Genomic DNA, 49943 nt, shown 5'->3' on the forward strand with positions numbered 1-49943 from the left:
CGCTGGGTAGCTATGTACGGACGGGATAAACGCTGAAAGCATCTAAGCGTGAAGCCCCCCTCAAGATGAGATTTCCCAGTATGTAAGACCCCTTGAAGACGACGAGGTAGATAGGCTGGGGGTGGAAGTGCAGCAATGCATGGAGCTGACCAGTACTAATCGGTCGAGGGCTTATCCAATAGCAAGTTGTAATTCGCGTGTTTCGTTTCGAATCTAGTTTTCAGAGAACGATCTCTGAATGTAAGCTAAGCTATGCGTTTGGTGGCGATGGCGGAGGGGTTCCACACGTACCCATCCCGAACACGACCGTTAAGCCCTCTAGCGCCGATGGTACTTGGACCGCAGGGTCCTGGGAGAGTAGGACGCCGCCAAGCAAAGAACCACTGCCGATGTTATTCGGTGGTGGTTTTTATTATATAGTTATATTATGCAGTGTGGGATTAAAATACAGATTGAATTTGGTAATTTATCAGCACAATAGTATGTATAAAAGTAACGTTATTCGATACGAATTGACGTTTTTTTGCGTAATAACTAGACTTGTCCGCTCTGGAAAAACAGTTGTGTTCATCAGGCAATACACCTGATATAACCAAGTACTTTTCCTTGACAGTCTAAATATCGCTTTGCTAAGATGGCAATAATAAATTTTTCAGAAAACGTATTTTCGGCGTAAAATACAGCCTGGAATCTTCGGGTTTTGGACCGTAAAGCTGAGCAAACATAAGGAGGAACACTTGCGTGTGGGAAGATAAATTTGGTAAGGAAGGCCTCACCTTTGATGATGTATTGCTAGTGCCACGGAAATCCGAGACACTGCCTAAAGAAGTAGATGTATCTATTCGTTTGAGCGATACTGTAAAGCTAAATATTCCTTTGATCAGTGCGGGCATGGATACGGTAACTGAAGCGACATTGGCTATTGCCATTGCACGTGAAGGCGGTATCGGTATTATCCATAAAAATATGTCGGTTGAACAACAGGCAGAAGAAGTAGACCGTGTTAAACGTTCGGAGAGTGGTGTTATTACGAATCCATTCTCCCTGACTGCAGATCATCTGGTATCTGATGCGGAAGCAGTAATGGCGAAATATCGGATCTCCGGTGTACCTATTATTGAAGGAGATCAGAAGCTGGTTGGTATTTTGACCAACCGCGATTTGCGTTTTATCCATGATTACGGCATCAAAATTAGCGAAGTCATGACTCGTGAGAATCTGGTCACCGCTCCTGTTGGCACCACATTACAAGAAGCTGAAGGTATCCTTCAGAAGCACAAGATTGAAAAACTTCCATTAGTTGATGAGACGAACACATTGAAAGGTCTTATCACCATTAAAGATATTGAAAAAGCCATTCAATTCCCTCATGCAGCCAAAGATGCTCAAGGCCGTTTGTTGGTTGGTGCAGCGATTGGTATCTCCAAAGATACATTCGAACGTGCAGATGCTTTGGTACAAGCTGGTGTCGATCTGATTACGGTAGACTCGGCTCACGGACACCACATCAATATCATTGAAGCTGTACGTCAGCTTCGTGAACGTTTCCCTAGCCTGACCATCGTTGCAGGTAACGTTGCTACTGGCGCAGCCACTCGTGACCTGATCGAAGCAGGGGCCTCAGTAGTCAAAGTGGGTATTGGGCCAGGTTCGATATGTACAACACGTGTAATCGCTGGTATTGGTGTACCTCAAGTAACTGCAGTCTACGACTGTGCAACAGTGGCACGCGAATATGGAGTTCCGATTATCGCGGATGGCGGAATTAAATATTCTGGTGAGATTACGAAGGCGCTGGCTGCAGGCGCACACGCGGTGATGTTGGGAAGTTTGTTTGCCGGCACAGCGGAAAGCCCGGGGGAAACTGAAATCTTCCAAGGACGTAGCTACAAAGTATACCGCGGTATGGGTTCAATGGCTGCAATGAAACAAGGTAGTAAAGACCGTTACTTCCAAGATGATGACAAGAAACTGGTTCCGGAAGGAATCGAAGGTCGTGTCGCTTACAAAGGACCACTGTCTGATACAATCCACCAACTGATTGGTGGTCTGCGTTCGGGTATGGGATACTGTGGTACAAGTAACTTGGAGCAACTTCGTAACGATACAGGCTTTATCCGAATTACAGGTGCGGGACTGCGCGAAAGTCATCCCCATGATGTACAGATTACCAAAGAAGCACCTAACTACTCGTTGTAATCGGAAGAGAGTTAATCATTTCCAGGACAGGCTCGGTGATTTTCACCGGGTCTGTCTTTTTTTGCAGATACCCCTGTGATAGAATAGAACAAGCGGTGACGATCCAAGGGTGGATTAAGGCGTTGCGGCGGCTATTTGACGTGAATCTATGAATATGGTTTTGAAAAGCAAATGCAGTGCCAGAAAAGGCTGCCAGTTAAACAGAAGCGCGGACGTCCTTTTACATAAGCATTTGCAAAATGCGGACTAAGTGACAATCGATAACGAACTTTAGGAGCAATAATATTGCTCGTTCGATACAGCGCATATAGCACACATCTCATACATCAACCACGAGGTTAGGGAACAAGAAAATCGCAGCATAAGCTGCACTGAAGCAATTAATAATGCTTTGGATCGAAGGGAGTATTCATCATTGAAAGCCAAACACATGAATAAAAAGAAACGCCAAATGCTCAAAAAGAGCGTAGCCTCGGTAATGCTAATTAACATGCTTTGCATGTCTGCAGTAATGCCGGTCATGGCTGCTGCCGATAACTCCGGTCAGGTTCTGACTGCTGCGGCAACAACAACGAAGACGGAGAAAGCTGTGCAAGTCCCTGGGGTAGACTCACTTGGGCTTGAAGTTAGATCAGCGGTGCTTATGGAAGCCTCAACGGGACAGATTCTACTAAATGTTGATGCGGATAAAGCGATGCCACCTGCAAGTATGACCAAGATGATGACAGAGTACATTGTCGCAGAACAGGTCAAACAAGGTAAATTCGGCTGGGACGATATTGTAACTGTCAAAAAGAATGCTGCACAAAGTATCGGGTCGCGAATTTTCCTCGCGGAAGGTGACCAGCACACAGTTAAGGATCTCTATATTGCTATGGCTGTTGGCTCTGCCAATGATGCTACGGTTGCTTTGGCTGAACATGTTGCCGGTTCGGAAGAAGCTTTCGTGAAAATGATGAATGATGAAGCGAAGCGTATGGGCATGAAGGATACGTTCTTCATCAACTCTTCCGGTCTGGATCGAGCAGATATGCCTGCCGACTTCCGCCCGGCGGAAGATAAAGAAACAGTAATGTCCGCACTGGATGCAGCGATTCTGTGCAGATATATCATCATGGATCACCCGGACTACAAAGATTTTACAACTATTCAATCCTATAAGTTCCGTCCCAATGATAAAGCCCCAATTATCAATTACAACTGGATGCTGGAAGCGAATAAAAATATAACCAATTTCAAAAGCTATGCCTATGAAGGTCTGGATGGAATGAAAACAGGCCATACCACGAACGCAGGTAATAACTTTACAGGTACAGCAGAACGTAACGGTATGCGTCTAATTAGTGTTGTTATGGGCACAGATTCGGAATCCGCACGTTTCAGAGAAACTAAAAAGGTATTGGACTATGGATTTAACAACTTTGAAGTGAAGCAGGCTGTTGCAGGCAAGACCAAAGTGACGGGCTGGGAAGCGGTACCTTTGAAAAAAGGGAAAGAAACAACGGTTCCTGTTGTAACAGATAATGCGGTAAGTTTCGTTGTTCCCAAAGGTACTCAGAACCTGGATGTGACCTTCAAAGCTAACGTAACTGAGGCTGACAAGCTGGTAGCACCAATCAAGGCAGGTACAAAGGTTGGTACAGTAACGTACACGTATAAAGCAGAAGGAATTGAACCTCAGGAAAAAACAGTGAACTTGATCACAGCTGAAGAGGCTGAAAAAGGCGGATGGTTCCGTTTGTTCTTCCGTGCTGTGAAAGATTTCTTCGTGGATCTCTTTGACGGAATCAAAAATCTCTTTTAGTCTATATTTCCGACCGGATGGATTGTATATTTACAATTTTTCCGGTAAAATATCAAGTTAGAATTCACGTATGATGAAGTAAAAAAGTACAATGTTCGTTTACCATATGCAAGATCGTGGCTGGTAAGAGAAGGGGAATGAGCGTATGAAGATCGGCGTTTTAGCACTTCAAGGAGCTGTAACAGAGCATATTCGAAGTATTGAACGTGCTGGAGCAGAAGGTATAGCTATCAAACAGGTTCAGCAATTGGAGGACTTGGACGGTCTTATCCTTCCTGGCGGGGAAAGCACAACGATCGGTAAACTGATGCGCAAGTATGGGTTTATGGATGCCATTCGCGCGTTTGCTGCTGAGGGCAAACCGGTATTTGGTACCTGTGCTGGCTTGATCGTTATGGCTAAACACATTGCAGGGCAGGAAGAAGCTCATTTGGAGCTAATGGATATGACTGTATCACGAAATGCATTTGGACGGCAGAGAGAAAGTTTTGAGACGGATTTGCCAGTCAAAGGCATTGAGGAAACGGTAAGAGCTGTGTTTATACGGGCACCCTTGATCGAGAGTGTCGGAGACCAGGTCGAAGTTCTCTCCACATACAAGGATGAGATTGTTACTGCTCGTCAAGGGCATTTGCTGGCTTGCTCCTACCATCCGGAATTGACGGATGACTATCGTCTGCATACTTATTTTGTAGACATGGCCAGATCCTACAAACATACGGTAGACTCTAAATAATGCATGATGTACAATCTATGATCTCCCGGTCATCGGATCACTTCCCCAGAAGCCTTGTAAGGCCGCTGGATGGCGGTTGCATCTGAACGGATGCCTGATGTTGCCTGTATCTGCTTCAAAGCGGGAATCGCAGCGGAGGGTGACACCGGGGATATAGGTTGTTTTTTGGGTTACAGGTTCCGATAAGTATATAGTAAGGTATATACAGTAGAGTTTTGAGAATGGATTTAACACAAGGCTTCACGTTGTGAGGTTATTTAGGAGGGGTATATCATGCTTGATGTGAAAATATTGCGGAATGAGTATGCACGTGTAGAAGAAGCATTGACTAAACGTGGCAAATCGCTGGATCTTATCGCTGGATTTACCGAGATGGATGCCAAGCGTCGGGAATTGCTTCAAGAGAGTGAAACGCTGAAGAGTCGTCGGAATACAGTCTCGGCGGAAGTTGCTAGACTGAAGAAGAATCGTGAGAATGCTGATGATCTGATTGTGGAGATGCGCGAAGTCTCTGATCGAATCAAAGCTATGGACGAAGAAGTTCGGGAACTGGAAGTGAAGATCAATGATCTCACAATGGCGATTCCGAACATTCCAAACGAAACTGTACCTACTGGAGCTTCTGAAGACGACAATGTTGAGATTCGTCGTTGGGAAGAGCCGAAGTCATTTACTTTTGCACCGAAAGCACACTGGGAGATTGCGCAGGATCTCGATATTCTTGATTTTGAGGCGGCTGCCAAAGTAACAGGTTCCCGTTTCACCTTTTATAAAGGTCTGGGTGCGCGTCTGGAACGTGCATTGATTAACTTCATGATGGATCTGCACAGTGATCAACATGGATATGAAGAGATTCTGCCTCCATACATCGTTAATCGGGACAGCTTGTTTGGAACAGGTCAACTGCCTAAGTTTGAAGAAGATCTGTTCAAGTTAAAAGATACTGAATATTATCTGATCCCTACTGCTGAAGTTCCGGTAACGAACTACCATCGCGAAGAGATTCTGAATGTAGATCAATTGCCTAAGCACTTTGTGGCATACAGTTCTTGTTTCCGCTCTGAAGCCGGTTCCGCTGGACGGGATACACGTGGATTGATTCGTCAACATCAGTTTAACAAAGTAGAGCTGCTCAAGCTCTCTACTCCAGAGACTTCGTATGAAGAGCTGGAGCAAATGACTCAAAATGCGGAGCGTGTGCTTCAATTGTTGGGCTTGCCGTATCGTGTTCTAACATTGTGTACCGCAGATATGGGCTTCACTTCAGCTAAAACGTATGATATTGAGGTATGGTTGCCTGAGAGCAATACCTATCGTGAGATTTCTTCGTGCTCCAACTGTGAGGACTTCCAGGCACGTCGTGCCAATATCCGTTTCCGCAGAGAGCCAAAAGCCAAACCAGAATTTGTTCATACATTGAACGGGTCAGGATTGGCCGTTGGACGGACGGTAGCCGCTATCCTGGAGAACTATCAACAGGAAGATGGTACGGTTGTTATTCCTGAAGCATTGCGTCCTTATATGGGCGGCACTAGTGTGATTGCACATCGCTCTTAAGAGTTAGTTAACCATCCTCATCAAGAGGAATACAAATTCAATCCGTCATTTCTGAATGGCGGATTGGAGTGTTTTGTATAACGGAGGCAGTTGTCTGATACAGGATCATCATTTTTAATATAAAAAAGGTTGCATTATAATGTCGAGATGTGGTATGATACTTTTCGTGGCAAGTTTATAAAAGTTAATTCCCTGGAGAGGTACCGAAGCGGTCATAACGGGGCGGTCTTGAAAACCGTTAGGGGGCAACTCCACGTGGGTTCGAATCCCACCCTCTCCGCCATACTACACTTATAACAAGGACTCGAGCGATCTCGCTCGGGTCCTTTTTTGCGTGGTGAGTTTGTTAAACGTAGTGAGTATACAGGTTGGTGACTGATGTATACGTTGCACAGTAAAACGTTATATTTGGAATGAGGTTAATATGTATAAAAACATCCTCATCGCCGCACTTTATAGGAGTGGAGGTGGTAAGATGAACCGCGAGTTAAACATCGATCAGACAGAGCTTGTAGGGGCTTGGCAAGAACGTTTGCCTCAAGTCCTGAATGTTGGAGACCAGGCTCAGGTAATGGCCGATGAAGCCGATCAGCAGGCGATTCGGATACACATTGCTACAGCAGGGCACGAGATGTACTCTTTTGATTTCAAATGTGCATATGTCGATTCCCGTGAAGTCAGCGTACAGCTGATTGATGTGGAACGGGATGGACGAACGACGGATGAGCGTACAGAACCGATTCAGGAACTGGCTCACGATTATACACGGCACATTCATGAATGCGCCCAGTCGTTACGATCCCAGACGAGATAATAGCCTGAAATCTGAAGGAGTGAACTCAATTGACTAAAGCCAAAGCGGGAGTAGACAAAAACCTGCAAAATGTAGTCGATGATCTGGAGCAGCCTGCCGTAAACAGTCATCATGCCCAGCAAATTCAGCAAGATATCAATGATCGCCGTCATCAGGATGCACTGAATCATGACAAAACGGAAGATAGGGACCCATCCCATTCCTAACAATGATGAGGGGGCAATAATATGAGCAAACCAAAGACAATTCCCGTACCGGAAGCGCAAGCATCCGAACAGCATCGTCATTCATCCAAACGCTCTTCCATGCAGGAACCATTATCCGGTTCCAAAAAAGTAAAAAATCAAAATCATGTGGATCATTTGAATCCCCAAGGTTAATAGAAGAAACAGATTTCACGTAAAAGTCCCTTGTTACCTAACAGGGGGCTTTTGCGTATTCATACATATATAAAGACAAGGACATGCTTATTCCCAAAGCTGACATAGGTCTTTGTAGCCATTTTAAAGAGGAAAGATCACATTTTTCCCAAATTAGGTTTCGGTATCTGACGATATGGTATATCATTGATATTGAATTACTTTTTTTGGGGTTATCACGAGAGGAGAGAAACAAATGACTAAACGTATGGGGGCGCTTCTTCTTACGTTGCTGTTGACCGTATCTATGGCATTGACAGCATGTAGCAGTAAGCAGGAACCAAAAGAGGCATTGAAGACGGCTGCGGCCAATGCTTCCAAATTGACTTCGTATGAAATGAGTTCCAACTTTACAATTAATGAATTGAGCTATAAACCTGGGGATGCGTCACAAACTGATCCTACTATGACTCAGTTTATGAGCATGCTGAAGGATGCTCAATTGAATGTAACGGGTGTATACCAAAGTGAGCCAATGCAGACCGAGATGACTGTTGGCATCGAGCTTAAAGGCGATATGGGTATGACCTTTAACATTCCAATGGTGATGACGGCAGAGAAACTCTATGTGAAAGTGCCGAACATTCCATTCTTCCCGATTCCTGAGAATGTTGTTAACAAGTTCTTGGAGTTGGATCTGAAGGAATTGGCTGAGCAAGAGGGTACGGAATGGAACCCGGATGCTATGGACGCAGCCAAAACGCAAAAGCTGAGCAACGAAGTAATGGACGCAGTGCTGGGCGAGTACGATCAAGCTAAATTCTTCAAAAATCTAGACACCAAAGATGCACAACTTCCTGAAGGTGTAGATGCGAAGCAGGTTGTACAATTCTCGGTGAATAATGACAATGTTAAAGAAGCGGTTACTGTACTGGTAACAAAAGCTATGCCTAAAGTATTGGATATTCTGTCCAAAGAGGAATATCGTGAAATGCTGCAAATGGATCAGGCTGATATCGACAAAGCTAAAGAAGATCTGAAGATCACTGAAGCAGATCAGGCTGAAATGGCTAAAGACTTGGACAAATTGAAAGATGTTCTGACAATTAACCAATTCAACATCGATTTCGCATTGGACAAAAACGACTTCCCGGTATATCAAAAGATGGTCGCTGATGTGCTGATCAAGCCAGAAGATACAAAAGACGAAGTGAAATTGGCATTTACCGGTTCCAATACGTACACCAAGATTAACGAAAAAGCAGCATTCAAAATCAACATCCCTACTGGCGATGACGTAATTACTATGCAAGAGTTCGAAGAACTGATGAACGCTTCATACGGATACTAATCTCGCTGAGTTCAAACCGTCTGTGATTCAAGTGAAGGATAATCTCCTTCCGCTTGGATACAGGCGGTTTTTTTTGCTATACAGCGTAAGGGGATATCCGCAAAATAATTGATCTTTGAAGTTGAATCGTGGCTGGCGATCTATACAAATAAAACCGCACTCTCTCCTACATAACTAGAGTAGTGCGGTTTTGTACATTAAATTTTTATATTGTTGAATTGGAAATACAGACAGCTTTGTGGTGGAATTCTAAATCAATTAATTCGCAAGTTCGTCCAAGTCTTCAGCAAGTACAGCATAGATCTGATGATCCTGATATTTGCCGTTGATCTTGAGGTATTTGCGAGCAGTACCTTCAAACTGGAATCCGTTCTTCTCCAGTACGCGCTGTGAACCTTTGTTGGAGGGCAATACCGCAGCCTGAACCCGATTTAACTTCAGCGCACGGAAGCCATAAGCTACTGCCAGTTTAACCGCTGCTGTCATTCGTCCTCCACCCTGATAATCTGGATGGATAAAGTAACCCATATCCGCATAATTGGCAACGCCCAGTACGACATTGTTGATACTTACTTGTCCAATCAGCAGACTGTCTTTAATGGTATAGATTCCAAATTGATATCCCGTACCTTCTTCTGCTGCCTTGACCCGATCCTCAATCCGCCGAGTCTGAGCATCCAGTGTATAGAATTCATCGTCTCGCACGGGTTCTACTCCCTGGTATGGAACGCGTGTGACCTGAATCAGGTCCAGATAGGACTGTGTATCCTGGGGTGTGAGCAACCGAAGGCTTATGCCGTTGGCTGTATCATAGAGTGTTAGTGCCATTACAGCACACTTCCTTTCCGATTGGAATGTTGATATTCAATGATTAGTATTACTTTTTACGCAGACGTCTGAAAAATTGAGTTAACATCGTGGAGCATTCAGGCTGAAGGATATCCGGGATCACCTCGGTGCGATGGTTAAAACGAGGCTCCTGTAGCAGGTTCATCAGTGTACCTGCACAGCCTGCCTTGGGATCAGCCGTACCATAGATTACGCGGGGGACCCTGGATTGTACAATTGCACCTGCACACATCGGACAAGGTTCCAGTGTGACGTACAGAGAACAATCCAACAAACGCCAAGCTCCGATGGTCTCGCTGGCCTGACGAATAGCCACCATCTCTGCATGGGCGGTGGAATCCAGGGTAGTTTCACGCAGATTGTATCCCCGACCGATAATTTGGTTATTTTGTACGATTACAGCTCCAATCGGCACTTCCCCAAGAGCCTCAGCTTTGTAGGCCTCGGCAATGGCCTCCCGCATCCAGTGCTCATGTTGAGCCTCCTCAGATAAATTCCCAAGATCGGGCTGGAGAGAATGGTCAGTCATTACTTATATAACTCCTTCCAAAATCGTTTATTCAGCGAACAAGCATTCGGGTTGTTAACATGTTGTGTATAGAATTGTGGATAACCGTGTAGTTGCTCACATAGTTATAAACAAACTATCCACAAGCCTGTGGGTATGTGGATAAATATAGTGTTTAATTTCATTGTAGAGTTCAAAAATGCAAAAAACAACGAATTTCGAGCTTTTCAGTCATTCGGTAACTTTTGGGCACAGGTCAATTATCCTTTTCAAAAAGACATACAAGCGTTATGATGGAGATAGGTTTTGCCATATATCGCCAGAGGGTACAAGCCGAGAGGTGAACAAAAAAACTTGTCTATTAAAACGAAATTATCCATGATTATGTCGTGCTCAGTGCTCGTTATTTTAGTGTTGAATATCGCACTGAGTTATTATACTACAGAAGAGAATCTGAGGCAGGACAGTGAAAACAAGATGGTGCTCACTGCAAAGCAGATTGCAATTGCTGTCGAACAGAATCAATACAGTTCGGATTATGTAAAACGGCAGATTGGAAACAATCTGTGGCTTGCTGCTGTCATGGCAGCGGAAGAATTGGACCCGGATATTAATAATATCACAAATGAAGAACTTGTACGCTTGAGCCAAAAGGTCGGCGTCTCACATATATCGTTAATGGAGCAGACGGATGATGACATCGTTGTTAGCCGCTCTTCAGATCCGAGAGAAATCGGGCTATCCACCAAATCCATGACCTATTGGTATCAGGCCTTTAAGCAGTTGTTTGAAAAACAACAGGTGACGATTCCCCAAGGGCAGAAGCTGGAGCATTTCTGGTCAGATGGATTCGAATATTCGACATCCAGTCCTTCGGATATTGATATCTGGGGTTACTACCATGATGGAAAGAGAAACTACATAATCAATCCTTTCTATAATAATACGGAAGTTGATGACTATGTGAAAATCTCTAGTCCGGATGAGATTTTAAATAAAATTCGTGAGGTCAATCCCTCCATTCTGGAGATTACAGGCATCAATCCGTTGACTTTTGGCAGCCCGAACATGGGTGATGACGGAAGAGATTCGAACTTTAGCAAGTTGAATAACAGACCGATTCGTTTTGGTACATACCAGTATGGTTCTACGAATGAGGATCATCGTGCTGTGGTGCGCGCCATTCGAACAGGGCAAAATGTATCTTTTGTCAGTGAAACGCACGAACAGAAGGTATTGAAGAGTTTTATTCCCATTTTCACCCCCAATCAGTCTTCCTATGTGATCAGTATTGTCATGGACTATAAGCAAATATCCTCCATGGTATCTGAGCAGTTGGTGAGCCATGCCTCCATATCCTTGGTTTTGCTGGAGATCGTGATCTTTGGCAGCTATCTGCTCGCAGGGTATATTACGCGTCCGATCCAATCCATACTGGGCAAAGTGAATGATGTAGCGGAAGGGCACTTTGATTTCCGTCTGAAAGTCCGGAGGAAGGATGAACTTGGTCAACTGGCCAATCGTATTAATGCCATGATTCGTAATCTAGGCCATTATACGAGCCGTCTGAAACAAATGTATGAAGAGAATCGGGCGGTGAAAGAACATCTGGAGTCCATTATCAATCAGACAGCGGATGCCATTCACATTACGGATCTTGAAGGAAAGGTGCTTCGGGTTAACCGGGCATTCGAACAATTATATGGATTTCGAAGTCGTGAAGTGGAAGGTCGTAATCTGAAGATCATCCCGCCAGAAGCAGAAGAAGAAATGAAACGTCAGCATGCCCAACTCGTTGAAGGGATGTCCATTACGTCCAACGAAACCACCTGGATGAAGAAAGACGGGACCCGAGTAGAGGTCAGTGTCAGTACGGCTCCGGTGCGAGACGAGGCTGGAGAGATTACCGCGCTGATTAGCGTCTCCAGGGACATTACAAGTCGTAATCGGATGGAAGAGTTGCTCAGGCGTTCTGAGAAGCTAACAACCGTGGGTCAGCTTGCAGCAGGTGTGGCACATGAGATTCGTAATCCACTGACCACGCTGCGTGGATTCCTACAGTTACAGCAAGAGAGCAACAAGCTGAATCATCGTCATCTGGATCTGATGTTATCGGAGCTGGATCGAATCAACCTTATTGTTGGTGAATTTCTGATTCTGGCGAAACCGCAGGCGGTTCATTTTCAGAATCGGGATATTCGTTTTATTCTTGGCGATGTCATCTCGTTACTGGATAGTCAGGCGCATCTGCATGGTGTAGAATTTGTACTGCGTGCCTCATCCGATTCGGCTATGGTACACTGTGAAGAGAACCAGTTGAAGCAGGTATTCATCAACTTGCTGAAAAATGGTATGGAGGCCATGCCAAATGGAGGAAGCATCCATATCAAGCTCAAGCATGACGAGCAGTTGAAACGCGTCAGAATTGAGATTAGGGATGAAGGCATTGGTATCCCGGAAGAGATGATGCCCAAGCTTGGGGAGCCTTTCTTTACGAACAAAGAGTCTGGGACAGGGCTTGGCCTGATGGTCAGTCAGCGCATTATTCAATCACATAAGGGCATGATGGATATTAAAAGCGTCATGAACAAGGGAACAACGGTTATCATTGAACTGCCTGCATCCGATCAACAACCGGAAGTTATTGAGGTAGATCAGATAACGGATGAACCATTTACAGATGAAGAGAATTAGATGAGGTGAGATTACCTTTTGCGTATTAATAAATTTATTAGTGAAACAGGTTACTGCTCCCGGCGCGAAGCAGATAAGTTGGTGGATAGTGGTCAGGTAACCATTAATGGAGTTAAGGCTGAACTGGGCAGTCAGGCAGAAGAAGGCGACGATGTACGAATCAACGGCAAGCCAATCAAGGAAAAGAGAAAACACGTATATATCGCGCTGAATAAACCGATCGGGATCACAAGCACAACCGAGCAGCATATTCAGGGCAATATTGTTGATTTTGTCGGACACGATGAACGTATCTTTCCAATTGGGCGCCTGGATAAGGACTCAGAAGGTTTGATCCTGATGACCAATGATGGTGATATCGTTAACCGGATTCTTAGATCAGAAGGACGCCATGAGAAAGAGTATATCGTTACTGTTGATCGATCTGTAACCCCCAGTTTCCTTAGAGGTATGAGCACTGGGGTGAAGATCCTGGGTGAAATGACCCTGCCTTGTACAGTGACCCGGATGACGGATCGAGTATTCCGTATCATCCTGACTGAAGGAAAGAACCGTCAGATTCGGCGGATGTGTAGTGCCTTTGGCTACGAGGTTCGTAAGTTGAAGCGTGTTCGGATCATGAACATTCATCTTGGAGAAATGGCGACAGGTTCATGGAGAGAGCTTACCGCTGCTGAAAAAGCGGAGCTGGGCGGTCTGTTGGACTATTCACTGGAATAGTTGATTCGACTTTGACTAATTAACTGATTGAAGCCCTGCTTTCCGAAAAGGAGCGCAGGGCTTTTTGGTATAGGGTCAATAACGACAGGGAACCTTCGCAAATAGTGTGAAAAAATGTAGAGATAAACCAAAGCATAAGCATTATATAAACCAAAAAGGCCGTTCTCCTTGTACCTGGAGAACGGTCTTTGGTTAATGAATCGCTGCAGGCCTCTAGTTTCCTTCGCCAACAGCTTTTACATTTGTATTGTTACTTTGATACTTCCGAATGATAGATACCTCTACACGGCGATTCTGTGCCCGTCCGGTATTGGTGTCATTGCTGGCAATCGGGTGATACTCTCCATAACCACTTGGTGTGAATTTGGAAGGGTCCAATTGCGTGTTCAGCAACAGGATTTTTAGGAAGTTGAGCGCACGATCTGCGCTTAGATCCCAGTTATCCTTATATTGGTTGTTCGAAATGGGAATATTATCGGTATGACCGGATACAACCACTTCATATTCAGGGAACTCCTGCAGCATGCTTGAGATTGCTTTGGCCAGGGATCGTGATTCAGGCTTCACATCTGCTCGGCCTGAGGAGAACAGGGCGTTATCACTGATGGTGATCTTCAATTCAGACTGATTCAGCTTGGTGTTCAGCTGGTCCGAGAGCCCGTTCTTCGAGATATATTTGTCGAGTCGCTCTTTGAGTTTCTCCAGGTCTTCTTGTTCTTTCTTAGCCATCTGTGCATCTGTAATCTGAGCTGGTGTTTTCTTGGTGATTTCTGTAGGTTCCTGTTTGTTCTTACCCAAATCAGCACCTGGCGTATCCGGATTCATGGACGAATGGTCCAGAATTCCGGAACCTCCATTTAATGCACTGTTTAGTGCGGAAGCCATCTGCTCAAACTTAGCTGCATCGATTGAACTCATGCCGAACAATACAATAAACAGAGCGAGCAACAAGGTCATCAAGTCGGAATAGGGAAGCAACCAGCTCTCGTCTATATGCTCTTCATGTGGTTCGTGCTTCTTAGCCTTTTTCACCTGATGATCCCTCCTTCTCTTCCAGTTGTTTACGTTCGGAAGGTGTCAGGAATACGGATAACTTTTGGTTGATGGCGATGGTGGAGACACCGGATTGTATGGATAACAGTCCTTCAACCATCATCAGCTTGATCTCCATTTCTTGCTTGGACATCCGTTTCAGCTTGTTAGACATCGGGTGCCATAACACGTAACCACTAAATATACCAAGGAGTGTTGCGATAAATGCTGCCGCAATCGCATGGGAGAGTTTCTCCATGTCACTGAGATCGGCAAGTGCTGCGATGAGACCTACAACGGCCCCGAGAACCCCGAGCGTTGGTGCGTACATCCCCGCCTGAGCGAAGATCAGGGCACTGCCACGGTGGCGCTCCTCTGTAGCATGAATATCTTCCATGAGCACATCACTTACAAATTCCTGATCGTTGCCGTCTATAATCATACGCATACCGCCACGAAGGAACTGATCGTCAATCTCTTCTACTTTTGATTCCAGTGCAAGCAAACCTTCACGACGGGTAGTGGAAGCCCAATCCATAAATGTGCCGATCAGGGATACGCGATCAATAAGTACTTGATTTTTGAAAACAATCCCGAAAAGCTTAGGGATTTTCTTAACTTCAGACATCGGAAATGCGATAAAGATGGTTCCTGCCGTACCAACAAAGATAATAATGTAGGCTGCGGGATTGTTAACCAGGTTGATTAAGGGCGCACCCTTCAAGAACATACCAAATACAAGGGAGACCAGCCCCAAAATTAGTCCAATAATCGTTGAAATGTTCATCATACACCTCATCCATGAGATAAAATTGAATCCTTTCAAGCGGCTGTGTTCGGGCTTCCGGACGAATTTTTGGCCGCAATCCGTTCAATGTTAGGCATTCCTTACGGTTGCTAAAACAGTTAAAACGGTCATATATGTATTTATCGACCAGAAGGCCTTTTTTTTTAAGGGCTATTTTCAGGTATAATAAGATCAAATCCGCTCCTTAGGGGCCGAATAGGAGTGAAAAGCCAATGGGCGTAAAGCATGGACGGGATTATGAAGGAATTTTGACAGATCTGACAACGGCAATCGGGCGCATACCGGATCGGTATGTTTTCTTTGAAATGGACTCGGAAGAGTGGGAGAGACTGGCTGCATCTGACCAACTTGAAGTGGATGAGGCGTTGGCGGAGGATTTGTTCTATGCGCTGGGCGAGGAGTCTGTTATTCCGGTTGGAAGTGGCGTGGTCATCCATGATAAGGAGCAGCACCGCATTCATATTTTGATCGGGGAAGAAGAGTTGACGTTTGTACCTTTAATTTAGTATGTTTATATGCATTTTCAGGGGTATAAATGGAACTGGAATTTCCCTCAAAGCCTTATGGTTATTGGTTCTATGCCATGTAGGTGATTGGATTTTGAAGCTTGTCCGTGGTAAGATGTTATTCGTGAAATGGGCCAACCGCATGGCGGTGAGCCTGGCCTTTGAGGTTGCTGTTGATCGCACCGAAGGTGTCGGTGGTTATACGGACATACGTCTGTAATGTACCATCCTATGGGGAGGAAGATAACGCATGGTTTTTTCGCAAGAGGAAGTCGAAGCTCATCTAGGGAGGCTGGAAGGCTGGGAACTGGAAGAGGGACGGTGGATTGTACGTAAATTCGTGTTCTCCAACTACATGAAAGGGATTGCATTTGTGGATGAGGTCGCTGCGATCTCGGAAGCATTCAATCATCATCCTTTTATTACGATTGACTATACAACGGTTACGCTGCGTCTGACGTCATGGGATGCGGGTGGTATCACATCTGTAGATATCAAGGAAGCAGGACAATATAACGAAGCTTATGACAAAATGAGGTCGGAATAACGAGGTCAGTTATTATCGCGCGGCCAGAAGTGAGTGAACCATACATGTCAGACTATAATCAGAAACAACCTCTCATTGCTGTCGTAGGCAGTCTCAATATGGATCTCGTGGTGAAGACAGACATGATTCCGGAAGAGGGAGAGACTGTGAGCGGTGAGGAACTGCATTATCTCGCTGGTGGCAAAGGGGCCAACCAGGCTGTTGCTGCTGCGCGTCTGGGTGGACAGACTACGATGATTGGTGCGGTGGGATCGGACGGTTTTGGCGAACGTCTGCTGCACAGTCTGACGGAAAGTGGTGCAGATGCCTCGCAGGTTCGCGTATTGGAAGACACGGTTACAGGGACGGCGTCCATTTGGCTCTCTAGGGGAGACAACCGGATTATTGTTATTCCTGGTGCGAATGGGCAAGTGGTGCCTGAGATGCTGGAAGAGGCGGATACGGTAAAAAGCCTGACTGCAGCCGCAGCGGTGCTGCTACAGCTGGAGATCCCGCTGCCAGCGGTTACCCGCGCCGCCCAACTGGCGGCTGAAGGCAGCGCACTGGTGGTGCTCAACCCGGCTCCCGCGGTGCCGGGTCTGCCCCAGGAGCTCCTGCGGTGCGTCGACGTTGTCACGCCGAACCGCAGCGAGCTTGCCGTGCTTACCGGCCGGGATCATCTCCGGCCGGAAGACCTGGATGCGGCGGTCGCAGAGCTCGCCGCATCCCTCGGGGCCGCTGTCGTCACGACGCTCGGTCCCGAGGGGGCTGTGTACGCGGCGGCGCCTGGTGGCCGCGTTCAAGCAGGGCGTACCGGCGCGTGCCGTGCGCCCGGCTACGCCGTAAGCGCCGTCGATACGACCGGCGCTGGCGATTGCTTCAACGGCGCGCTGGCGGTAGCCCTCGCGCGCGGTGAGACTTTGGACGCGGCCGTAGGCTTCGCCATGGGTGCGGCCGCGTTATCCGTGACGAAGCTCGGCGCCCAGTCCGGGATGCCGTCCGCAAGTGAAGTTGAGGCCTTTCTGGCTGAGCACGCGGCTGATGCCTAATAATTGGTATAACAAAGAGGCTCTTATTCTCCCAAAAGGGGATTAAGGGCCTCTTCATTATGTAGTGCGTGCAGAGATTATTTCTTCTCTGACAGCCACATGGCGATATTGGCAATCTCTTCATCCTGCAGTTTGCCCTTGAAGGAAGGCATACCACCTTTACCTTTGACAATCGTAGAATAGATCTTCTCCAGATCATCCTGGCTGCCGATGTTTGCCAGAGCAGGTCCTACGCCACCTTGAAGCTGATCCCCGTGACAGGAGATACAATTGGCTTTGACCAGTGCCTCAGCCTGTCCGGCATCCAATGTTACTTCCGGCATGGTTGGTTTGGCTTCTTCAGCCACTTCTTCTTTCCCTGGAAGCGTAAACATTAAAACAATAGCTAAAGCGCATGCTGCAAAAAATACTCCGCTCATGATCCATTTGTGCATCCCTTATGTCCCCTCCAGAATGAAAGATCATCTAACCTGAAACTATCCATATCATTATAACGGAACCTGTACTGACATCATAGCATTTTGTGGGAATTTTTTGAACTAATCACATAACAAGGGGCAAATTTGGTTGTTTTACAATGGATTCTAACCGCGAGGCCCTTCATAAACCATACAGTGAAAGGGCTTCAAGCCGCTTGGGGTCTGTCGTTCGTATGTATCATGGGTGACAAATCCACTCTTCAGATAGACTTGAATGGCACGAGCATTCCAAGTGAGTACTTCCAGATCAATCTCATTCGTGGGATTTCGGCGAATGGCTTCCTGTACAATGGCAGTGACAAAAGCTGTCCCTTGACCCTGACCACACAGCTCTGGATGCATGCCAAGGCCAATCCGGGTTACCCCTTGAAGTGGGAAGTATTGAGCAAACCCGCATATACGATCGTTCTGATCCAGGACGATCGCGTATTGCTCCTGCCGCAGCTGCGCATCTCCGAATTCCACTTCCAGAGCTTTCATCTGCTCCCAGGGGAGCCAGCTGTAGATATTGTAAGGCGGGTCATACTGCCAACTGCAGATAAGCTCCGCATGTTCTTCTCGCATGGGTACAACGTGAAACGTCACAGGGGTTTCCTTCATACACCCGCATGCTCCTTTCCTTGAAACAGAACTCTTTGTCCACTCTACAAAAGAGATGTTCATTTAGCAAGTCTTCCTTCCCAAGAAAAAAATGAAACAAAAGTTCCGGTAATTCCGTTTATATTATAACGGGATGGGTAAAAACATCATAAGGGCACGGACGAACGAACGCAAAATGAACCTGTTGATGTCGCAGGATATGCCCTGAGTAACTTGCAACATGAATAAGGATTGAAGCACAAAAAAACCGCCGGATACATTCCTGCGGAGAATGTACCGGGCGGTTCTGTTATGCTTCTTGCTTCGTTCCAGTATGGTTAATGGTTACAGCATCATGTTGCTCAGCTTGTCCCTAGTCAAGGGCCAGTGATTCATATGCGTCCGTGCTCATAATCCGTTTCGCGCCAACATAACGATTGGCCCAATAGTTTTCACTCAATGCACTGATTGTAACGCCTTTGGAAGAAGAGGAGTGTGCAAACTTTCCATCCCCTACAAAGATTCCTACATGAGATACGCCTTTACCTGTTGTATTAAAGAACACCAGGTCGCCAGCTCTCATTTCCATGCGGGATACGGAATCGCCCATGTCGAATTGGGAACTGGATTGACGTGCCAAATCAATACCCAACTTGTCGAATACATACCGTGTAAATCCGGAGCAGTCAAAGCCGTTAAGCGTTGTTCCCCCACTTTTGTATGTAGTTCCCATTGCTGAATCAATTACTGTGTCCATCTTTGAATCTGCGAATGCGCTACCTGCACCAAGTGATAATGCGAATGTGATGCTAAGTACAGCTGCGGTTAATTTCTTCTTGAACAAGAGATATTCCCCTTCCAACGCCTGCGAGGTTAGCTTAAGGATTCGGTTGAAGGTCCCCTATGATCCCTCTGTAGCAAGATCAATTCACCCATAACTGGTTCCCCCGCTTCCCAGGTGCCAGGAATTTGGCTATGCTAGTTATGCACCTGCGAAATCAAGAAATGACGATTTAATTTTAAGTAGTTACAAATATGAATGTAAAGATTACAAAGTTGTTACTAAAAACTCACTGCGATTATTGTAACAGAGGAGTACGGCTTTGGCAACGTTTAGCAAAAAAATTAGCAAAAAAAACCTCGACCTTTGACGGGGAAAGGTTGAGGTTTGCCTATTTATAAGTACATATTAGGCCATGAGTTTAACATCTGATGGTAACAATTTTTAAACTATCTGCTCTCACCTTTGGATATTTTGGACTGCCATAATCGAAAATGGCTGCATATTTTCCACAGACTCAATAGACATCTGGCAAGTGGATACGTCTGTTGTAGTATAAGTCCGGTAAGTCCCGTTAATAACCATGAGGCTGAAGTGAAGGCCCCAAAGACGAGCAGGTGTACTCCGCCCAGCAGGAGTGCAATGCCGATTACAGCGATGAGATGACGCATTGCAATCCAGAGTGCTTTGAGGGTACCGTGAGCCCCGCCTTCTCCTTCTGGTGCCGACACACCGAACTGCATGTAGAGTATGACATGTTGGATGATCCAACCATATACAATCCAAGCAGCAACATAAGGTATACCAGGCAAAAGTAATTGAAGCGAATGAAATCCGTCTATGAGAATGGAGTAGAGCTTCGGTATGAGCCAGTAGGCGGGCAGAAGGATCAATAATGTACGTATGGTGTGGAGAAGCAGCATCGGTTTCCACAGATTTTTGATTCCGCGGATAAAGGGGATGCGCTCTTCTGTAGAATTAAAGTGCTGAAGTGAGTAGAGCAGTCCTGCCTGAATGAGGGGGCTGATCAACATGCGAACCAGCAGCATGCCCCCGAGAATCCATAGATAACGATGAACCTCCGGATGGGTAGATAGGTTAAGTTGACTTTCCATTTTGAACAAAAGTGTACTCAAATCCCCGGCATCAGCATCTGGATAACGCAGGAGTAGTGGGATGACCGCCGATTGTACCATTCGATAGAAGAAATATCCCCAAATGAGTTGATAGAGAAATAAGAGTGCAGCAATGAACATATGCTGACGGACGAGAAACCAGCCTTCACGTATTTTCGCTTTCACCGTTTCCACCTCACCATGACAGACCTCCGAATATGGCTTCTATTAGTTTGGTTACACTCATGCTCCAGCGGGACTTTGCCTGCTCATCCAGTCCGGATTTCAGGAAATTGTTCATATGGCGGTTCTCCAGCACGATCGAGTACAGGGGATCGGTCATGGCCCAGGATACGGGGGATGTGTGAGTTAATTTATACGTGATGCGATCTTCTTGTCCATTCCATTGCTTGGTGAGGATATGCCCGTCTTCAAAAGCAATGCGAACAGGAACGGCGTTGTAATCACTTCCTTTTTTTGCGATCGTCACGGATGACTCGTACAATGTTTGACCGTCTTTCTGTACGGGCGTAACACGAATCTTCTCTACAGCAAAGTCAGCCATCCCGTTACCATAGACGTATTGGTCAAAATAATCAGACCAGGAAGTGCGGGTCACTTGTTCCACAACGTTCTGAAAATCAGCCGAAGTGGGATGTTTGAAGCGGTACTTCTTCACATAGGTAGAGAGAATGCGTTCCATCTTTTTGGCACCGACTTGATGTTCGATACCAAGCAATACAAGCTTGCCACGTGTATAGACATTGGCTGCATACTCATTCTGTGAATCAAACTTCCAGGATTCTTGTGTTAAGGATGAAGGAGACGTAATCAGTCCCGATTGTACCGGCAGATTCGGAATCAATCCGTATTCCTGCTCCATCAGTTTGTCTTCTGCATAAGAGGTGAACCCCTCATCCAGCCAGGCTTCCTCGAATTCGTTGCTGGCAACCATGCCGTAGAAGTACTGGTGTCCGATCTCGTGGATTACGGTACGTTCCAGGTCATAACCTGGCGTAGTGTCATCGGCTCCAAAGGCCGTAACTAGCGTAGGGTATTCCATACCTCCAGCACCGTTCCCCGCTTTGGGTGGAACTACGATGGATAAGGTAGCGTAAGGATACGGGCCAAACCATTTGCTATAATTGGCTAGAGCGGCCTTCGCAGCATGGAAATAACGTTCTTTCAGATCCTGATGAGCTGGGTCCAGATATAACTTGATTCGTACACCAGGCACATTGGGTGCAGAGAAGGGTTCCTCGGCGTACACAAAATCGGGTGAGGCTGCCCAGGCGAAGTCATGCACATCATCGGCATAGAATTGATAGACCTTTTCTCCGTTCTTCACCACGGCTTGCTGCGTTGGAAATCCGGTAGCAGCCACTTTGTATGTTTCAGGCACCCGAATACGCACACTATATATACCGAAGTCAGCGTAAAACTCTGAATTGCCATGGTACTGGTGCAGATTCCAGCCTTCCGTTGTTCGTCCACGTCTGCCCACAGGCTCATAGGCACTTAATTTGGGAAACCATTGACCTGCCATGACAAAATGATCAGCAGTTCCCATCCGGGCAAAAATCTTTGGCAGATTCACTTCAAATCGGGTGTGGAGTGTGATACTTTCCCCGCCTTTGACGGGTTTGGGCAGGCGTACTTTAATGAGGGTGGTGTCCTTGATATTTCCGTCATCTGGTTGCACATACTGCATCCGGTGCAGCAGAGAGAGCCCGTCCTCCGTTTTCATTTCGGTAATGTTCATGGAGCCGTAACCATTGGTAGGCATGACATCACCCCGAAGCTTTCCGCCGGATTCCTTCATAAAGGTGGTGTCAGCAGAAGAGAAGGCGTTGGGATACATATGAAAGTAAAGCTCGTTGACGGTTTTTTTGCCTGGATGAGTCCAGGTGATCGTCTGAGTCCCTTCCAATACGTTTCCTTCGACCAGCTTCACATCCATGTGGTATTCCACAACACGGTTGCTGTACACTTCGGCTGTAGGGGTCTGTACACTTTCTGGAGGTGCTGGAGTTGGAGCTATTGCCTTGGGCTTGCCCGATTCGGGGGCGAGTACTGGCAATTCGGAATGAGTTGAGCGATTATAACCCAGAGTGATCCATATCCCTCCGGCAAGTACACACAGGGCCAGGGATGCAGTGAGCCAGCTCTTGGCGCGTCGTGGAATCATCGTTAAATACCTCCCGTTGACAAGCATCTACAGCATGTATATGTTTGCAATGGGGCAATTATTAGTTAAAATATTTGTATCAACCCTTGGAGGCTATAAACATGGACCAAAACGAGCAAAACGGCAAAAAACAGATTGCCTTGAATATCGTTAGTGCAAAAAGTAAGCATAAAGGCTTCGGTGCAGGCTCCATTGAACTGAATAACCTTTCCCCGGTCATTATTGATAATGGCGAAGCCAAAATCGATATTGGTGCGATGCATGCGAAGAGTAAAGTGGAACGCAATATCAAGTTCTCTACCAATCGAGAGGATGTGCCCAACGGACGCCAGGTATGGCTGGTGTGGGTAGCTGTCGATCGCACGGAGGAAGGCCAACTGTATGGTGGAGCAACGGCATGTGAGATGTGGATTGATACAGAAGCAAGACGTGGATGGAAACTGCTGGCCGAACATGTGAATCGCATGGATTATGCCTTGAAGCGTCGCTTCATGCTGGATGAGCTTGGACCTGAAGCTCGAGCTGCACTTAAGACACTGCTGATCTCACACAACGAAGACTGGTGGAATGCTTCTCCAGATGTATTGAAGGAAGCACTCGCCTAAGGCAGATCATTTTCAACAAAGTATAAAAGCAAAAAAAAGCAAAAGGCCCCTTGACCGGAAAGTTCGGTTGGGGGTCTTTTGCTTGTGAAACGATCTTATTCATCGATCTGAATAATTATGAGTTTTTCATCCAGAGAGAATTTCCAATTGTTCAATATAACCAGGGGTTATAGGTGACGCAACTAAGCCATAGCGCATTTGCGTCATTCTACCCACCAACGTTTGAAATCTCCCCACCAAGAATGTTTCTCTTCCTGTATGCCTTTTTGATTCTGTACCTGACGGGTCTTCTCATTTTCTCCAGAATCCGAATCATCCGTCGTACCATGACAAACCTCTTTTGGTTCAGTGCCATCAATAAAGACTTCCAATCGTTTCTCTTCACAGCCGTTGCCTGCCAGTTTGCCGGATTCCGGGTCGATATAGACACTTACAACATGATCAGGCACGGTGAAAATTTTGGGTGGTACGCTCGCAAGAGCCTGCTCTGTGAATTGGGCAAAGATCGGCGCCGCCCGGCGACCATCCGAAGTCGAGATGGCTTTGCCTTGGTCGTACCCTACCCATACAGCGGTGGAGAGCTCGGGTGTGAACCCAACCAGCCAGGCATCCGTATTGGTCGTCCCTGTCTTTCCGGCAACCGGACGTTTGATCGCCTTAGACACCCGGTTACCCGTTCCCCCATTTTCGAAGACACTTTCCATTAAACGAGTCAGGACATAAGCTGCTGCAGGTTCCACGACGGTCTCAGCTTTGGTTTGAGGCGATTCATAGAGTACACGTCCTGCGGCATCTGTTACTTGCAGAATGGCGACAGGTGGCGTCCGTTGTCCACCAGCAGCAATGACGGAAAAGGCTGACGCCATCTCCAGCGGACTGACAGGTGACGTTCCCAGTGCAAGAGAAGGTACGGCGCTCAGGTTGCTTGTAATGCCAAGGTTTTTCGCCATACTCACAACCTGTTCAGGACCGATCTGCATAATGGTGTTCACCGCATAGATATTGTCTGAAGCGGCGATCGCCTGTCTTAGATCAATCTCACCCAGATACTTGTCTCCAAAGTTGCCGGGTTTATAGGTTTTGCGGTCATTGTCATAGTGAAACAGGGTAGGTTCACTGTTAAATATGGATGCGCTGGTGAGTTGCTTGGATTCCAGGGCTGCCAGATACATAATGGGTTTAAACGCCGAACCTGGCTGGCGCGTGGTCGCCAGAACATGGTTAATCTGATTGGTGCGGTAATTCTTGCCGCCTACCATGGCTTTGATGTAGCCTGTACGAGGGTCGATGGACACGAGAGCCGTCTCCAGCTCGCTTTTGGCATCCATACCCTTCGCTATGGCGTCTTCAGCTGCTTTTTGTACACGCAGATCCAGGGTGGTGTAGATATTTAATCCCCCATGATCCAGCATCGCTTCACTGATTCCCAGCTCTTTGATGGCCAGACTCCGGATATAGTCACGGAAATACGGGGCACTTTCCACCGTTTTACGCTCACTTTCCGGTTTGAACGAAAGCATTTTCTCATAGGCCTTATCGGCTTCAGCCTGGGTGATCTTGCCGATATCCGCCATGGCATTCAGCACAATCTTCTGCCGGTCTTTGGCATTCTTCATATGGTTATAGGGTGAATAGTAGGTAGGTCCTTTCGGGATTCCTGCCAGCATGGCGCTCTCTGCGAGATCCAGCTGTTTGGCTGATTTGCCAAAATACATTCGTGAAGCCGCTTCAATTCCGTACGCACCATGCCCATAATAGATTTCGTTTAGATACATCTGCAAAATTTCATCCTTGCTGTATTTCATCTCCAATTGCGCCGTGTACATGGCTTCCTTGGCTTTGCGAGTCCATGTTTTCTCATGAGACAGATACAGGTTACGCGCCAGCTGTTGAGTCAATGTACTCGCACCCTGCGACATCTGCATATGTTCGAGGTTAACGAGCACAGCCCGTCCCATCCCTTGGACGTCGAACCCGTAGTGATTATAGAATTTGCGGTCCTCTACAGCCAGAGTGGCATTGACCAGATCTGGAGCTATATCCTCCAGTTGAACGGGTACAGAGTCTTTGCCACCTGCGGAGAAGGTAGCGATGACTTCACCTTGACTGTCCAGTAATCTGGAATTCCGGTCAGAGTCTGCGAGGGGCAGGCTGGTTGCGTATAGATAGACTAATCCTGCAGCGGTAGCAAGTATAGCGAGCACGGCGAGCAGAGACAGGTTTTTAATGAATTTTCGTACAGGGAACCCGCGTTTGCGGGTCTTTTGATTTGGCTTGGTCATGGAACGGGCTCCTCTCTTTTCTTCCAGTATGGGACTTGATTGGCAGGGATATTCAATCGGGTGCATAAGCAAACAAAATGTAGCAGTTTCGCCTTAAAAACCGTTTTGCAGTATAAACGTCAATCGCGTATAATGCAAAAGGGTAATGAAAAGGTAAGATTCGGCACAAGATACTAAAGCGCGTAAGGACGAACAGACGAATGGTCATTGATTCATTGATTAGTCAGACGCTCTGGTCAATTTAATCTATATAATGAAGTGAACCGCGGACCTTTCCCGCAGGCCAGCAATGATAACGCGATATGGCGCCGAACGCTGGACGTGCTTGGGCGAACCGATTATAGTGCACAGCACTTGGTCGGGTATGGCTGATCATTAACTTTACGGAAAGAAGGTAGAGATTATGGAATTGTGGTTTACGGAGAAACAGACCCCGGTATTCGGGATCACCGCGAAGATTAAGCAGACCTATGTTACAGAGAAAACGGATTTTCAAGATTTGGCCATGGTAGAGACCGAAGAATTCGGTAACATGTTGCTTCTTGATGGCATGGTGATGACGACTGTAAAAGACGAATTCGTATATCACGAAATGGCGGCACACCCTGCGCTGAACACTCACCCGAATCCGAAAAAAGTTCTGGTTGTCGGTGGTGGCGATGGCGGAGTCATTCGTGAAGTCATTAAACATGCAGCTGTAGAAAAAGCAGTTCTCGTCGAAATTGACGGTAAAGTCATTGAATACTCCAAAAAATATTTGCCTGAAATCGCCGGAAAGTTGGACGAGCCTAATGTTGAAGTGCTCGTAAACGACGGCTACATGCATATTATTGAACATAAAAATGAATACGATGTGATCATCGTAGACTCGACGGAGCCTGTAGGCCCGGCTGCGCCATTGTTTGAGCGTGGGTTCTATCAAGGCATCTACGAAGCATTGAAAGAAGACGGAATCTTCGTTGCCCAAACGGACAACCCTTGGTTCAAGGCGGATCTGATCCAGAAGGTGAACAAAGACGTCAAAGAAATCTTCCCGATCGTACATGTGTACGGCTGTAATATTCCAACCTATCCAAGTGGCTTGTGGACATTCACCATGGGTAGCAAGAAACATGACCCGCTCGAAGTGGATGAGACACAAATCCCGGAGATGGATACCAAGTATTACTCTCCGCGTCTGCACAAAGCAGCATTTGTACTTCCTAAATTCGTGGAAGATTTAACGAAATAAAAGGGGAAATCATTAATGAAACTGGATCAAGCTTATTCAGGAAACGTATTTATTTGCAGCTCTGAGGATTATGAGAACTCCAAAGCGGTTATCTATGGCATGCCGATGGATTACACCGTCAGCTTCCGTCCGGGTTCCCGTTTCGGCCCATCTCATATCCGTCAGGCATCGGTTGGACTTGAAGAGTACAGCCCATATCTCGACAAAAGCATTGTAGACATGACATACTTTGACGCTGGAGACCTGCTCTTACCTTTCGGTAACGCGGGACGTAGCCTTGAGGTAATTCATGAATACATCGGCAGTCTGCTCGCTGACGACAAATTCCCAGTGGGTCTCGGTGGCGAGCATCTGGTTACTTGGCCAGTCATCCAACAGATGTACAAGAAATACCCGGATCTTATCCTGATTCATATTGATGCACACGCTGACCTTCGTGAAAACTATGAAGGCGAGCCATTGTCCCACTCCACACCAGTGCGTAAAGCGGCTGAGTTGATGGGTGGCAAAAACATCTATCAGTTCGGTATCCGTTCCGGCTCCCGTGAGGAGTTCCAGTACGGTCGCGAGAACATCAACTTCTATCCATTTGAAGTGGCAGCTCCAATGAAGGAAGCTCTTCCGAAGATGGGCAATCGTCCGGTATACGTAACTATCGACATCGATGTGCTTGATCCATCAGCAGCACCAGGAACAGGTACGGCAGAAGCGGGCGGCATTACGTCCAAGGAACTGCTGGAAGCCGTTCATATGATCGCAGGATCTGATGTGAATGTCGTTGGTTGTGACTTGGTTGAAGTTGCACCAATCTATGATCCAACACAACAGACACAGATTGTAGCTGCGAAGCTGATCCGTGAAATGCTGCTTGGATTCGTGAAATAACATAGAATGATCGATAAGTATAACGCTCTCTGTCTGCGCGGTTTCAAATTTGCGCAGGGGAGAGCGTTTTTGTATTGTTAACTTTTGGACAGAGCTGTGCTATACTGACTACATAAGTATTCAGTAGTATATTAATTGATATATTACATTCGTGAAGTATATGGTGATCGGGTTCGGTCATATACTAAAAAGAGCCTTTACCGCTACCAACGGTAAAGACTCTTAGGACCCGAAGGCTGTGGATTGCCACGGCGCGCATGAACTAAATAATGCTATTCAAGCGAAACCCACCGTCAGGCTTCCGACCTTATGAGGTGGGTTTTCACTTGCTACGAAACTTTTTGCGTAACCAACGGTAAAGCTTTCGCCCACTCAGTACAATACTGAGGATCGCAGCAATCCATCGGATTACATCAAGTAACGCCACAAGTTTGACCATCGACGTCACCCCCTTTCGGGAAGCTGCGCCGTGGTCTGAAAAACATCCACCGATATTCAAAAGTCCATAACATTAATTATAGCACGTATGTTCCCTTGTCTTTACCATTTTTTGCTTGTGTTAGTATAGCTCGTATATGCAGGTTTCCTGCCTTGGCATGACTCCATCTTAATATTTATGCCTTTTCTTAAGTATCAGTTTTGTTATCCTTGGTATCAGGACATTTCCCATTTAACTTAGAGTACACAACGTTTAGTAATCAACCACCCTTGCCTACATGATCCAATCATGGGTAAAGGTGGTTTTTTTCTTGCGAAATTGTCATCGGGGTTAATCAGATTGTTACGTTAGAACCATCAAATTTGGGTAAAACCATAGAAGGAGGTGTTACGATGACAACCAAGAGTACAATGACATGGAAACGGATTGGTGCACTCGCATTATCGTTAACACTGGCTTGGGGGATGGGACCGGTACATACGCTATCAGGTGCTAACGCTGCATCCTCACAGGCATGTGGAAAGGGAGATCATGGACTATCTGCTACATTGAAAAAGGGCAGCGGTGTGGAAGAGCAACACCTGCAGTTTACTGACATTGATTTTCTTAATGATACGACCGGACGAGCTGGGGGTGAAGGCTTCCTGATCGGTACCTCGAATGCAGGATGTACGTGGCAGTCCATATATACCGGGCAGTGGCAATTCACACAGCTTGATTTTCCGAATAATGTGAATGGATATGCGTTGGCACAAGTGAAAAATTCACCTGCAGCTTATCTGATTCGTACCAATGATGGCGGATCGCACTGGACGAGGCTTGATACGCCGGGCATTCAATTCAAACGAATCGATTTTCGCAATAAAGATGTAGGTTACGGTTACACCTATAATGGTGCATATCAGACGAAGGATGGCGGGGTAACCTGGAGTAAAATGAATACACCTGCCAACACGCGTGCAGCTGCCTTCGCAACAGAGAAGCAAGGGTATGCCGTCGTGGTTGTACCTGGATCGGGATATCATCTGAAGCAAACGAGTGATGGCGGCAAAAACTGGGCAACCTCTCTTCGAGTTGTCTCAGACACATGGAGCGGAGCGGATCTGTATGCACATGGCCAGCAAGTATGGGCTCTTCTGTATGGTGATGCAGGCATGTCCCAACAATCGTACTCCCTCTATGCGAGCGGTAATCAAGGCAAGAACTGGACCCAAGTATTTGCACAATCCACAGCAGGGGGAGGTCCTGCACCAGGTACAAACAGTACGGGCAAAGGAAACGGACCAGCCAACCCGGGTGGACATCCCGGCAACATGGCGTTGATTGGTAATCAGACGGCTTATCTGTCTGCAGGTTCACCCGCAGCTGGCAAAGTGGGTATTGGACGTTCTTATGATACAGGTTCCACGTGGAAAAACGTTGACTTGAAAGATCCGGGGTACAGTTCCCGTATCTCGTTCCCATCGGCCAAGACGGGGTGGCTGGTAGTAACAAGTGGTAACTCCCCTGCGATCTATCAGACTAAAGATGGTGGAACAACGTGGACACAAAAAATGTTGTTGCCTTCAGAGCAGGATTAAATAGCCTGTTATTCTGAAATAACAACGGGGCAAATCCAAATTAGAAAGGAATGATAATCAATTTGGCATGTCTCCGTATGAATTTCTATAACAAACAAGCCTCTTCCTAATCAATTACACAGGAAGAGGCTTGTTTGTGTAGAAATAAAAACGGTTGAAACCTACTCCAAAACGAGTTATTGTAAGCGATAACAATACATTATATGGAGGTTGAAATTATGGCTGATGTTATTTTAAAGGCGGATTCAGATCAAGGATTAATAAATCGCAATATATATGGTCACTTTTCCGAACATTTGGGACGTTGTATTTATGAGGGGCTGTGGGTAGGAGAAGATTCACCCATTCCGAATACGGATGGGATTCGAAATGATGTATTAACGGCCTTGCAGAAGCTTAATATTCCAGTACTTCGCTGGCCAGGTGGTTGTTTTGCCGATGAATATCACTGGAAAGATGGTGTAGGTCCGAAGAGTGAGCGTGCTCGTATGATCAATACACACTGGGGCGGTGTGGAAGAGAACAATCACTTTGGCACACATGAATTCTTGAGATTATGTGAGTTGCTCGGCACGGAGCCATATATCAGTGGCAACCTGGGTAGCGGTACAGTGCAGGAGATGCAGGAATGGGTGGAATACATCACGTTTGACGGCGAATCCCCGATGGCGAACTGGCGTAAGAGTAACGGTAGGGAAGAACCGTGGAAAATGAAGTATTTTGGCGTGGGAAATGAGAACTGGGGATGCGGCGGCAATATGCGTCCTGAATATTATGCAGATGAATATCGCCGGTATGCTACATATGTACGTAACTATTCCGGGAACGAGATTTATAAAATCGCTTGTGGACCCAATGAAGGCAACTATGAATGGATGGAAGTCCTGATGCGGGAGGCTGCTCGCTTTATGGATGGGATTAGTCTTCATTATTACACCATCCCTACAGGAGAGTGGAGTGATAAAGGCGCAGCTACAGGATTTGGTGAAGCTGAATGGTTCACCACCTTGAAAAAAACGCTCCATATGGATGAATTACTGGTGAAGCACTCCGAGATTATGGACAAATATGATCCAGAGGGCAGAGTCGGCATTATTGTGGATGAATGGGGTACGTGGTATAACGTTGAGCCGGGAACCAATCCAGGATTCCTATATCAACAGAACACGATGCGGGACGCTGTGCTTGCAGGTGTTAACCTGAATATTTTCAACCAACATAATAAACGGGTACACATGGCAAATCTTGCGCAGATCGTCAATGTGCTTCAATCACTTGTGCTCACGGAAGGGGACAAAATGCTCCTGACACCTACGTATCATGTATTTGATATGTATCAGGTTCATATGGATGCGCAGCGACTGGATTTAAATTATGAAAGCCCTGGGTATACCTTGGGAGAAGAAACCATTCCTCAGCTCAGCTTGTCAGCGTCCCGCAACAAGGATGGGGTCATTCATGTGACAGCTTGTAATCTGAGTCATACCGATGAGTTGGAAGTTGTGTGTCAGCTGGACGCAGCTCAAGCGGCTAAAGTAACCGGGCAGATTCTGCACCATACTGATTTTGGTGCATTCAATACCTTTGAACAGCCGAATCATGTTCAGCCTGTGGCGTGGGAAGGACTCACACTGGAGAATAACACCTTACGTTTTGTTCTTCCTCCAGCATCGGTTGGGGTCATCGCTGTTGAGGGTTAATGATGAAAAGGCAGGAACCTTGCAAGGGCTGTAATGATCAGTACGATGTGAAGATTAGCGATGCCAAAATGGCCAGACTTGTGGAGATTGCCTCGCGTTCGCGTCCGACGGTACAGGATGAGGAATATGAACGTCGGCTCTCCATCTGCTCTGCTTGTCCGGGATTGCAATATGGCACAACTTGTCGGCATTGTGGTTGTCTCGTACAGGTACGAGCGAAGCTGAGTGAGTCAACATGTCCTTTTCCTTATGAATCGCAATGGGCATGATCGGATGAATGAATCTTATTATAATGAAGCAAAAGGGAGTTGCACTTTACAGGTGCGGCTCTTCTTTTTTGGCTTGATGAGGAAAAAACTCTGAATTTGGATTTGAATTGAGCGAGGGAACTGGATATAGTTATACAGTAGAGTGTAGGATAGCGAGCTATCCGGGAATATGAGCGCGTATAGCGACACAACAATACGGGAAGGGCTGTTCTCACCAGCCGTGCCTGATTTTGCGTCGCCTCGAATATAATGGAGGTTTAACATTCATGTCGAACATGCGACCGGTACACATCCGGCTGCACAGCCGTTATGAAGGTGAAGATGTGCTGCAGGAAATGCAGGGTGAAGCCGTGTTAAAAGGGTCTGTTCTTTATGTTCGTTATGAAGAACCGCAGGTTGGACCTGAGGGAGGTACAACCCGTACAACATTGAAGCTGGGCGGACAATCCATCAAGATTATACGTCATGGTGAGGTGGAATCGGAGCAGACTTTTGAGTTGAATCGGAAGCTTCCTGGTTTCTACCGATCACCATACATGTCGTTTGCCCTGTCCACGCATACACAGAAGCTGGAACTTTCCATTCAGGGATTGAGCGCACGCGCAGCGTGGAGCTACGACTTTTACCGCTTTGATGAAGAATCCGGACATTTCGCGATTAGTTTGCATATACAGGAGGAACCAATTTCATGACACGTAATCCACTAGATACGATTAACGAACGGGTAAGCACGGCCATCGGTAACGCCATTGTGGCGGCCGGAATTGTCACGCAGGACGAATTGCCTGCGATCACACTGGAAGTGCCACGTGAGAAGACTCACGGGGACTTGGCGACCAATGCTGCCATGCAGCTGACCAAGATTGCCAAGCGCAATCCGCGTCAGATTGCTGAAGAGATCATTGCCAATCTGAATCTGGCTGAAGCAGGAATCGAGAAGGCTGAGATCGCTGGTCCAGGATTCATTAACTTCAAATTGGACAAGAGTTACCTTTACCCAGTACTTGCGCTTGTGCAGGAGCAAGGTAAAGATTACGGAAGAATTAGCATCGGAGAAGGACGCAAAGTCGAGATGGAGTTTGTCAGTGCCAACCCGACAGGCAGTCTGCATCTGGGGCATGCCCGTGGAGCAGCCGTAGGTGATGCTCTATGTAACATCCTTGACTACGCAGGATATGATGTAACCCGTGAATACTACATTAATGATGCAGGTAATCAGGTGTTTAATCTGGCTCGTTCTATTGAAGCTCGTTATCTGCAAGAGCTGGGTCAGGATGCTGAGATGCCTGAAGACGGTTATCACGGCGAGGATATTAAAGGATTCGCCAAGCAGCTTGTTGCTGAAAAGGGTGAAGAATTGCTGTCCATGCACCCCGGTGACCGTGCGGCTTATTTCCGTGACTTTGGTCTGGAGAAGGAACTGGACAAGATCAAACGTGACTTGAATCGCTTCCGTGTTAACTTTGACATTTGGTTTAGCGAAACTTCTCTCTATGACAACGGAGAAGTGCTGCGCGTACTGGATGAATTGCGTGATCGCAATGAGATCTATGAGCAAGACGGGGCAACTTGGCTGAAAACGATGCAGTACGGTGACGACAAAGAACGTGTATTGATCAAGAACGATGGCACGTATACTTATCTGACACCAGATATTGCTTATCACCGCGACAAATATGCTCGTGGATACGACACGATGATTAACATCTGGGGTGCCGATCACCATGGATATATTCCACGGATGAAAGCCGCGATGCAAGCACTGGGCAATGACCCTGAGAAACTGGTGGTCTTGATTGCACAGATGGTGAGCTTGTTCCAGAACGGTGAAAAAGTGAAGATGTCCAAACGGACAGGTAAAGCTGTAACGATGGAAGATCTGATGGATGAAGTCGGCATTGATGCCATCCGTTACTTCTTCACAATGCGCAGTATGGACTCCCATCTGGACTTTGACATGGACCTTGCGATTTCGACATCCAATGAGAATCCGGTATTCTACGTACAATATGCGCATGCCCGTGTATGCAGCGTATATCGTCAGGCTGAAGAACAGGGTATTGAGCTGTTGCCACTGGCACAGATTGACCTGTCCAAGCTGACAACAGAGCACGAGTATGACCTTCTCCGCAAAATGGGAGAGCTGCCTGAGGAAATCTCGGCAGCAGCAACAGGATATGCGCCTCATCGTATCATCCGTTATGTATACGAGCTGGCATCCCTGTTCCACAGCTACTACCGTGCAGAACGTGTCATTACGGAAGATGCGCAGCAAACTCAAGCACGTCTGGCACTGATCGGTGCTGTACGTACCGTTATCGCAACAGCGCTTCGTCTGGTAGGCGTGACCGCTCCTGACAAAATGTAAATTCCAGGCTCGCGGCCTATCCCGCTCTGCCTAAGGCAAAAAGTCTCCATGTCCACGTTGAGTGCCTTCAACGTGGTACATGGAGACTTTTTTTGTTGTGTACCCTGAGTTGAAGAAAACGGAATGCCTGACCCATCCAAGGCACACTAGCCTGCCCTGACATCATAGCAGGCGTAATCTAGGGTCTCAGCCGCTACGTAATACTCCCTCGTGCGTACTGCCTGGGCCGGGCTACTGCGTTTCGCCACGAGCCTCAATCAAGTTCTGCTGACGGCTGACAGAGCTGGCTCACTCACCGCCCTCTTGCATTAGCTTCAGGGCATCAATCTCACCACCGCGCACCTTGCTTTTTGCGGTGGTGGTCTTGCGGGCGCGCAGCGGGATCGTAGCACGTTTGACGAGTGTCTTGATTTCACTAGGGGATAACCCCGGATGTTTGGAGAGCAGCAAGGCGATAGCGCCACTCACATGGGACGTCGCCATGGATGTGCCGCTCATCTCGTGATGTTTGCCTTGTACCCAGGAGGAGACAATTTTATCACCGGGTGCATAGACATCCACATATGCGCCACGATTGCTGAAGGATGCAATACGTCTGTTTTTGTCAGTTGCCCCAACAGATATGGTCTGGGGATACCGTGCAGGGTAATCAATACTGCGGCGTTTGCCGTCATTTCCTGACGAAGCAACAATAACGATTCCAGCATGGTACGCACGATTGACAACGTCAAGAAGCGCCTTGCTGCGTGTTTTCATGCCAAAGCTCATATTGATGATATCGACCTTGTTGCGCACACACCAGTCGATGCCAAGTACAATATCGGATACATAAGCCGATCCGTTGTGGTCAAATGCTTTTACTGGATAGATCAGGGAGCGTGGCGCTACACCAATCATGCCTGCGGTACTGTTGGCAGCAGCGATAGTCCCTGCAATGTGGGTACCGTGTCCGTTATCATCATGAGGAAGCAGGCTGCGGTTTAACAGATTGATTCCGCGTGCCAGGGAATAACGAAGATCAGGATGGTGATAATCAGCACCTGTATCAATCACACCGATTTTAATCCGGTGTCCGGTAGAAACAGACCATACTTTGGGCGCCCGAATCTGCTTCACTCCCCAGGGTATGCCCTGGGCATTGCTTGGTTTGCTGTGGAGTGCGGTGGCATGGAGGGAGATGGGTACGTCTGCTTCAATTGTAATCTCATCCCCATAGCGGTATAGGTCCTCCGGGCGTTGGACTGGAGCGATAATGGAACGAGCCAGTCGCGAGGAACGGACAACCCCAAGATCGGTGAATTCATTCCGCATTCGGGACAATTCTACGAGACAGGCCTCGTACTGCTGCGGTTTGGCAAATCGGATCAAATATCGCCCTCCTTGTTCTGGTTCAGGGCGTCGCATTCCGTCAATCAATTGATGCAATAAACCAGTATAGTCCATAATGGGCAGCCCCCTTCGGGATGAACATGCTGAGGTATTCTATGAATGCGCTCATCCCGCCGCATGGGGAACTTGCCCTTTTTTTACAAAAACACATTCTCTTCGTGTCAAAACGGGCGCAGAGACATATGATGGATGGAGAGCTAGAGGGCTCTTGCGGGGAACCTGGTGAGGAGTAATCCTCCAAGGGTATACAGTCAGAAGGCGGAGGGGACTCCGTCTTTTTTATGATGGAGTTGTCTCTTTGGCAATAGAGGATATTTCTGTGGGATCGATGCCACTTCACGTTTAATATATGGACATATTGTTGCTGCTCTCCGCATTTGCGTCGCATCCGTACATAAAAACTTGCTTTTTAACGCTAAATAGGTTTTACTTAGGTTTGTTAATGGATATGTTATACGTAACAGTCCAGTTCGTAGGGGTTAAAAAGTGAATTTTGTGTGAGAGGAAGTGTCTGCAGTGAGTACCTCGCTCAATTTGAAAATTGATAAAGAAAAGGTAAAAGAGATCCCTTTGGTGGACCTTGCCTTTATGGTGCTGAAAGCGGCTAATACGCCGTATTACTATCGTGACTTGATGAATGAGGTAGCGAAGCAGCGCGGAATGACTGATGAAGAAATCAACGAGTTTATCGCCCAGCTATATACCGAGATTAATATCGATGGCCGTTTTGCTTGCGTCGGTACAAGTCTGTGGGGCTTGAAGCGCTGGTATCCGGTAGCTGGAACAGAAGATTCCATGACGGGTGCGAAGCGTCCGCGTATCATCAACGATGAAGACGATGATCTGGAAGATGAAGACTTCGGTGAAGAAGACAGCTATAACAGTGATGAAGACTTCGACAGCACGGATAAAGAAGAAGAAGAAGAAGACGAAGAAGATGAAGACGAAGATGACATCTTTGACGAAGAAGACAGCGAAGAAGAAGTGCTGGTTGAAGATGATGATCTGGAAGATGAAGACCTCGAAGAAGACGAAGAAGAGTCCGAAAACGAGGATGAATTTGACGACGATTCTGATAATCGGTAGTCATTTTTGACGTCTATAATTTACCCGTTTCCCCGGAATAGTCAGCCTTGACAGCAGACGGGGTAACGGGTAAACTATTGCATGGGCTTATGAATGAGCGACAATATATTTATGTTTTTTATAGAAGGTGCCCCGTCCTGCGGGAGTACTTTTTTTTGTATTTTTAGAGGCATAATTTTGCAAAATGTTTTCAATTCCACATGCTCCCGGCCAACATTTCGTGGCCCGTTTTTGTATATCAAAAACACGAAATGGAATGAAGGCTACCGGAATGTTTGCACCATTTTTTGCTGTAAAACAATGTTTATTTAAACCGTCTTCGCAGAAAGAGCAGTTCGCAGATGCAGGGAATTTCTGCCATTGCTCTTTTTAACGATGATTACCTGGGAAACAGGTTACGATAACACCATATATCGCCTGAATTTCTGTACTTATATTAGGAGGGTAATAACAGTGACAAAGTATATTTTCGTGACGGGCGGAGTTGTGTCCTCCCTGGGCAAAGGGATTACGGCTGCTTCTCTGGGCAGATTGCTGAAAAACAGAGGGCTTAAGGTAACGATCCAGAAATTTGATCCATATATTAACATCGACCCAGGGACAATGAGTCCTTATCAGCATGGCGAGGTTTTTGTAACGGATGATGGCGCGGAAACGGATCTGGACCTTGGCCACTATGAACGTTTTATTGATATCAATCTCTCCAAAAACAGCAACGTCACGACTGGTAAAGTATACTCTTCCGTCATCAGCAAAGAGCGGCGCGGGGAATATCTGGGCGGAACGGTACAAGTTATCCCACACATTACGAACGAGATCAAAGAGCGGGTATTCCGCGCTGGGCGTGAAGCGGGTTCGGATGTGGTTATTACGGAAATTGGCGGAACAGTGGGCGACATTGAGAGTTTGCCTTTCCTGGAAGCTATCCGTCAGATCAAAAGTGATGTAGGTCGCGACAATGTGATGTATATCCACGTAACACTTATTCCTTATATCAAAGCAGCTGGTGAAGTGAAAACAAAACCAACGCAACATAGTGTTAAGGAATTACGAAGCATCGGTATTCAACCAAATGTGATTGTATGCCGTACAGAGTATGAATTGTCTAAAGACATGAAAGCCAAGATCGCTCTCTTCTGCGACATTGATGAGAATGCCGTGGTTGAATGTCGTGATGCAGACACGTTGTATCAAGTACCTCTGAACCTGCGTGAAGAAGGTTTGGATGAGATCGTGGTAAATCACCTGAAACTGACTACTCCTGCACCGGATATGAGCGAGTGGGAAGGACTGGTTGACCGGATCAACAAGTTGGAGCATACAGTTGAGATCGCTATTGTTGGTAAATATGTAGCGCTTCATGATGCATACCTGAGTGTTGTTGAGTCGTTGTCTCATGCAGGATTTGCATCCAATGCCGATGTGAAAATCCGCTGGGTTCCTTCTGAAGATATTACGGATGAGAATGTAGGCGACCTGTTGCATGGTATTGGCGGTATCCTTGTTCCTGGCGGATTCGGAGATCGTGGTATTGAAGGTAAAGTATCGGCAATCCGTTATGCTCGTGAGAAACAAATCCCGTTCTTCGGTATTTGCCTGGGTATGCAGGTTTCCGTTATTGAATATGCACGTTCCATCGTTGGTTTGAATGGCGCGAACAGTTCCGAGATTAATCCGGCCACGGAATTCCCGGTGATCGATCTGTTGCCTGAGCAAAAAGATATCGAGAATCTGGGTGGAACGATGCGTCTGGGTCTGTATCCTTGTAAGCTTCAAGAAGGTTCTTTGGCGATGGCTTGTTATGATGACGAACTGGTATATGAGAGACACCGTCACCGGTATGAGTTCAACAATGAATACCGTGAAACGATCGAAAAAGCAGGACTGGTTATCTCGGGTACATCTCCGGATGGACGTCTGGTTGAGATCGTTGAACTTCCAGGACACCCATGGTTCCTGGCGGTACAATTCCATCCGGAATTCACTTCCCGTCCAAACCGTCCGCAACCATTGTTCCGTGAGTTTGTAAAAGCTTCTCTGGAGAATGCGCAGAAGTAATACATGTTTTTAGTGTTAATGTAATAGATTATTGGGGATGTTCCTGGCAACCATAGCGGCTGCCGGAACATCCCTTTTTTTTGTATAAAGAGCAGGTGGAAATGCTTTTTGTCATTTTGTGAAGGTAGCAGGATTTTAATGGAAGAGGTAGAATACTTATCATGACGACTATGGGATAGTTATCCAGATTCGATGATGTGCATGCTTTCCTAATTCTAGGAGGTTACAGAGTGGAAGATAAAAAAGTTTTGATTGTTGATGACCAGAATGGTATTCGAATCCTGTTAATGGAAGTGTTCAGCAGTGAGGGGTATAACACGTTTCAAGCACCCAACGGCAAGGTTGCTCTGGAGATTGTGAATAATGACAAGCCTGACTTGGTATTGCTCGATATGAAGATTCCTGGGATGGACGGTCTTGAAATCCTGAAGCATATTAAAGAGATTGATCCGGGTATCAAGGTGATCATGATGACCGCTTATGGTGAACTGGACATGATTAAGGAAGCAACAGATCTCGGAGCGCTCATGCACTTTACGAAACCGTTTGATATCGATGAGATGCGAGTGGCTGTGAATATGCAACTTCGCAATGGTACTGCCAATAAATGCAGCTGAATCCTGTTGATACAGGATTTTTTTGCGTGTGGAGAACATAGAAGGTGCTTGGTGGGAGAATTGGGTATTTCACTCCTACATCCGGGGAATATTGGAAATGTGGAAGTTATAAAGCGGTGTCTATGAAAACTGTGCTGCAAAGCACAGCATTTTTGCAAATGCTTGTTTAGTATTTGACATGGGATGTGGTATAATAAGCCCGTATGTGATTTCGGCTAAAAACCATAGACACAACCCAAACCCCTAGGAGGATTGAAACCATGCCATTAGTATCTATGACAGACATGTTGAACAAAGCACTTGAAGGAAAATATGCAGTTGGTCAATACAACATCAATAACCTTGAGTGGACTCAAGCGATTCTTGGTGCTGCTGAAGAAGAGAAATCCCCAGTAATCTTGGGTGTATCCGAAGGCGCAGCACGTCACATTGGTGGCTTCTACACTGTAGTTAAAATGGTAGAAGGACTCATTCACGACATGAAAATCACCGTTCCAGTTGCAATTCACCTGGACCACGGTTCAAGCTTCGACAAGTGTAAAGAAGCGATCGATGCTGGATTCACATCCGTTATGATCGACGGTTCCCACCACTCTATCGATGAGAACATCGAAATGACTAAAAAAGTTGTTGAATATGCACACGCTAAAGGCGTTTCTGTAGAAGCTGAAGTAGGTACTGTAGGCGGACAAGAAGACGACGTTATCGGCGGCATTATGTATGCTGACCTGAACGAGTGTATCCGTATCGTTAAAGAAACAGGTATTGATACATTGGCACCAGCTCTTGGTTCCGTACACGGTCCTTACCATGGCGAGCCTAACCTGGGCTTCAAAGAAATGGAAGAAGTTCGTGATGCGGTACAAGTTCCACTCGTATTGCACGGTGGTACAGGTATTCCTAAACACGACATCGACAAAGCCATTTCCCTGGGTACATCCAAAATCAACGTAAACACAGAGAACCAAATTGCTTTTGCAAGAGTGGTTCGTGAAGTGCTTGCTGCTAAACCAGATGCTTACGATCCACGTACATTCATCGTACCAGGCCGTGAAGCAATCAAAGAAACCGTTAAAGGTAAAATCCGCGAGTTTGGTTCTAACAACAAAGCGTAATTTATCTTTACCAGTTCCATACTGTGAAATGGAAAAACACCGCCTAGCCGGTGTCTTTCCATTTTCACACCTTATTTCTACATCGGAAGCCAACAGCACGTATTGCCGTTCATCGGCTGCAAAACACGTAGGGGGACATTAAGCTTTATGGAAAAATTGATGATTAGTGGCGGACGTCCGTTACAGGGAACTGTAACTATAAGCGGCGCCAAGAACAGCGCCATTGCGCTTATTCCTGCAGCATTGCTTGCCGAGTCAGAAGTCGTGTTGGACAACCTGCCGCTTTTGAGTGACGTGGCGGTTTATGCAGAAATTTTGGAGGAACTCGGAGCACGTGTGACTTGGGAAGGCAGTCAGATGAAGATTGACCCTTCTGACATCAAATCCATTCCTATGCCGAATGGTCCCGTGAAGAAGCTTCGCGCTTCGTATTATATGATGGGTGCATTGCTAGGGCGTTTCAAAGAAGCGACCATAGGTTTACCAGGGGGCTGTAATTTTGAGCCTCGGCCAATTGATCAACATATCAAAGGTTTTGAAGCGCTTGGCGCAACAGTAACAAACGAACATGGCTCCATTCATTTGCATGCCAAAGAGCTGCGCGGAGCAAAAATCTATCTTGATGTAAGCAGTGTCGGCGCAACCATTAATATCATGCTGGCGGCTACTCGTGCCAAAGGCTCTACAATTATCGAAAACGCGGCTAAAGAGCCTGAGATTATAGATGTAGCAACACTTCTGAATTCCATGGGTGCCAGCATCAAGGGTGCAGGTACCGAAACGATCCGTATTGAAGGGGTCTCGGAGCTTAAAGGCTGCCGTCATTCCATCATTCCGGACCGTATCCAAGCAGGTACGTATATGATCGCTGCAGCGGCGACGCGCGGAGATGTTCTGATTGACAATGTGATTCCCAAACATCTGGAAGCTTTAACGGCAAAGCTGCTGGAAATGGGTGTTGGTATTGAGGAATTGGATGAAAGTATACGTGTCATTGGTAAACCAAGCTATAACCACGTTGACGTGAAGGCACTTGTATATCCTGGTTTTCCAACGGATCTACAGTCACCCATGACCAGTGTTTTGACACAGGCAACCGGTGTGAGCGTCCTGAGCGACTTTGTATACAGTAATCGGTTCAAGCATGTGCCTGAGTTAGTGCGGATGGGTGCAAAGATTCGAGTAGAAGGACGGTCAGCGATTATTGAAGGCAGTGCATTAAACGCAGCCAAAGTAAAAGCATCCGATCTTCGCGCTGGGGCAGCGCTGGTAATTGCAGGTCTCACTGTCAGTGAAGGTGTGACTGAAGTAACGGGGGTCGAATATATCGACCGCGGTTATGATCATCTGGTGACTAATCTGCGCCTGCTCGGTGCAGATGTATGGCGGGAAACTGATTAATAGGAAGCGTTATGCATAGTTCGGTCCTACACATGTTTTTTTTAACTGAACTGCATATCTTTTTGTTGATTGGGTAAACCTGTTTTAATAGAGTTCTCAGTCTCTCCGGCATAAGACGAAATGTTTCTGTTTCCTTTACCGGAGGGTCTTTTTTTGAATTAAACTTCATATGGCTGTAAGAACATCATTTCTCATCCCCAACCCCCGGTTTTGTTTGAACTGCGCTCCACAGCCGGTCTATCCGGATTGATCGCCTCAATGCATCGTTCACTCAATAGCGGATCTTGCCGAATGTTGGCCAGCCCACCCGGAAACTTACACTCAAAGACAAGTATTTGCATTATAACGGTTACATTCCGTACAATGGACAGAAGAGATTGTGGCAGACGCTGCGCTCTATAGCCGGAACATCTAGCGAAACTATCCATTTCACACGGACTTATTAATTGAATAGGTGGTTATTATATGGATCTACAAATTTCCGATTTGGAAGAAATGAAACTAACGGACCTCTACAAACTGGCCAAAAAATATCAGATACCTTACTATGGTACGTTAAAAAAGAAAGAATTAATCTTTGCTATACTACGTGCACAAGCTGAACAGAGTGGCCTGATGTTCATGCAGGGCGTACTCGAGATTTTACCTGAAGGTTACGGATTCTTAAGACCTATCAACTACTTGCCAAGTACGGAAGACATCTACATCTCAGCTTCTCAGATTCGCAAGTTTGACCTCAGAACAGGTGACCTCGTATCAGGTAAGTGTAGAACGCCTAAGGAAAATGAGAGATACTTCGGTTTGTTGCAAGTCAACGCTGTAAATGGTGAGAATCCATCGGCGGCTGCAGAGCGACTTCACTTCCCGGCACTAACCCCACTGTATCCGCAGAAAAAACTGGTTCTCGAAACATCCCCCAACCATTTGTCCACACGCATTATGGATGTGCTCGCCCCGGTAGGATTGGGACAGCGCGGATTGATCGTAGCACCTCCCAAAGCGGGTAAAACGCTTCTCCTCAAAGAAATTGCCAACAGCATCTCAACTAACAATCCTGAAATTGAACTGTTTGTCCTGTTGATTGACGAACGTCCAGAGGAAGTAACGGATATGTCGCGTTCGGTAAAAGGGGAAGTTGTGGCTTCAACATTTGATGAACTGCCTGAGAATCATATTAAGGTGGCGGAATTGGTGCTTGAACGTGCGCTTCGTTTGGTTGAGGCCAAAAAGGATGTCGTTATCCTGCTGGATAGCATTACACGTCTTGCCCGTGCATATAACCTGGTTATTCCACCATCCGGTCGTACGCTTAGTGGTGGTATTGACCCAGCTGCATTCCATCGTCCGAAACGTTTCTTCGGTTCTGCCCGGAATGTGGAAGAAGGCGGAAGCTTGACCATCTTGGCAACGGCATTAATTGATACTGGATCACGTATGGATGATGTCATTTATGAAGAGTTTAAGGGTACAGGTAATATGGAGCTTCATCTAGACCGTCGTCTAGCAGAGCGCCGCATATTCCCGGCAATCGACATTCGTCGTTCGGGTACACGTCGTGAAGAAGTGTTGCTTAGCAAGGAAGAGTTGGATACAATCTGGGCGATTCGTAAAAACATGAATGATTCCCATGACTTTGTTGAAGGATTCCTGAAAAAACTTCGTAACAGCAAGACAAATGCAGAGTTTTTGGCGGCATTTGATTCAGCTGGTAATAGTCCAACAAGCAATTCCGGGACAACAACAACCCGTCGTTCACCTAGACAGACAGCTACGTCAGGTACATCGACGTAATTGCCGTTTGACTAATCACTTTCTTTTTGCAGCATTGCTGTGAATGTTACAATACACTCGTCGTTAGGTTTAACCCATTAGATGTGAGGAGAACATCATGTATTTAGTATACGCAGATGAAAAAGGTAATGTATTTGATCATCCTTCCCTGTACGGGCTTGCCCGCAGTGGAGATATGATCGTTGAGATTATGGAAGACGAACTCATCCCTTTGCCAGAGGGTGCAACGTTGGTTGGACTCCCGAGCACCCGGCCCATTGGTATGGACCCGGATACCGGTGAGATGCTACCAATGCCAACGGACACACAGGCTGTAGGTGCTTTGCTTCCACAGGGATTCACTCGTTTGTGTCTCCCTGGTTATGTGAAGACGGATAAAGAGTATAAATTGCCGTTATTCGGCTATTCCGCAGTAGTTTGGAAAGATGGCGGTTTCTATGTCACGGCTGCGAAGTCGGATAGTCCTGACCAATGGAATCCTCTGAACTGTGATCGTGACGATGTTCGTTCCGGAGTTAAACGGTTGACGGAGCAATATCCCGAGAACCGTCTTTATACCCATCTATCCAACTGTGCGCTTGGATATGAATGCCTAACTTCATCAAACACGTTCCTGAATCGTTGGGAAGGTGGAGTACCGGTATCCTATTCTTGCAATGCGGGCTGTTTCGGGTGTATCTCCGAGCAACCGGATGATAGCGGCTTTGTTTCCCCGCAGACACGTATGAACTTCCGACCACGTGTGGATGAGATTGTGGAGGTTATGCTGGAACACCTGAAGACGCCGGAGTCCATTATTAGCTTTGGACAAGGTTGTGAAGGGGAGCCTTCCACGCAGGCCAAGCTGATTATTGAAGCGATTCGCGAAGTGCGTTCCGTAACGGACATGGGGTATATCAACATTAATACCAATGCCGGACTGAACGATCACATTAGAGGTATTGTAGATGCTGGATTGGATCTGATGCGCGTAAGTACAATTAGTGCACTGGATGACCACTATAACGCCTACTATAAACCGCGTGGTTATACCTTAGCCAATGTTGAGAAATCAATGAAATACGCAGCGCAGCAGGGTGTATATACGTCCATTAACTATCTGATCTTCCCAGGCGTAACAGATCGTGAAGAAGAGATTGAGGCGATGATTGAGTTTGCGAGAAGAACCGATCTACGCTTGATTCAGATGCGTAATCTCAATATTGATCCAGAGAGCTATCTGGAATTAATTCCTCCTGCTCAAGGTGATATCTTGGGCATGAAGCAGATGATTGAGATTTTTGAAGACGAGCTGCCTGATGTTGTGATCGGATCGTATACCCATGTTCCACCCGCTGGAATGGCACGTCCAAAACGGTTGATTACCTCATAACAATAATGGATTGCAACAGGCACAAGGCCGTGTTATAATCTCAGAGTTGTGCCATTTACTCTGAGTCCGCTTGAGGCTCAGGGCGGAAAGAGGTGAAAGGTAATGAAAGAAGCAATTCATCCTAATTACACGATTGGTCAAGTATCTTGCGCTTGCGGGAATACTTTTGAGACAGGTTCGGTTAAAGACGGACTTCGTGTAGAGATTTGCTCCGCGTGCCACCCGTTCTTCACAGGTAAACAGAAGTTTATCGATGCTGGCGGCCGTGTTGATCGTTTCAAGAAGAAATACGGAATCTAATTGGACAATTCTTGGAGTTGTCTGCTAATTGTATCCAACACACCCCTGCTAATCTGGCAGGGGTTTTTATATTTTATAGGTAAGCATGGTTGCTTCCGAGTTCCTCTGGTTGCAATTTGGATAACCTTACGTTATACTATTTCTTACCGTGCTAGATGGGGAGGTAGCGGTGCCCTGTAACTCGCAATCCGCTATAGCGAGGTTGAATTCCTGCTAGAGGTTTTGCCGATGTGAGGTTTGGTCCCTAAACGTGGTGTTGACGGTTGGGTCCTCCGCAATGAGTACTCATGAACCTGGTCAGGTCCGGAAGGAAGCAGCCATAAGTGAGATCACTCTTGTGCCGGAGGGTTGCCTAGCCCGAGCTATTGTTCAGGGGTGCCACTTGGATCGCAAATATCGATAGCAGGTGCACGGCTTACCTTTTAAATGTAGAGACCTTTGCAGTAGTATGTATGCAGAGGTCTTTTTGATATGTCTTAATAAACCGCATGAATGAGTCAGATAAAGTTTGGATTCACCCTAGAATATAGTATAATAGGGGAACGACAAAGGACTCGAATGCGAAGTGGAAGGAAGGTAACGCATCATGGAGCATATCGCGTTATACCGGGCTTGGCGTCCCCAGTCGTTTCAAGATATGGTGGGGCAACAGCATATTATTCAGACCTTGCAGAACGCGATTCGTGAACAGCGGACTTCCCATGCCTACTTATTTAGCGGGCCCAGAGGAACGGGAAAGACAAGTGCCGCCAAGATTTTGGCCAAAGCTGTGAACTGCGAACGTGGGCCTGCGCCTGAACCTTGTAACGAGTGTGAAGCTTGCCGCAGAATTACGACTGGCGCTGTGATGGATGTGCAGGAGATTGATGCTGCATCCAATCGGGGCGTTGAGGAAATCCGTGATCTTCGGGAAAAGGTTAAATATGCGCCAACCGAGGTCCGGCAGAAAGTCTATATTATTGATGAAGTGCACATGCTGACAACGGAGGCATTCAATGCTTTGCTCAAAACATTGGAAGAGCCACCACCACATGTGATGTTTATTTTGGCAACAACGGAACCGCACCGCCTTCCGGCTACCATTATATCGCGCTGTCAGCGATTTGATTTTCGCCGGGTATCCCTGGAAGAGCAGACAGCAAGACTTACACTGATCTGTGAACAGGAAGGCATGGAAGCTGACCAGGATGCGCTCCAATACATTGCCCGTTTATCGGACGGTGGAATGAGGGATGCACTTAGTGTGCTGGATCAGATCTCTTCATTTACGGATGGACGAGTAACGTACCAGCAGGTTATGGACATGACGGGTGGAATTGCTTCAGAGCAATTTGCCAAACTGGCTGCTTCGCTGCTCAAAGGTGATGTTGGTCATATTTTGCAGATGATTGAAGGTTTCATGCATGAAGGAAAGAGTGCAGACAAGTGCATGGAGAATTTACTGTATTATTTCCGTGATTTGCTTATGATTAAGATGGTACCTGATGCAGACAAACTGACGGACCGGGTACTTAATCCGGAGTCTTTCCGTGATATGGCGGAGTCATTCACCAAGGAACAACTGTTCCACATGATTGACACCCTTAATAGGTACCAGAGTGAAATGAAATATGCAGTACAACCACAGACATTATTTGAAGTTGCATTGCTTAAACTGTGTAGTATTCCAGCTCAAGGTGAGGCTTCTGTTCAGGTGGGAGCTTCAGCTCATGCAGCACCTGCTGATGGGGGAGAGATCAACCGCTTGAAGCAGCAGCTTGCTGAGTTGGAGAAGAAGTTGGATCGTGCACTGAAAAGTGGATTGTCTGGTGGAGAAGGTTCATCGAGTGCTCCATCTCGCCCGGCAACAAGAGCGCCGGTATCGAGAGGCAATTCGCCTGCGAAGCTTCCTGCACAGTTGGATCAGTATGTTGCACGCAAGGGAGCCCCTGAGTTCGCAGAGATCAGCAAAAAATGGAGTCAGATCCTGCAACGAGTGAAGGAAGAGAGGGTTACCGTTCACGCCTGGTTTGTGGATGGTGAGCCGGTATCATTGCTTGAAGACAATGTGTTGGTTGCTTTTAAAAACAACATTCACCGTGAAACAACGGAGAAGCAGGCTAACCGCGAAGTCATTGAGCGAGTGTTGTCCGAACAGCTTGGGCGTCCTGCACGATTGGTGACGATGATGCTCAAAGATTGGACCGGAGCAATGGAGGGAGCTTCTGAAGCGCCAAAGGAGGACTTTAAGCTTGAACCTGAGCATGAAGACGGCGGTTCAGGCAACAAACAGCCTTGGATTGATGAAGCTATCCAGCTCTTTGGTGAGGACCTTGTAGTGATCAAAGAATAATGCGCATAGCGCGATAACCATAACAAAGGAGATGAACAATTATGAACAACATGAACCAAATGATGAAACAAGTGAAGAAAATGCAGGAGCAAATGCTGAAAGCACAAGAGGAACTGGCGGACAAAACAGTCCAAGGTACTTCTGGTGGCGGTGTAGTGACGGCTGAAGTTAACGGACACAAGAAATTGCTTGCTATCACGATTAAACCTGAAGCGGTAGATCCGGAAGATGTTGAAATGTTGCAGGATCTCGTTATGACAGCTGTTAATGATGCAATGGCCAAAGCCGATGAGATTGCCAACAAGGATATGGGCAAGTTCACAGGCGGCATGAATATTCCGGGATTATTTTAATTAAAAATTGATCCTGTCAAAGGAGACACAATCGATTGTATTATCCCGAACCAATAGCCAAGCTGATTGATGCCTTCACCCGGTTGCCGGGTGTAGGTCCCAAGACGGCAGCGCGTTTAGCTTTTCATGTGCTTAACATGAAGGAAGATGACGTTATCGATTTTGCCAAAGCGCTCGTAAGTGTGAAGCGTAATCTTCATTACTGTTCTGTATGTTGTAATATCACTGATACGGACCCATGTCGCATCTGTCAGGATAAGTCTAGGGATGTCTCTGTAATCTGTGTAGTTCAGGATTCGAAAGATCTGGTGGCCATGGAGCGCACCAAGGAATTCGATGGGTACTATCATGTGTTACAGGGCGCGATTTCACCTATGGAGGGAATTGGCCCAGACGATATTCGTTTGAAGGAACTCCTGATTCGATTAAGTGATGAACGTATAAAAGAGATCATCTTGGCGACAAACCCCAATATTGAGGGGGAGGCTACAGCGATGTATATCTCCCGCTTGGTGCGTCCGTTTGAGATCAGTGTGACCCGGATTGCGCATGGATTGCCTGTAGGTGGCGATCTTGAGTATGCGGATGAAGTGACCCTTTCCAAAGCGTTGGAAGGGCGCAGGGAGATGCGTTAGTGTGTTCAATTTACGCAGCGGACTTCCTTGGTAACTTCGGATGCTAAATAAGTTTCGATGTGCAAAGAGAGCCTTAGGGCTCTCTTTTTTTTATGAAGAAAATGAATGTCCGAGTTCTAAGTTTGTCCTTTCCCTGATAAGTATGAGAATATGCTGTGCTGATCAGGAGGGGGAGAGTTTATGTTTTTGTGGCGAAATACACGGAACTCGGTAGAGAAACACAACAGAATGTTGAAGGAACTTGAGGCGGATCAGATCTATGCAGATATTCAGATGGCTAAGCAGGAATGGGAACGGGCTATGAGACAGTTTGAAGATGCACAGGGGCAGGATGAGATTGATTATGCCATTTATGTATTGGAGGCAGCTGAGCGGAAGTACCAGATCCACTTGAGAAGAGCAAAGCGAGCCAGAGCTAATGATGATGTTACATCACAACGGGGGATTAGTATGTAGACGCGTTTACATTAAACATGGAGGTGTAACATATGAAGAGTATCATACTGGGAAGTGTATTGGTTATATCATTACTGGGGCTTATCGTTATTTTATTCAGAAAGCGGATAGGGTTATCGTTTTTCACGTCATTTGGAATTCATCTGGTGTTGGCTGCAGTAGGGATATATATCGTGAATTATTCTGGCTGGATTACAGGAACCTACATCCCGCTGAACCCTGCAACGATAGGGACTGTAACTGTTTTGGGATTGCCAGGTGTGGGGCTATTATTAGGGTTGAAAATTTCTTTGTTCGGATAGTTGACTCGCAGGATATTTATATGGTACATTATATCTCGTTGCTTTGCTTGCTTGGTTAGATGCTTTAGATGAAATGAAGGAGCTCATTACGAACTTCGAAAAAGAATTTCAAAAAAACACTTGACCAAAACAAACGAAGTATGATATATTATAAAAGTCGCCGCTGAGAGAAAATGGTGACGAAAAAACGAGTTTGATCTTTGAAAACTGAACAACGAGTGAGTAAACATTCTGCTTGCAGAATGAACGCAAAAGTTGGAGACAAGCCTTGGCTTGGATCGACTGGAGCACAAATGAGATTTTTAATCTCGTCAGATTCAAAATGAGCTTATCGCTCTTTTCAATACTTTATTGGAGAGTTTGATCCTGGCTCAGGACGAACGCTGGCGGCATGCCTAATACATGCAAGTCGAGCGGAGTTGATAGGGAGCTTGCTTCCTTGATACTTAGCGGCGGACGGGTGAGTAACACGTAGGCAACCTGCCCTCAAGTTTGGGACAACTACCGGAAACGGTAGCTAATACCGAATAGTTGTTTTCTTCGCCTGAAGGAAACTGGAAAGACGGAGCAATCTGTCACTTGGGGATGGGCCTGCGGCGCATTAGCTAGTTGGTGGGGTAACGGCTCACCAAGGCGACGATGCGTAGCCGACCTGAGAGGGTGATCGGCCACACTGGGACTGAGACACGGCCCAGACTCCTACGGGAGGCAGCAGTAGGGAAT

General features: G+C 46.6%; 46 protein-coding genes, 1 tRNA gene, 3 rRNA genes, 1 other RNA gene and 1 riboswitch. Of the genes, 40 read left to right on the plus strand and 11 right to left on the minus strand.

Going from position 1 to position 49943, the window contains the following annotated elements; all coding sequences use genetic code 11:
• The 11 genes from ACE04G_RS05350 to ACE04G_RS05400 all read left to right on the plus strand — a co-directional run.
• Window positions 1–179 (plus strand): 23S ribosomal RNA (locus ACE04G_RS05350); the annotation flags it as partial.
• A gap of 78 nt (window positions 180–257) precedes the next feature.
• A 5S ribosomal RNA gene (gene rrf, locus ACE04G_RS05355) occupies window positions 258–374 on the plus strand.
• Window positions 375–741: 367 nt separating this feature from the next.
• Window positions 742–2199 carry an IMP dehydrogenase gene (gene guaB, locus ACE04G_RS05360; protein WP_017691330.1) on the plus strand — a complete coding sequence of 486 codons (1458 nt, stop codon included), beginning with the start codon at window positions 742–744 and terminating at the stop codon, window positions 2197–2199.
• A gap of 415 nt (window positions 2200–2614) precedes the next feature.
• Window positions 2615–4003, plus strand: coding sequence for a D-alanyl-D-alanine carboxypeptidase family protein (locus tag ACE04G_RS05365; RefSeq protein WP_405131094.1), 1389 nt, complete (start codon window positions 2615–2617; stop codon window positions 4001–4003).
• 145 nt (window positions 4004–4148) lie between these two features.
• Window positions 4149–4739 carry a pyridoxal 5'-phosphate synthase glutaminase subunit PdxT gene (gene pdxT / locus ACE04G_RS05370; protein WP_036671585.1) on the plus strand — a complete coding sequence of 197 codons (591 nt, stop codon included), beginning with the start codon at window positions 4149–4151 and terminating at the stop codon, window positions 4737–4739.
• Between the two features lie 273 nt (window positions 4740–5012).
• Entirely contained in the window at window positions 5013–6296 is a 1284-nt protein-coding gene (serS, locus tag ACE04G_RS05375) for a serine--tRNA ligase (RefSeq protein ID WP_221824804.1), read from the plus strand.
• 194 nt (window positions 6297–6490) lie between these two features.
• Window positions 6491–6579, plus strand: a tRNA-Ser gene (locus ACE04G_RS05380).
• A gap of 192 nt (window positions 6580–6771) precedes the next feature.
• Window positions 6772–7110 carry a hypothetical protein gene (locus ACE04G_RS05385; protein ID WP_449003815.1) on the plus strand — a complete coding sequence of 113 codons (339 nt, stop codon included), beginning with the start codon at window positions 6772–6774 and terminating at the stop codon, window positions 7108–7110.
• A 29-nt stretch (window positions 7111–7139) separates the two neighbouring features.
• Window positions 7140–7316 (plus strand): hypothetical protein, encoded by a 177-nt coding sequence (locus ACE04G_RS05390; protein WP_017691325.1) that lies wholly within the window; start codon window positions 7140–7142, stop codon window positions 7314–7316.
• Window positions 7317–7337: 21 nt separating this feature from the next.
• Entirely contained in the window at window positions 7338–7490 is a 153-nt protein-coding gene (locus ACE04G_RS05395; protein ID WP_036607296.1) for a small acid-soluble spore protein P, read from the plus strand.
• A gap of 235 nt (window positions 7491–7725) precedes the next feature.
• Window positions 7726–8820 (plus strand): hypothetical protein, encoded by a 1095-nt coding sequence (locus ACE04G_RS05400; RefSeq protein WP_449003814.1) that lies wholly within the window; start codon window positions 7726–7728, stop codon window positions 8818–8820.
• Between the two features lie 258 nt (window positions 8821–9078).
• Here the strand turns inward: ACE04G_RS05400 and ACE04G_RS05405 are convergent, their stop codons facing one another.
• Complete coding sequence (locus tag ACE04G_RS05405; RefSeq protein ID WP_449003813.1) at window positions 9079–9648, minus strand: GNAT family N-acetyltransferase; 570 nt, start codon at window positions 9646–9648, stop codon at window positions 9079–9081.
• A 49-nt stretch (window positions 9649–9697) separates the two neighbouring features.
• A complete protein-coding gene (gene tadA / locus ACE04G_RS05410) occupies window positions 9698–10198 on the minus strand; it encodes a tRNA adenosine(34) deaminase TadA (RefSeq protein ID WP_237178622.1) in 501 nt (166 codons plus the stop codon).
• Window positions 10199–10531: 333 nt separating this feature from the next.
• Between tadA and ACE04G_RS05415 the strand changes: the two genes are divergently transcribed.
• Both ACE04G_RS05415 and ACE04G_RS05420 read left to right on the plus strand, forming a co-directional pair.
• Entirely contained in the window at window positions 10532–12871 is a 2340-nt protein-coding gene (locus tag ACE04G_RS05415) for a PAS domain S-box protein (RefSeq protein WP_449003812.1), read from the plus strand.
• Window positions 12872–12889: 18 nt separating this feature from the next.
• Window positions 12890–13591: a pseudouridine synthase gene (locus ACE04G_RS05420; protein ID WP_221824808.1), complete on the plus strand. Its 702-nt coding sequence runs from the start codon at window positions 12890–12892 to the stop codon at window positions 13589–13591.
• Between the two features lie 213 nt (window positions 13592–13804).
• Here ACE04G_RS05420 and motB read toward each other — a convergent pair whose 3' ends face one another.
• The gene (motB, locus tag ACE04G_RS05425) at window positions 13805–14623 is read right to left on the minus strand and encodes a flagellar motor protein MotB (RefSeq protein WP_237178619.1); all 819 of its coding nucleotides are present in this window, start codon (window positions 14621–14623) and stop codon (window positions 13805–13807) included.
• On the minus strand, window positions 14610–15410 hold the full coding sequence (gene motA, locus ACE04G_RS05430) for a flagellar motor stator protein MotA (RefSeq protein WP_211085594.1): 801 nt from the start codon (window positions 15408–15410) through the stop codon (window positions 14610–14612). Before motA ends, motB begins: the two co-directional genes overlap by 14 nt.
• Window positions 15411–15643: 233 nt before the next feature.
• Between motA and ACE04G_RS05435 the strand changes: the two genes are divergently transcribed.
• The 4 genes from ACE04G_RS05435 to rbsK all read left to right on the plus strand — a co-directional run bounded on the left by ACE04G_RS05435 (window position 15644) and on the right by rbsK (window position 17512).
• Window positions 15644–15937 carry a hypothetical protein gene (locus ACE04G_RS05435; RefSeq protein WP_076216998.1) on the plus strand — a complete coding sequence of 98 codons (294 nt, stop codon included), beginning with the start codon at window positions 15644–15646 and terminating at the stop codon, window positions 15935–15937.
• Between the two features lie 94 nt (window positions 15938–16031).
• Window positions 16032–16157: a hypothetical protein gene (locus ACE04G_RS05440; RefSeq protein WP_449003811.1), complete on the plus strand. Its 126-nt coding sequence runs from the start codon at window positions 16032–16034 to the stop codon at window positions 16155–16157.
• Window positions 16158–16187: 30 nt separating this feature from the next.
• On the plus strand, window positions 16188–16484 hold the full coding sequence (locus ACE04G_RS05445) for a 4a-hydroxytetrahydrobiopterin dehydratase (protein WP_062838136.1): 297 nt from the start codon (window positions 16188–16190) through the stop codon (window positions 16482–16484).
• Between the two features lie 44 nt (window positions 16485–16528).
• A complete protein-coding gene (rbsK, locus tag ACE04G_RS05450) occupies window positions 16529–17512 on the plus strand; it encodes a ribokinase (protein ID WP_449003810.1) in 984 nt (327 codons plus the stop codon).
• A gap of 77 nt (window positions 17513–17589) precedes the next feature.
• Here the strand turns inward: rbsK and ACE04G_RS05455 are convergent, their stop codons facing one another.
• The 5 genes from ACE04G_RS05455 to ACE04G_RS05475 form a co-directional block, all read right to left on the minus strand.
• Window positions 17590–17946, minus strand: a complete 357-nt coding sequence (locus tag ACE04G_RS05455) for a c-type cytochrome (RefSeq protein WP_036607288.1) — start codon at window positions 17944–17946, stop codon at window positions 17590–17592.
• A 150-nt stretch (window positions 17947–18096) separates the two neighbouring features.
• Window positions 18097–18591 (minus strand): GNAT family N-acetyltransferase, encoded by a 495-nt coding sequence (locus tag ACE04G_RS05460; protein WP_237178617.1) that lies wholly within the window; start codon window positions 18589–18591, stop codon window positions 18097–18099.
• 352 nt (window positions 18592–18943) lie between these two features.
• Window positions 18944–19414, minus strand: a complete 471-nt coding sequence (locus ACE04G_RS05465) for a C40 family peptidase (protein ID WP_036607285.1) — start codon at window positions 19412–19414, stop codon at window positions 18944–18946.
• A 3-nt stretch (window positions 19415–19417) separates the two neighbouring features.
• A riboswitch (cyclic di-AMP (ydaO/yuaA leader) is annotated at window positions 19418–19555 on the minus strand.
• A 245-nt stretch (window positions 19556–19800) separates the two neighbouring features.
• The gene (locus ACE04G_RS05470) at window positions 19801–20652 is read right to left on the minus strand and encodes a hypothetical protein (protein ID WP_449003809.1); all 852 of its coding nucleotides are present in this window, start codon (window positions 20650–20652) and stop codon (window positions 19801–19803) included.
• Window positions 20653–20662: 10 nt separating this feature from the next.
• Window positions 20663–22654: a M1 family metallopeptidase gene (locus ACE04G_RS05475; protein WP_449003808.1), complete on the minus strand. Its 1992-nt coding sequence runs from the start codon at window positions 22652–22654 to the stop codon at window positions 20663–20665.
• 101 nt (window positions 22655–22755) lie between these two features.
• Here ACE04G_RS05475 and ACE04G_RS05480 point away from each other — a divergent pair, with 101 nt between their 5' ends.
• Window positions 22756–23259 (plus strand): YwhD family protein, encoded by a 504-nt coding sequence (locus ACE04G_RS05480; RefSeq protein WP_017691308.1) that lies wholly within the window; start codon window positions 22756–22758, stop codon window positions 23257–23259.
• Between the two features lie 203 nt (window positions 23260–23462).
• Here ACE04G_RS05480 and ACE04G_RS05485 read toward each other — a convergent pair whose 3' ends face one another.
• Window positions 23463–25541 carry a transglycosylase domain-containing protein gene (locus ACE04G_RS05485; RefSeq protein WP_449003807.1) on the minus strand — a complete coding sequence of 693 codons (2079 nt, stop codon included), beginning with the start codon at window positions 25539–25541 and terminating at the stop codon, window positions 23463–23465.
• Between the two features lie 403 nt (window positions 25542–25944).
• Between ACE04G_RS05485 and speE the strand changes: the two genes are divergently transcribed.
• The 7 genes from speE (at window position 25945) to argS (ending at window position 34013) form a co-directional block, all read left to right on the plus strand.
• A complete protein-coding gene (speE, locus tag ACE04G_RS05490) occupies window positions 25945–26772 on the plus strand; it encodes a polyamine aminopropyltransferase (RefSeq protein WP_017691306.1) in 828 nt (275 codons plus the stop codon).
• Between the two features lie 15 nt (window positions 26773–26787).
• Complete coding sequence (gene speB, locus ACE04G_RS05495; protein WP_237178613.1) at window positions 26788–27657, plus strand: agmatinase; 870 nt, start codon at window positions 26788–26790, stop codon at window positions 27655–27657.
• An 831-nt stretch (window positions 27658–28488) separates the two neighbouring features.
• Window positions 28489–29676: a WD40/YVTN/BNR-like repeat-containing protein gene (locus ACE04G_RS05500; protein ID WP_449003806.1), complete on the plus strand. Its 1188-nt coding sequence runs from the start codon at window positions 28489–28491 to the stop codon at window positions 29674–29676.
• A gap of 218 nt (window positions 29677–29894) precedes the next feature.
• Complete coding sequence (locus ACE04G_RS05505) at window positions 29895–31376, plus strand: alpha-N-arabinofuranosidase (RefSeq protein ID WP_449003805.1); 1482 nt, start codon at window positions 29895–29897, stop codon at window positions 31374–31376.
• Window positions 31376–31645 carry a DUF6171 family protein gene (locus ACE04G_RS05510; protein ID WP_237178610.1) on the plus strand — a complete coding sequence of 90 codons (270 nt, stop codon included), beginning with the start codon at window positions 31376–31378 and terminating at the stop codon, window positions 31643–31645. The genes ACE04G_RS05505 and ACE04G_RS05510 overlap by 1 nt, the downstream gene beginning before the upstream one ends.
• A 266-nt stretch (window positions 31646–31911) precedes the next feature.
• Complete coding sequence (locus tag ACE04G_RS05515; protein ID WP_017691299.1) at window positions 31912–32337, plus strand: YwiB family protein; 426 nt, start codon at window positions 31912–31914, stop codon at window positions 32335–32337.
• Window positions 32334–34013 (plus strand): arginine--tRNA ligase, encoded by a 1680-nt coding sequence (argS, locus tag ACE04G_RS05520; protein ID WP_062838124.1) that lies wholly within the window; start codon window positions 32334–32336, stop codon window positions 34011–34013. The genes ACE04G_RS05515 and argS overlap by 4 nt, the downstream gene beginning before the upstream one ends.
• 288 nt (window positions 34014–34301) lie before the next feature.
• On the opposite strand, the gene ACE04G_RS05525 is transcribed toward argS, so the two are convergent.
• Window positions 34302–35456, minus strand: a complete 1155-nt coding sequence (locus ACE04G_RS05525; protein ID WP_221824824.1) for a S8 family peptidase — start codon at window positions 35454–35456, stop codon at window positions 34302–34304.
• Window positions 35457–35918: 462 nt separating this feature from the next.
• Here ACE04G_RS05525 and rpoE point away from each other — a divergent pair, with 462 nt between their 5' ends.
• From rpoE to ACE04G_RS05600, 15 genes are all read left to right on the plus strand, one after another.
• Window positions 35919–36488 carry a DNA-directed RNA polymerase subunit delta gene (gene rpoE / locus ACE04G_RS05530; protein ID WP_221824826.1) on the plus strand — a complete coding sequence of 190 codons (570 nt, stop codon included), beginning with the start codon at window positions 35919–35921 and terminating at the stop codon, window positions 36486–36488.
• 453 nt (window positions 36489–36941) lie between these two features.
• Entirely contained in the window at window positions 36942–38546 is a 1605-nt protein-coding gene (pyrG, locus tag ACE04G_RS05535) for a CTP synthase (RefSeq protein WP_076217010.1), read from the plus strand.
• 230 nt (window positions 38547–38776) lie between these two features.
• Window positions 38777–39163 carry a response regulator gene (locus ACE04G_RS05540; RefSeq protein ID WP_017691292.1) on the plus strand — a complete coding sequence of 129 codons (387 nt, stop codon included), beginning with the start codon at window positions 38777–38779 and terminating at the stop codon, window positions 39161–39163.
• A 260-nt stretch (window positions 39164–39423) separates the two neighbouring features.
• Window positions 39424–40278 carry a class II fructose-1,6-bisphosphate aldolase gene (fba, locus tag ACE04G_RS05545; RefSeq protein ID WP_036607263.1) on the plus strand — a complete coding sequence of 285 codons (855 nt, stop codon included), beginning with the start codon at window positions 39424–39426 and terminating at the stop codon, window positions 40276–40278.
• A 147-nt stretch (window positions 40279–40425) separates the two neighbouring features.
• Window positions 40426–41679, plus strand: coding sequence for a UDP-N-acetylglucosamine 1-carboxyvinyltransferase (locus tag ACE04G_RS05550; RefSeq protein ID WP_017691290.1), 1254 nt, complete (start codon window positions 40426–40428; stop codon window positions 41677–41679).
• A gap of 465 nt (window positions 41680–42144) precedes the next feature.
• On the plus strand, window positions 42145–43470 hold the full coding sequence (rho, locus tag ACE04G_RS05555) for a transcription termination factor Rho (RefSeq protein ID WP_036607258.1): 1326 nt from the start codon (window positions 42145–42147) through the stop codon (window positions 43468–43470).
• Window positions 43471–43567: 97 nt separating this feature from the next.
• Window positions 43568–44842 (plus strand): radical SAM family protein, encoded by a 1275-nt coding sequence (locus ACE04G_RS05560; protein WP_091039190.1) that lies wholly within the window; start codon window positions 43568–43570, stop codon window positions 44840–44842.
• 102 nt (window positions 44843–44944) lie between these two features.
• Window positions 44945–45142 carry a 50S ribosomal protein L31 gene (gene rpmE / locus ACE04G_RS05565; protein ID WP_036607255.1) on the plus strand — a complete coding sequence of 66 codons (198 nt, stop codon included), beginning with the start codon at window positions 44945–44947 and terminating at the stop codon, window positions 45140–45142.
• Window positions 45143–45288: 146 nt separating this feature from the next.
• Window positions 45289–45556: signal recognition particle sRNA large type (ffs, locus tag ACE04G_RS05570), an RNA gene on the plus strand.
• Window positions 45557–45728: 172 nt separating this feature from the next.
• Complete coding sequence (gene dnaX / locus ACE04G_RS05575) at window positions 45729–47474, plus strand: DNA polymerase III subunit gamma/tau (protein WP_221824830.1); 1746 nt, start codon at window positions 45729–45731, stop codon at window positions 47472–47474.
• Window positions 47475–47515: 41 nt separating this feature from the next.
• The gene (locus ACE04G_RS05580; protein ID WP_036607248.1) at window positions 47516–47827 is read left to right on the plus strand and encodes a YbaB/EbfC family nucleoid-associated protein; all 312 of its coding nucleotides are present in this window, start codon (window positions 47516–47518) and stop codon (window positions 47825–47827) included.
• A 35-nt stretch (window positions 47828–47862) separates the two neighbouring features.
• Window positions 47863–48462: a recombination mediator RecR gene (gene recR, locus ACE04G_RS05585; RefSeq protein ID WP_062838113.1), complete on the plus strand. Its 600-nt coding sequence runs from the start codon at window positions 47863–47865 to the stop codon at window positions 48460–48462.
• A gap of 228 nt (window positions 48463–48690) precedes the next feature.
• Window positions 48691–48918, plus strand: a complete 228-nt coding sequence (locus ACE04G_RS05590; RefSeq protein ID WP_083657421.1) for a DUF2508 family protein — start codon at window positions 48691–48693, stop codon at window positions 48916–48918.
• 32 nt (window positions 48919–48950) lie between these two features.
• A complete protein-coding gene (locus tag ACE04G_RS05595; protein WP_036607241.1) occupies window positions 48951–49220 on the plus strand; it encodes a pro-sigmaK processing inhibitor BofA family protein in 270 nt (89 codons plus the stop codon).
• A gap of 348 nt (window positions 49221–49568) precedes the next feature.
• Window positions 49569–49943 (plus strand): 16S ribosomal RNA (locus ACE04G_RS05600); the annotation flags it as partial.

Source organism: Paenibacillus sp. AGC31 (genome assembly GCF_057334655.1).

Excerpts from the sequence above, each read along its gene's own strand:
- pdxT (WP_036671585.1), top strand. The coding sequence starts at position 4,149 with ATGAAGATCGGCGTTTTAGCACTTCAAGGAGCTGTAACAGAGCATATT.
- serS (WP_221824804.1), top strand. The coding sequence starts at position 5,013 with ATGCTTGATGTGAAAATATTGCGGAATGAGTATGCACGTGTAGAAGAA.
- ACE04G_RS05385 (WP_449003815.1), top strand. The coding sequence starts at position 6,772 with ATGAACCGCGAGTTAAACATCGATCAGACAGAGCTTGTAGGGGCTTGG.
- ACE04G_RS05395 (WP_036607296.1), top strand. The coding sequence starts at position 7,338 with ATGAGCAAACCAAAGACAATTCCCGTACCGGAAGCGCAAGCATCCGAA.
- ACE04G_RS05400 (WP_449003814.1), top strand. The coding sequence starts at position 7,726 with ATGACTAAACGTATGGGGGCGCTTCTTCTTACGTTGCTGTTGACCGTA.
- ACE04G_RS05405 (WP_449003813.1), bottom strand. The coding sequence starts at position 9,648 with ATGGCACTAACACTCTATGATACAGCCAACGGCATAAGCCTTCGGTTG.
- tadA (WP_237178622.1), bottom strand. The coding sequence starts at position 10,198 with ATGACTGACCATTCTCTCCAGCCCGATCTTGGGAATTTATCTGAGGAG.
- motA (WP_211085594.1), bottom strand. The coding sequence starts at position 15,410 with ATGAACATTTCAACGATTATTGGACTAATTTTGGGGCTGGTCTCCCTT.
- ACE04G_RS05435 (WP_076216998.1), top strand. The coding sequence starts at position 15,644 with ATGGGCGTAAAGCATGGACGGGATTATGAAGGAATTTTGACAGATCTG.
- ACE04G_RS05445 (WP_062838136.1), top strand. The coding sequence starts at position 16,188 with ATGGTTTTTTCGCAAGAGGAAGTCGAAGCTCATCTAGGGAGGCTGGAA.
- rbsK (WP_449003810.1), top strand. The coding sequence starts at position 16,529 with ATGTCAGACTATAATCAGAAACAACCTCTCATTGCTGTCGTAGGCAGT.
- ACE04G_RS05455 (WP_036607288.1), bottom strand. The coding sequence starts at position 17,946 with ATGCACAAATGGATCATGAGCGGAGTATTTTTTGCAGCATGCGCTTTA.
- ACE04G_RS05460 (WP_237178617.1), bottom strand. The coding sequence starts at position 18,591 with ATGAAGGAAACCCCTGTGACGTTTCACGTTGTACCCATGCGAGAAGAA.
- ACE04G_RS05475 (WP_449003808.1), bottom strand. The coding sequence starts at position 22,654 with ATGATTCCACGACGCGCCAAGAGCTGGCTCACTGCATCCCTGGCCCTG.
- ACE04G_RS05480 (WP_017691308.1), top strand. The coding sequence starts at position 22,756 with ATGGACCAAAACGAGCAAAACGGCAAAAAACAGATTGCCTTGAATATC.
- ACE04G_RS05485 (WP_449003807.1), bottom strand. The coding sequence starts at position 25,541 with ATGACCAAGCCAAATCAAAAGACCCGCAAACGCGGGTTCCCTGTACGA.
- speE (WP_017691306.1), top strand. The coding sequence starts at position 25,945 with ATGGAATTGTGGTTTACGGAGAAACAGACCCCGGTATTCGGGATCACC.
- speB (WP_237178613.1), top strand. The coding sequence starts at position 26,788 with ATGAAACTGGATCAAGCTTATTCAGGAAACGTATTTATTTGCAGCTCT.
- ACE04G_RS05500 (WP_449003806.1), top strand. The coding sequence starts at position 28,489 with ATGACAACCAAGAGTACAATGACATGGAAACGGATTGGTGCACTCGCA.
- ACE04G_RS05505 (WP_449003805.1), top strand. The coding sequence starts at position 29,895 with ATGGCTGATGTTATTTTAAAGGCGGATTCAGATCAAGGATTAATAAAT.
- ACE04G_RS05510 (WP_237178610.1), top strand. The coding sequence starts at position 31,376 with ATGATGAAAAGGCAGGAACCTTGCAAGGGCTGTAATGATCAGTACGAT.
- ACE04G_RS05515 (WP_017691299.1), top strand. The coding sequence starts at position 31,912 with ATGTCGAACATGCGACCGGTACACATCCGGCTGCACAGCCGTTATGAA.
- argS (WP_062838124.1), top strand. The coding sequence starts at position 32,334 with ATGACACGTAATCCACTAGATACGATTAACGAACGGGTAAGCACGGCC.
- ACE04G_RS05525 (WP_221824824.1), bottom strand. The coding sequence starts at position 35,456 with ATGGACTATACTGGTTTATTGCATCAATTGATTGACGGAATGCGACGC.
- fba (WP_036607263.1), top strand. The coding sequence starts at position 39,424 with ATGCCATTAGTATCTATGACAGACATGTTGAACAAAGCACTTGAAGGA.
- ACE04G_RS05550 (WP_017691290.1), top strand. The coding sequence starts at position 40,426 with ATGGAAAAATTGATGATTAGTGGCGGACGTCCGTTACAGGGAACTGTA.
- rho (WP_036607258.1), top strand. The coding sequence starts at position 42,145 with ATGGATCTACAAATTTCCGATTTGGAAGAAATGAAACTAACGGACCTC.
- ACE04G_RS05560 (WP_091039190.1), top strand. The coding sequence starts at position 43,568 with ATGTATTTAGTATACGCAGATGAAAAAGGTAATGTATTTGATCATCCT.
- rpmE (WP_036607255.1), top strand. The coding sequence starts at position 44,945 with ATGAAAGAAGCAATTCATCCTAATTACACGATTGGTCAAGTATCTTGC.
- dnaX (WP_221824830.1), top strand. The coding sequence starts at position 45,729 with ATGGAGCATATCGCGTTATACCGGGCTTGGCGTCCCCAGTCGTTTCAA.
- ACE04G_RS05580 (WP_036607248.1), top strand. The coding sequence starts at position 47,516 with ATGAACAACATGAACCAAATGATGAAACAAGTGAAGAAAATGCAGGAG.
- ACE04G_RS05590 (WP_083657421.1), top strand. The coding sequence starts at position 48,691 with ATGTTGAAGGAACTTGAGGCGGATCAGATCTATGCAGATATTCAGATG.
- ACE04G_RS05595 (WP_036607241.1), top strand. The coding sequence starts at position 48,951 with ATGAAGAGTATCATACTGGGAAGTGTATTGGTTATATCATTACTGGGG.